This is a genomic window from Ruegeria sp. YKSF131, from assembly GCF_059612645.1.
This window is the reverse complement of sequence record NZ_JBXWQZ010000043.1, coordinates 1-40898: the sequence shown is the minus strand read 5'-3', so window position 1 is coordinate 40898 and position 40898 is coordinate 1. Positions and strand designations below refer to the sequence as shown.

The following is a 40898-nucleotide window of genomic DNA, read 5'->3' as shown; positions in this document are numbered from 1 at the left end:
ACTTCAAGGTTGAACGCGGTTTCTTCAAGCTGTCGCTGCTGTATCTGTTCCTGCATTTCGGTGCCGTTCTGGCCGAAGCCTTGCTAAAACCCTATGGTCTGGGGGGATGGTCATGAGCCTTCGCAAAGACCACGAGCTGCATCAGCGCCGGTTCAGCCGCAATCTGGGTGTGGGCCTGACGCTGGCTGCCTTTATCGTGATTATCTTTGGCCTGACCATCGTCAAGGTCTCGGGCACTGATTTCAACAGGGCGACGCAAGAGGTTCAGAACTGATGGCGTTGTCCGGTCCTCAGAAAACGGTTGTCCAGACCGTCGGCGTGGTTGTCCTGATGGGCAGTCTCGCCTGGGCATCGGTGCCGTTTTACAACTGGTTCTGCCGGGTGACCGGATTTGGCGGCACCACTGGTGTTGCCGAAACCGCCCCCGATACCATTCTGGATCGCACAGTTACCATCCGCTTTGACGCGTCCAAGGCCAAGGATATGGAATGGGAGTTCAAGCCGGTCGTGCGCGAGATGGATGTGCGCATCGGCGAAACCGGCCTCGCCTTTTACGAGGCCTATAACCCGACAGACCGCCCCATTGCCGGGCAGGCGTCTTACAACGTGGCACCCTATTCTGCGGGTGGGTATTTCCAGAAGATTGCCTGTTTCTGCTTTGAAGAGCAGGTGCTGCAACCTGGCGAACGCGTTGAGATGCCAGTGACGTTCTTCGTCGACCCGGAAATGGTCGAGGATCTTGAAGCCAAGTATGTTCATACGATCACGCTGTCGTATACATTCTACGAAATTGACCTGCCCGAGGGCTATGCCGCCCTCGATGCGCAGGCAGATACAAACACGAACTAACGCCTGTAGGTGAGGGACGCTGATGGCACATGCTAAAAACCACGATTATCACATTCTGGCCCCGTCGATCTGGCCTCTGATCGGCGCCGTCGGCGGCTTTGTCATGCTGTTCGGAGCCGTTCTCTGGATGCAAGGCATCACGCCCTTCATGTTCTGGGCCGGTCTGGCAGCGGTGCTTTATACGATGTTCGCCTGGTGGTCGGATGTGGTCGCAGAAAGCCGTCAGGGCGATCACACGCCTGTTGTCCGCATCGGTCTGCGTTACGGCTTCATCCTGTTCGTCATGTCCGAGGTGATGTTCTTTTTCGCCTGGTTCTGGTCGTTCTTCAAACATCGCATGTACCCGATGTACGACTATGCAGGCACCGAATACATCCAGCCGGATATTCATGCCGTTGACCCGTTCCACCTGCCGCTGATCAACACTCTGGTCCTGTTGCTGTCAGGCTGTGCGATCACCTGGGCGCACCATGCACTGGTGCATGACAATGACCGCAAGGCGCTGATCAATGGTCTGGCCATTGGCATCGTGCTGGGCATCGCCTTTACCTTCTTGCAGGGCTATGAATACGCCGAACTGCTCAAGCATGAAGGCTGGGAATTCGGCGGCGACCAGTTCTATTCCAACTTCTTCATGGCAACGGGTTTCCACGGCGCACATGTGATCATCGGGACGATCTTCCTGACCGTCTGCCTGATCCGCGCGCTGAAGGGTGACTTCACCCCGGAAAAACACGTCGGGTTCGAAGCTGCGGCTTGGTACTGGCACTTCGTCGACGTTGTCTGGCTGTTCCTGTTCTTTGCCGTCTACATCTGGGGCCAGGCTCCGCTGATGTAGCGCCGGTCAGGCCGATCAATTGCAAAAGCCGCCCCAAGGGGCGGCTTTTTCTCTATGCGGGGCGCAAGATTGCGCCCCATACAATTGCGTGGTTGCAATTCAGCCCGCACGCCCCTTAACAAGACGCCGGTTCCTGAAAAGAAGTTTGGTCCTGACATGCGCCGTATCCTGTTCCTGCTGATCTTCGGCCTCGCCGGTTTGGGCGTGCTGCTGTCGCTGGGCATCTGGCAGGTGCAGCGCCTGGCATGGAAGCAGGACGTTTTGGCCGAGATCGAAGATCGGATCTCGGCCACGCCGGTTTCCCTGCCGCCGCAGGTTTCGGTGGATCAAGACAAATACCTGCCGGTAACGGTGTCGGGCGAGATGGAGCCTGCGGAGATCCATGTTCTTGTGTCGCTCAAACAGGTCGGTGCGGGGTATCGCATCATTCAGCCGTTCAATACCGGGGGCCGGACCATTCTGATTGACCGGGGGTTCATCCCGACCACGGCCAAACAGGCCGGGCGGCGCAACGGGCAGATGGAGATCACCGGCAATCTGCACTGGCCGGACGAGGTTGACAGTTACACGCCCGCACCTGATGTCGATGCCAATATCTGGTTCGCCCGCGATGTGCCCGCGCTTGCGGCTGCACTGGGCGCGGAGCCTGTTCTGCTGATCGCCCGTTCGCAAACCGATCCGAATGTGACACCGCTGCCGGTGGACACGGCGGGCATACCAAACGATCACCTGCAATATGCAATCACCTGGTTTGGTCTGGCTCTGGTCTGGGCCGCGATGACTGGATACTTCCTGTGGCGCAGCCGTGCCAATTCTGAAAGTGACGCGACATGAAATATATCTCGACCCGAGGGCAGGCGCCCGAACTGACGTTTGAAGAGGCAATGTTGACCGGGCTTGCCCGCGACGGTGGCCTGTATCTGCCCGCCGAGATCCCGGTGATGTCGCAGGACGAGATCGCGGCGTTGGCTGGATTGCCCTACGAAGAAATCGCATTCCGCGTGATGTGGCCCTATGTCAGCGGCTCATTTGCCGAGGATGAGTTCAAGGCCATCATCGCCCGCGCTTACGAAGGCTTCGGCCACGATGCCCGCGCGCCATTGAAGCAGCTGAACGAGAACCACTTCCTGCTGGAACTGTTCTACGGCCCCACGCTGGCCTTCAAGGACTTTGCCATGCAGCTGATCGGCCAGTTGTTCCAGGTGGCGCTGAAACGTCGTGGTGACCGTGTGACCATCGTCGGCGCGACCAGTGGGGATACCGGTTCAGCCGCGATCGAGGCGTTCCGCGGGCTGGACGCGGTGGATGTGTTCATCCTGTTTCCCCATGGCCGCGTGTCCGAAGTACAGCGTCGACAGATGACGACGCCTGCGGACAGCAATGTACATGCTCTGGCCGTGGATGGCGATTTCGACGATTGCCAGGCCGCGCTGAAAGACATGTTCAACGATTTCGATTTCCGCGACGGCGTGAAATTGGCGGGTGTGAACTCGATCAACTTTGCCCGCGTTTTGGCGCAAATCGTTTATTACTTCTCGGCCGCCGTCAGCCTTGGCGCGCCGCATCGCAAGGTCAGCTTCACGGTGCCAACCGGCAACTTTGGCGACATCTTCGCAGGCTATCTGGCCAAGCGTATGGGGCTGCCGATTGACCGCCTTGTGGTGGCGACCAACCAGAACGACATTCTGCATCGCTGCCTGACAGGCGAGGGGTATTTCAAGGGTGAAACCATCCCTTCGATCAGCCCGTCGATGGATATTCAGGTCAGCTCGAATTTCGAACGCGCGCTCTATTATGCCTATGGCGAAGATGGCGGGGCCGTCGCACAATTGATGGATGAGCTGAAAAAGGGTGGTTTCAATATCAGCCAGGGTGCGATGGAAGCGCTGCGTGAGAATTTCGATTCGGGCCGTGTGTCCGAAGAGGAAACGTTGGCCACGATCAAATCCACGCTGGCGCACAGTGCCGAACTGGTCTGCCCGCACACCGCCGTGGGCATCAAGGTTGCCGAAGAGCACCGCGCGGCAGACGTTCCGATGATCACGCTGGCCACCGCGCACCCGGCGAAATTCCCGGCCGCGGTCGAGAAGGCGAGTGGCGAACATCCGCCTCTTCCCTCCCGCATGTCTGATCTGTATGAACGTCCGGAACGGGTGACCCGCATCGCCAATGATCTGGTTGCCCTTGAGGATCATATAAAAAGGCACATCGCTGAGTGACTGTCAGACAAGACCAACTGAAGAACGGGTTTCGTATCGTCAGTGAGCACATGCCGGGGCTGCAATCAGCGGCCATCGGCATCTGGGTAACCGCCGGTGGGCGGCATGAGCGGATCGAGCAGAACGGCATCGCGCATTTCCTTGAGCATATGGCGTTCAAGGGAACCGAGCGCCGTTCGGCCTTGCAGATTGCCGAGGCGATCGAGGATGTGGGCGGCTATATCAACGCCTATACCTCGCGCGAGGTGACGGCGTATTATGCACGCGTTCTGAAGGACGACGTAGCGCTGGCGATGGATGTCATCGGCGACATCGTTCTGAACCCGGTTTTCGATCCGCGCGAGATCGAGGTCGAGCGGGGCGTGATCCTTCAGGAAATCGGTCAGGCCCATGACACGCCCGACGATGTGATCTTTGACTGGCTGCAGGAGCAGAGCTATCACGACCAGCCCCTGGGCCGGACGATCCTGGGCCCAACGGAGCGGGTGAGTGCCTTCTCGCGTGAGGATCTGTCGGGCTTTGTGACGGAACATTATGGCCCCGAACAGATGATCCTGTCTGCAGCAGGTGCTGTGGATCACGATATGCTGATGAAACTGGCCGAAGAGATGTTTGGCCATCTGCAATCCCGTAAGGGTCTGATCCCCGAGGTTGCACGCTTTACCGGTGGCGAAGCCCGGCAGGTAAAAGAGCTGGAACAGGCGCATTTCGCTCTGGCGCTGGAAAGCCCCGGCTATCGCGACGATGCGATCTATACGGCGCAGATCTATTCGACCGCATTGGGCGGTGGCATGTCTTCGCGCCTGTTTCAGGAAGTGCGTGAAACACGTGGGCTGTGCTACACGATCTTTGCGCAGACCGGTGCCTATGCCGATACCGGAACAACCACGATCTATGCCGGAACCTCGGCCAATCAGGTGGCCGAGCTGGCGACGATCACGATCGATGAGATGAAGCGCGCCGCCGAGGACATGAGCCCCGAAGAGGTCGCCCGTGCCCGCGCCCAGATGAAGGCCGGGATGCTGATGGGGCTGGAAAGCCCGTCGAATCGGGCTGAGCGTCTGGCGCGGCTGGTGCAGATCTGGGGACGGGTACCTTCGCTGGAAGACACGGTCGCCAAGATCGATGCGGTCAGCACCGAAGACGTGCGCGCCTTTGCCGAAACCATGGCTGTTCAGGCCCCGGCGGCGCTGGCGCTTTACGGACCGGTCGCAGACGCACCGACATTGGCGGACTTGCAGGAGAGGCGTGCAGCGTGATGCTGTTGGGCAGACGCAAGCTGAAACTCGAGACCGCGCGGCTCAGCTTGCGCCCGCCTGTACATTCCGATTTCAATGATTGGGCAGCGTTGCGGCGCGCCTCAAAAGGTTACCTGACCCCGTGGGAGCCGATCTGGGCCAAGGATCACCTGAGCCGCAAATCCTTTACCAATCGGGTCTACTGGGCTCAGCGCTCGGTCGCGAGTGGTACAGCAATCCCGCTGTTCCTGTTTCGCCGTGAAGACAATGTGTTGGTCGGGGCGATCACGCTGGACAATATTCGGCGCGGCCCTGCGCAGGCCGGAACCCTGGGTTACTGGACCGGTGAATCCTTTGCCCGTCAGGGATACATGCGCGAAGCGATCGGCGCGATGGTGCATCACGCCTTTACCCGTCTGGATCTGAGCCGGATCGAAGCCGCGTGCCTGCCGGAAAACCGGGCGTCGCGCGGTTTGCTGGAAAGCTCAGGCTTCAAATATGAAGGCGTGGCGCAGTCATATCTACAGATCAACGGGCGATGGCGGACGCATGTTCTCTATGCCAGCCTGCGGTCCGACCGGCGTGGCAAGACAGACGCGGGCTAGGGGGCTCTGCCCCCGCCGCGGCAAGCCGCACCTCCCCCGGGATATTTTTGGCCAGATGAACAAGGGGCATGACTTGGTGGCGATCTGCGCTACACTTCGAGTATGCGCTGGTTGGTTGCAGCATTGATGGTGATTTCGGGCGGGGCCGTGGCGCAGGAGCGACGGCCGAGCCATTGTATCGCCATCGCCGACGCGGCGCCGGGGATCGAATATCTGCACAAAGCCGCGTGGCAGGACCCGGTACCGGAGTTTTCGGTGCGCATCAGCTATGTCGCGCATGCCGCCTTTATGATCCAGACCCGTGGCGGGTTGAATGTGGTGACCGATTTTACCGGGTTCATCGGGGGTGCCGATCTGATTCCCGATGTGGTGACGATGAACCATGCCCATGACACCCATTGGACGGCGCATCCCGACCCGGCGATCCCGCATGTCCTGCCGGGATGGGGAGAGTTCGGGCAAGGAATCGAACATCATCTGGATCTGGGCGAGATGCTGATACGCAATGTCCCGACCGATATCCGCTCGGCCTATGGCGGGGTAGAGGAACGCGGCAACTCGATCTTCGTGTTCGAGGTCGAAGGTCTGTGCATCGGTCATCTGGGACATTTGCATCATGTACCTTCAGACGAACAGTTTGCTGCGCTGGGTCGGTTGGATGTGGTCATGGCCGCCGTTGATGGCGGAACAACCATGCCCTTGCCTGACATGATCTCGGTTCTGAAGCGGCTGAAAAGCTCGGTGATCGTTCCGATGCACTGGTTCTCGGAGTTTTCGCTGGATCGCTTCCTCGTGGATATCCGAGATGAGTTCCCGGTTGAACGTGACGGCGTGTCCGAGATCACCGTCTCACTGCGTGACTTGCCGGATCGGCCAACGGTTGTCGTGCTGGAGCCGCGCTATCTGATTGATCTGGAATAAGGCTTGCCGTGGAGGAATCGGTTGGGCATTGAAAGCGTATGAGTTTGAACCCCGCTGATGACCGCATTGCCACGCTGATCCGCTCGAAACTGGGCGATCAGGTGTTGCGCCCGGTGGCCGACCGGTATCTGGAAGAGCCGCGCGGGCGATTTGCCGGACAGGCTGGCCTGCTGGCCTTGCCCCGCACAACCGAGGAGGTCTCGGTACTGGTGCAGGTGGCGTGCGGGGAGCGCGTTCCGGTGGTGCCTTATGGTGGTGGAACCGGTCTGGTCGGGGGGCAGGTGATGCCGCACGGGCCAGCGCCCCTTGTGATTTCGCTGGAACGGATGACAGCCATCCGGTCCGTCTATTCCACTGAAAATGTGCTGATTGCCGAGGCCGGCGCCATTTTGCAGGACGTCCAAGCCGCGGCTGAAGCGCAAGACCGCCTGTTTCCCTTGACGCTGGCGGCGCAGGGATCCTGTCGGATCGGGGGCAACCTGTCCACCAATGCGGGAGGCGTCAACGTCTTGCGATATGGCAATGCGCGCGACCTGTGCCTTGGGCTCGAGGCCGTTCTGCCCAACGGTCAAATCTGGCACGGTCTCAGCCGGTTGCGAAAGGACAACACAGGCTATGACCTGCGCAACCTGCTGATCGGGGCAGAGGGCACGCTTGGGATCATCACTGCAGCTGCGCTCAAGCTGTTTCCCCGGCCTGCCGCGATCGGGACGGCGATGTTTCAGGTGGCGTCACCCGAAGCCGCCATTTCCCTGCTGGCTCTGGTGCATGATCGCGTGGGCGAGGCTGTCAGCACTTTCGAACTGATCCACCAGCAAGGGTTAGAGTTCTTGTCCGAGGTTCTGCCGGACGTCCGGCAACCGTTTAAGACACCGCCAGAGTGGAGCGTTCTGATCGAGTTGGGGCTGGCTCCGGGGCAGTCTCCGTCCGACGCGCTGGAGGACATCTTTGTCCGGGCGCAAGCACTTGGGCTGGTTCAGGATGGCGTGATTGCACAAAGCGAGGCGCAGCGCGGTGAGTTGTGGGCCGTGCGCGAGCGTATCCCCGAGGCCAACCGCCTGATCGGCTCGGTGTCGAGCCATGATATCTCGATCCCGATCTCAGGAATTCCGGATTTTGTGCGCCAAGGGGAAAAGGTGATTTCCAGTCTCGGGCCGTTCCGGATCAATTGCTTTGGCCATCTGGGGGATGGCAATCTGCATTACAATGTCTTTCCCCCGGAGGGGCAGCGCCGCGCGGAATTTGAAGGTCAGAGCGCCGTGGTCAAGCGGGCCGTGCATGATCTGGTCCACGCTTTTGACGGTTCGGTCAGCGCGGAACATGGCGTGGGCCGCATGAAAACGAGCGATCTGGAACGCTATGGCGATCCGGTAAAGCTGGATGCGATGCGGGCCATCAAGGCGGCGCTGGACCCCCATGGCATCATGAACCCCGGCGCGGTTCTGAAGGCGTGAACCTGGCCTTGACCCCTTTTTCACTATCCGAAGCTTGCCGCGTTAAAGCCCTTCGAATTCGCACAGGACATGCACGTCCATACCCATATCTTCCAGTAGCTTGCGACCACCGAGGTCAGGCAGGTCGATAATGAACGCGCATGAGACGATCTCACCGCCCAAACGCTCGATCAGTTTGATGCCCGCCGCCGCAGTGCCGCCTGTGGCCAGCAGGTCGTCAACGACAAGGATCTTTTCCCCCGGTTGGATGGCGTCATCGTGGATCTCGACGATCGCTTCGCCATATTCCAGCTTGTAGTCCTGGCTGATCGTTGTGCCGGGCAGCTTGCCTTTCTTGCGGATCGGCACGAAACCCAGGCTCAGTTGATGCGCAATCGCACCCCCAAGGATAAAGCCCCGCGCCTCAAGACCGACAACCTTGTCGATGCGTTCCCCGGCATAGGGGTGCAGCATCTGGTCAATGGCCATCCGAAATCCGCGCGGATCGGCAAACAGAGTCGTCACATCGCGAAACAGAATTCCTTCATGCGGGAAGTCGACAATCGTCCGGATGTAGTCTTTGACAGTCTTGTTCCTTGACATGAACCAACCCTTTTCCGCTTCAAATACCAAAACGTGTTTGGCCCAAGAGGGTTAGCCATGCAAGGAACAATTCATTTACGCGATCACCAGCGGCGCTAAACCACAGCCTTGGGCGGTCCGTAATACCGGTGAAGTGTGACAGGTGGCAAAGACAAGTGCGGTTTACGCCAATTGCGTTGATTTCGCAAAAGAAAGGCTCGTGTGGTTCGAAAGTTCATTGCCATTTCCGTTCCGGTTCTGTTAAGTGCCAGATAACGACAATCACTATGCTATGTATACGCAATGCATCGCCTAAAGTAACGAGCATTTGCTAGGAGCAACGCGCGTGCCAAAGAAAGACGGCAAGGGATCGACGAAGAAAAACAGCCAGCTGGTTCTGCGTCTGGACAAGGATGAACGCGACGCGTTTGTCGAGTTGTGCAGGGAGCTGGATACGTCTGCGGCCCGCGAAATCCGCCGGTTTATCCGCGGGTTCATGAAGGAAAACGCCGAAAACTGAAAAGGGATCAGGCCGGACGGCGTAGAACTGCCGTAACGACACCCATCCCGATCAGGGTCAGCCCGCCAAACCGCGTCATCCCCGTGATCACGCTGGCGCGGCCAATCAGCCGCCGCAACCGGTCGGCCAGCAACGCATAAGCCAGGGCATTCAGCCAGGCCAGTCCGACGAAAGTGGCGATCAGGATGGCAAATTGCGGCCCCAGTGGTTCAGCCGGGCGCAGGAACTGCGGCACAAAGGCGATGAAAAAGGCGATGGATTTCGGGTTCAGTGCCGTGACAGCGGCCGCATGTCCAAACACGCTGCGGGGGGTGATATCCCGCCCGGTCGCGACCGTTCCCAGACTACTTGCCGGGGCGCTGCGCAGCAGTTTAATTCCAAGCCAGACCAGATAAGCCGCTCCGACCCATTTGAGGACGGAAAACAAGGTGGCCGAGGCCAGAACAAGCGCGCCCAGTCCCAACAAAGATGCGGTCATCGCCACAAGATCCCCCACAGCCACCCCTGTGGCCGAGGCCACGGCAACACTGCGCCCCTTGGACAGCGCATAGCTCAGCACCAACAGCACGGTCGGGCCCGGGATCAGCAGCAAAGCGGTGGAGGCGGCGACAAAAGCCAGCCAGAGTTCAAGCGACATGGTGTCTCCTGTAAAGGTGTCGTCACACCAAGCCCTTGTATGATGCCAACGTCAAGCATCTGCCTTGATCGTTTGGCTGTTTTTGAGGCGACAAGATCGAGCACCTGTGCGTTTCTCGCATCTGAATCGCAAAGCTCATAGATTTAGGCAGTGTGACAAGGACTTGAAGTTTGGATGAAGCTTTGCTCATTCATCTTGAAACGGTCCTGAACCTGCCCAGACTAAAAGGCACAACATTGCAGGAGGTAAAGGTGCAGATCCAAAGTACAGATGCCAATTCGTTGAAGCGGATCAATCGCATCAAACGGTTGCTGCTTGGCCTCATGCTGGCCGGTGGCGTCGTGTATGGGATCATCGTTGGATACATGTACTTCAACCAGCAATCGCTGCTTTACAAGCCAGATGGTGAATTGCCTGATCCAGCCTCGGTTTCTTTGGCGGATATCGATGTGCTTTCACTGCCTATGTCCGATGGTACGGTTCTGACGGTTTGGGCCGCGCCGGCAGCCGTCGAAGGTGCCCCGACCGTATTGTTCTTTCACGGCCAGAGCGGCAATCTGAGCGACCGCGCGGCCCGATTTCAAGAGATACTGAACAGCGGCTACGGGCTTCTGGCGCCCAGCTTTCGCGGGTTTCCGGGAAGTACAGGCGCGCCGTCCCAAGCAGGTTTGATCTCGGACGGATTAGAGTTGTTTGACCATTTGCGTAGGGCCGGAGAGCCAGTTGTTCTACACGGCCAAAGCCTTGGTACAGGAGTGGCTGCGGCGGTTGCGGCGCAACGGCCCGAGGCCGAGATGCTGGTGCTGGAAGCGCCATTTACTGCGACTGTGGATGTGGCGGCTGAACGCTATCCTTGGTTGCCCGTAGCGTCACTGATGCGCGACCAGTTTGCCACCCGCGACATCATCGGGACAATCGAGATGCCGACGTTGATCTTCCACGGCACAGATGATCAAACCGTTCCAGTGCATCACGGCGCGCGCCTTGCCGAGATGGGCGGTGAGAGGGTCGAGTTTTTCTCGATTCCCGGCGGAACCCACAACGACTTGTGGTCATACGGCCTGTGGCAGACCGTTCAAGACCGCCTGCCACAGAACTGATTTCAGAGAATTCGCCCGGCCACCGCGTCCAGCTTGGCCAGCAGCGCCGGATCGCGCTTTTCGGGTGCGGTGAGGATGGCATATTCCAGCGCCCGGTCACAGCCATGCGGGCAGGGCGCGCGGTCAGCCCCCAACAGGGCGGGAAGGCCCTTGACCAGTGCACGGCCCTTGTCGGCATTGCCGGTCAGGGTCGCAATGATGGTGGTCACATCCACTTCACCATGATCCGGGTGCCAGCTGTCAAAATCGGTGACCATCGCGATCGAGGCATAACAAAGCTCGGCTTCGCGGGCGAGCTTGGCTTCGGGCATATTGGTCATGCCGATCACGTCGCAGCCCCATTGCTCGCGATACATTTTCGATTCCGCAAGAGAAGAAAACTGCGGCCCTTCCATCGCCAGATAGGTGCCGCCGCGATGGATCGTGATACCGGCAGCCTTGCCTGCGGTCTCACAGGCGTCCGACAGGCGCGGGCAGGTCGGATGCGCAACACTGACATGGGCGACGCAGCCTGTGCCGAAAAAGCTCTTGTCGCGCGCAAATGTCCGGTCGATGAACTGATCGACGATGACAAAATCGCCCGGTGCCATGTGTTCGCGAAACGACCCGCAGGCCGAGACCGATATCACATCCGTCACACCAAGCCGTTTCAGCGCGTCGATATTGGCGCGATAGGGCACATCGGTGGGCGAATGCACATGCCCGCGCCCATGGCGCGGCAGAAAGGCCATCGCGACACCGTCCAGCGACCCGGTCAGGATCTGATCCGAAGGTGCCCCCCAAGGGGTATCGACACTGACCCAGTCCGCATTTTCCAGCCCATCGATGTCATAGATGCCTGATCCGCCGATAACGGCAATCCTGGTTTGGGTCACTGTCCTGCTCCGCCTGAGATACTGATATTGAATTTGTGCGGGTTCGACCCGAAATTGACAAGAGGTCTATTCCTGTTTCGCCAGCAGGTTACGCTGTTGAGATTGCGTGTTGAAATCCGCCCAGGCGGCTCCAAACTCATCCAGCGGCCACGTCAGGTCTTGCGATTGACCATGCCTGTCACGAAACTCAAAACGATACGCATCCCCGTTCAGCATGGCGTCCAGCAGGCCGTCGGCGCGATGATCCTCGAACGTACAGCTTAACCCTGTCAGGCAACCGGGACGCCGCGTGCGCCAGATCACATCCTGATCTTTCTCTATGCGGAATCCAGAAGGGTTGAAGAAGGTACCCGGCTCAATTCCAAACTCGATTTTGAATCCATCTGGCTCAGGTGTGATGAACATGAACTGCGCCGCAAATTTCGGACGCAAGGAAAACACCTCAGCGCGCCTTATGTAACAGCGCTGCACCAAAGCACCGGCTTCTTCACGCTCGTCACAAATCGAATTCCAGATGCCGAAAATTTCATGGTGCGTGACACGCCAGTTTCCGGCGGTGTCATTCCCTTGCAAATCCTGTGCAAAGGCGGGCAGGGCCGATAGAAATATGAGGGCAATCCAACGCATGAACTCACATTTGGGTGCTTGATCCGGGTGCCGCAAATCACGTTGCCGAGAGGCAAGTTATGCGCTGTGCGCATGGCTGCATCCCACCTCCTGCGGTGGCTTAACAGCGGCGCGCCCGCTACAACGACCCCTTCGCGCGAACATAATATCCTATAGGACTGTCCAATGCCCCGAGCCTTGCTGGCAAGTTTTGCCAACCGTATCGCCATACCCGATCTGCGCTGGGTGCCGGATGAGGGGCTGACCTTCTCTCGCCTGCGGATCGAGCTGCTGTCCGGCCTGACCGTGGCCCTCGCGCTGGTGCCCGAGGCCGTGGCCTTTGCTTTTGTGGCAGGCGTGCATCCGCTGGTGGGCCTCTATGCCGCGTTCCTTGTGGGGCTCATCACCGCGTTGATCGGCGGGCGACCCGGCATGATCTCGGGAGCGACGGGCGCGCTGGCGGTCGTCATGGTGGCTTTGGTGGCCGAACATGGGGTCGAATACCTGTTCGCGACGGTGGTTCTGATGGGGATCCTCCAGGTTATCGCCGGGGCGATGCACTGGGGCCGCTTCATCCGACTGGTGCCGCACCCGGTGATGCTGGGCTTTGTGAATGGCTTGGCCATCGTGATCTTTCTGGCCCAGATGGGCCAGTTCAAGGTGCCGGGTACCATGGAAAACACCGGTCACGGCATGGGTGGTGGAGAATGGCTCTCGGGTGCGCAGCTATACACCATGCTAGGCCTTGTGGCACTGACAATGGCGGTGATCTGGGTGGTGCCGCGCATCACGCGTCTCATTCCAGCACCTTTGGCCGGTATTCTGGTTGTCGCTGCGCTGGTGATCGGTCTGGGGCTGGATGTCCCGCGCGTCGGTGATCTGGCCTCGATCGAAGGTGGCCTGCCTGCCTTCCACATCCCGATGGTTCCGGTGAACTGGGGCACGCTTGAGATCATCCTGCCCTACGCCGTCATTCTGGCTGCGATTGGCCTGATCGAATCCCTGCTGACCCTGAACCTTGTGGGCGAGATCACCGGCAAGCGCGGCGGGGCTTCTCAGGAATGTATCGCGCAAGGTGCGTCGAATATCGTGACCGGCTTTTTCGGTGGCATGGGTGGCTGCGCGATGATCGGTCAGTCGATGATCAACGTGAAATCCGGTGGCCGGACCCGCATCGCGGGGATCGCTGCGGCGCTGTTTCTGCTGACCTTCATCTTGTTTGCCTCACCGCTGATCGAACAGATCCCGCTGGCCGCGCTGGTTGGGGTGATGTTCATGGTGGTGATCGGCACCTTTGCGTGGAACTCGTTCAAGATCCTGCGCAAGGTTCCACTGACCGACGCCTTTGTCATCGTTCTGGTCACTGTCGTGACGGTGATGGAAGACCTCGCGGTGGCGGTTGTTGTCGGCGTCATTGTCTCGGCTCTGGCCTATGCTTGGAACAACGCCAAGCGCATCCACGCGGTCACCCGCGACTCGGCGACCGAAAAAGGGGCGAAGGTCTATGAAATCCAGGGACCGCTGTTCTTTGGGTCATCGGATGGCTTTATCGAACTTTTCGATGTGCCGAATGACCCGGAAACCGTCATCGTCGATTTCGCTGAAAGCCGTGTGGTGGACCAGTCGGCATTGCAAGCCATCGAAAACATCGCGGCCAAATACGAGGCCGCGGGTAAACGCGTCATGCTGCGCCACCTGAGCCGGGATTGCCACAAGCTGTTGAACAAGGCAGGCCACCTGATGGTCGACAGTGATGATGACCCGGATTATGAACTTGCCGTCGATTATTCGGTCCGTACCGGCATTCTGGGCGGCCACTGATCCTTTTGCGAGGCTCTGCCTCGCGCTCCGGGATATTTGAAGCCAGATGAATGAAGGATCCCTGCTTCATCTGGCCAAAAAATATCCCGGGGGAGCCGCCCGGAACGGGCGGTGGGGGCAGAGCCCCCGACAACCTCAATCATCCGGGCGATTGAGCGAGAACAGCTCGGACACGACCGAATAGTCCCGGTATCCAAGCCGCGCCAGAGGTTTGAACGAGGTTACGTCGAACTTGCCCTCCCGGATGTGGTCGTCGAGCAGATGCACGCCTGTCACTTCGCCAAACACGACGCGGTTGGCCGCGCCGGGCAGGGTCACGATCTGGGTGAGCTTGCATTCCAACGCCGCCGGGGCACCTTGTACACGGGCACAGGGGATGGTTTCGCATTCGACCGGTGTTAATCCGGCATGGGCAAACTCGTCCACCTCCTTCGGAAGGCTGGCCGAGCTGGCATTCATGGCATCCTGATGCGCATTGGCCACTACATTCACGCAGAATACGCCAGTCGCCTCGATATTGGCGATACTGTCCTTGCCGCCGACCTGATCGTGTTTCGTGCCGGTTGTGGCAAACATCACCTGCGGTGGTGAGTAAGCCACCCCGTTGAAAAAGGAATAGGGTGCCAGATTGTTGATCCCATCCGCATCACGGGTCGAGATCCAGCCGATCGGGCGTGGCGTGATAATGGCATTGAATGGGTTGTGCGGCAGGCCGTGGCCGTCTTCAGGGCGGTAGAACATCATATCTCCAAGCGTTTGCCCAAGGCGTAACGAAGTGCTAGGGCGATTTCCAGCAAGGAAAAGAGGGCAAACGTGCAGCAATTCGGGATCAGGCCGGAAGAGCCGGACGATTGGTGGGAAGTCGAGGCCCTATACGATCTGTGCTTTGCGCCGGGCCGTGAGGCGTTGTCGTCCTACCGGTTGCGCGATGATGTGCCGCCGGTAGCTGGTCTGTCTCTGGTCGCGCGCGACGGTCAGGGCATTCTGGCCGGGGCAATCCGCTTCTGGCCTGTCCATGTCGGCGAACACGATGCATTGTTGCTGGGGCCCGTTGCCGTGCACCCTACTCATCAGGGCGAGGGTCTGGGCGGGTATCTGATCCATGCCGGTGTTGAAGCCGGGCGCAAACTCGGATGGCAGCGGGTCATGCTGGTCGGTGACGAACCCTATTACAGGCGATTTGGTTTTGCGCGGCTGCAAGGTGTCGAGATGCCGCCGCCCACCAACCCGGACCGGGTGCTGGGGCTGGAACTGACGCCCGGGGTCTGGTCCGGAGTTCATGGGGCCGTCACCCGCTGGACCCGCTGACCTATTGAATCGACACGGTTCAACGCCGATGTTGATAGGCAGGAGGACGCACATGCAGAACGTGGTTCTTGTCGAAAACGTGGATGCCGAGGCTGAACTGGATCGTTTGGCGGGTTATTACCGATCTGCCGGAGGGGCCGGTGTCAAACTGCTGAACAAGCTGGGCGGATCAGCCGAGTCACTGCTCGAGCAATTGCCCGAACCAGTTCGGAACGGCCTGACAGGGGCTACCGAGCAGGCGTTGTGGTTTGCGATGCACGCGGCTCAGGGGTCCCGGCTTGCGATCCCTGATCAGCAGCCCTGGGTCAATACCGCGCTTGCCACGGCCATGGGTGCGGCCGGTGGGCTGGGCGGTGTATCAACAGCCCTGATGGAGCTGCCTGCAACAACCGCCATGCTGCTGCGTGCCATTCAGGGGGCCGCCGCGCGCGAAGGTTTCGACCCGTCCGCCGAGAACGTGAAGTTCGATTGTGTGCGGGTTTTGTCCGCATCGGGTCCGCTGTCGCATGATGACGGAGCGGATTTCGGCTTTTTCTCGGTGCGCCTGACACTGACCGGTCCGGCCATGCAGCGTCTGATTGCTGCCGTGGCACCACGCTTTTCGATCGTTCTGGGGCAAAAACTAGCGGCACAGTCCGTCCCGGTGCTCGGCGCATTGGCTGGTGGTGGAACGAACTATGTCTATTCGCGCTATTACCAGCAGATCGCGCGTGTGCATTTCGGCCTGCGAAGACTGGCGGTTGACGCCGATATCTCGCATGACGAGCTGGTGAAGCAGCTGTCAGCCCGCATGTGATCAACAAATGCTCCGTCACGCCAGACTTGGCGGACACCACTTCATATGGTAGTTTTTCAAGGGGTGGGCGCTAAATAGGCGTGTCATGCGCGCCTATAAGGCCAAAGGGTCCGTTGCCCGAACAAAAGGTGCGTCGCGCAATGAATGCAAGACCGGTGCCGCGTGTATTGACTGAGACTGCGGAACCCCCTGTTTTGCGGCAATCCTCTGCCCTGTGTTATCGGATCCGGCATGGCCAGCCAGAGGTTTTGCTGATCACGACGCGCCGGGCCCAGCGCTGGATTATCCCCAAGGGGTGGCTCATCCCCGGGCTGACCCCATCAGAAACCGCAGTGCAGGAAGCTTGGGAAGAAGCGGGCGTGACGGGGCGATGCAGCACAGCGGGGCTGGGGCAGTTTCTGCACCTCAAGCATAGCCCAAATCAGCCCCCGACCTTGATACTGGTTGATGTTTTTGCGCTGCATGTACAGGTTATGTCGCAGGATTTCCCTGAACAGCACGAGCGCAGGCGCAAGTGGTTTGCGCCTAAAAAGGCAGCTCAAAAGGTCGGATCACCCGAGCTAGCCGATTTGTTACGCGACTTTAAGACATATACACATTAAGATAGTTCCAGAGAGGCTTGATATTGTCAGTCTGGTCGGTATCTATTCGCCAATCGCAATTTTGGACTGAACATGATTCAATACGCGTTGAAATGCAGTGAAGGCCACACATTCGACAGCTGGTTTCAATCCGCAGAAGCCTTTGACAAGCTGGCCTCTGCCAGGATGGTGACCTGCGCGATTTGCGGATGTACGCAGGTTGCGAAGGCGATCATGACACCGCGTGTCCGTCCGGCCCGGAATGCGCAGGGAAAACCTGAAAACGCGCCAGCATCCAATGAACAGATCAACGTCGCCACCCCTTCGCCTGAGATCGCGAAGGTTCTGGCCGAGTTGCGCCGCCATGTGGAAAAGAACTCGGACTACGTTGGCAAGGATTTTGCAAGCGAAGCGCGCAAGATGCATCTGGGAGAGGCGCCAGAGCGTTCGATCTATGGTGAAGCCAGACCGGATGAAGCGAAATCGCTGATCGAAGATGGCGTGCCGGTGGCACCGCTGCCGTTTCTGCCCAGCAGAAAGACCAACTGATCCATGCATGTCGTGATCACCGGTGCCAATCGCGGTATCGGCCGCACCCTTGCCTCGCGCTACGACACCCGCGGTGACGTGGTCACTGGAATCGCGCGCGATGGCAGCGCGCAGGTGCGTCTGGACGTGGCGGACCCTGCCCAACAGGCGGCAATGGCCGAACAGCTGAAAGGCCAGCCCGTTGATCTGCTGGTCTGCAATGCCGGGGTCTATCTGGACAAGGGGCACACGATCGACGGCTACCCCGCCGAAATGTGGGCGCAAAGCTTTGCCACCAACGTGACCGGCGTTTTCCTGACCGTTCAGGCCTTGTTGCCCAATCTGCGTGCCGCAGGCGGCAAGGTCGCGATCATCTCGTCGCAGATGGCGTCTCATACGCGGGCACCGGGGGGCAGCTATATCTACCGTGCCTCCAAGGCGGCGGCGTTGAATCTGGGGCGGAACCTGGCGACGGATCTGAAAGCCGACGGGATCGCCGTGGGCATCTATCATCCGGGCTGGGTACAAACCGACATGGGCGGCGCGGCCGCCGATATTGATGTCGATCAGGCCGTCTCGGGCCTGATGGAACGCTTTGAGGCCCTGTCGATCAGTTCAACCGGCTGTTTCGAGACCTATGATGGACAGGCGCACGCTTACTGACGGGACAGTGCCGCTTTGGGAATTTCATAGACTTCACCGGGTTCAATATAGATAACCATCAAATCACCGCGCGTTTCATACGACATCTTCGAGGTGGAACTGCTGGAGTCCGGCACGCCTTCCTTGAAATAGATGCGGCGCACCTCTCCTCCACCAAGAGCAACCGCAAGCGTTATCGTGCCGTCGTCATGGCGGCGCAATTCCGCATTGCAGCTTTGCATCGGGTCACCGGCATTTGCGGCACAGGGCACTTTGCCCAGTGCATTCTTTCCGTCCGTTCCGGCCACACTGGCAACCTGGGCCAGTACAGGCGACGACAACAAAGTAACGGCAAGGGCTAGGCGAAACATGGGGAACCTCTTGATTTGGTTGTTACTCGCAGGCTGACACCGCACCTGCGCAATGTAAAGCGGCCCTGTGCCACAGGCGGGTCCTGTTTGCGCTCTTGCTCTTGGGGTGCCCCTCGCTTATGAGGCTCGGGACCTCTAATCCAAGGCGCGGAGACATTTGCCCCCATGCCCGTACTCGTTATGAAATTCGGCGGCACTTCGGTCGCCAACCTGGATCGCATCCGCCGCGCTGCCAAGCGTGTTGGTGTCGAAGTTGCCAAGGGCTATGACGTGATCGTCATCGTCTCGGCCATGTCGGGCAAGACCAACGAGCTGGTGGGCTGGGTGAACGAGACCTCGCCGCTGTTTGATGCACGCGAATACGATGCTGTTGTATCTTCGGGCGAAAACGTCACCGCTGGCCTGATGGCTCTGACATTGCAGGAAATGGATGTTCCGGCGCGCAGCTGGCAGGGCTGGCAAGTGCCGCTGCTGACAACCAGTGCGCACAGCCAGGCGCGGATCGAAGACATCCCGACCACGAACATCAACCAGAAATTCGGCGAAGGCATGAAAGTGGCCGTTGTGGCCGGGTTTCAGGGGCTCAGCCCCGAAGGCCGCATCACCACGCTGGGCCGGGGTGGCTCGGACACTACTGCCGTGGCTTTTGCCGCGGCGTTTGGTGCGGAACGCTGCGACATCTATACCGACGTGGATGGTGTCTATACCACCGATCCGCGCATCTGCGAAAAGGCGCGCAAGCTGCACAGGATCTCGTTCGAGGAAATGCTCGAACTGGCGTCGCTGGGCGCCAAGGTGCTGCAGACTCGCTCGGTCGAGCTGGCAATGCGCTACAAGGTGAAACTGCGCGTTCTTTCAAGTTTCGAAGAACAATCCGACGAGGCCGGTACGCTGGTCGTTGACGAGGAGGATATCATGGAATCCAATGTTGTGGCCGGTGTGGCCTATTCCCGTGACGAGGCCAAGATGACCGTCGTTTCGGTGGCGGACCGTCCCGGTATCGCCTCGACCATCTTCACCGCGCTCAGCGATGAGGGTGTCAATGTCGACATGATCGTGCAGAACATCTCGGACGAGGGACGCACGGACATGACCTTCTCGTGCCCCACCGATCAGGTGGTCCGTGCCGAAAAAGCGCTGCTGGCGATCAAGGACAAGGGCGAGCTCAACTATGCCGAACTGGTCGCCGATACCGGTGTCTGCAAGGTTTCGGTGGTGGGAATCGGTATGCGCTCGCAATCGGGTGTTGCGGCCAAAATGTTCAAGGTACTCTCGGATGAGGGGATCAACATCAAGGTCATCACAACCTCCGAGATCAAAATTTCCGTTCTTATCGACAGGAAATACATGGAACTTGCCGTTCAGGCACTGCATGATGCCTTTGAACTGGACAAGGCGGCCTGAGCTGATCGGCCAAGGGTTTCGCCTGACACACTGAATTGGTTGGGCCATGGCAGACGGCACGGAAACAGAATCCCGCAAGCTGCTGGGGCGGTTGCGCGAGGCGATGGCCAGCGAAGCCGCTGGGCAGGAGCGTCTTGATCAGATCACTCATCTGATCGCCGACAGCATGCGCAGCGAAGTGTGCTCGATATATCTGTTCCGCGATGAAGAGACCCTGGAACTCTGTGCGACCCAAGGGCTTGCGCCGGAATCGGTACACCAGACCCGGATGCGCATGGGCGAGGGGCTGGTGGGCCGGGTCGCCAAGACCGGCAAGGTGGTCAACACCCCGGACGCGCCGTCTGAAAAAGGGTTCCGGTATATGCCGGAAACCGGGGAAGAGCGGTTTTCGTCCTTTCTCGGCGTGCCGGTGCAGCGCCTTGGGGAAAAGCTGGGTGTTCTGGTTGTCCAGTCCCGCAAAGCGCGTGAATTTTCCGCCGACGAGATCTATGCGCTGGAAGTGGTGGCCATGGTGCTGGCCGAAATGGCCGAACTGGGCGCCTTTGTTGGCGAAGGCGCGGCCCTGTCGCCACGGCACCAGCAATCGGTTCTGCTGCGCGGCGGCCCGGCGCAGGAAGGTTCCGCCGAAGGCCATGTCTGGCTGCATGAACCCCGCGTGGTCGTCACCAATCCGATTGCCGAAGACCCGCACCGGGAACGCGAACGTCTGAATGAGGCAGTGGAAGAGCTGCGCGTCGGCGTCGACAAGATGCTCGAAATTTCCCGGGATGGTGACACCGAACAGCTCAAGGTGCTGGAAGCCTACCGGATGTTTGCCAATTCCAAAGGCTGGATGCGCCGGATGGAAGAGGACATTGCCCTGGGGCTCAGCGCCGAAGCCGCAGTCGAGAAAGAACAATCCCAGGCGCGCGCCCGGATGGGGCAGGTGTCTGATCCCTATCTGCGCGAACGGCTGGCGGATCTTGACGATCTCAGCAACCGTTTGCTGCGCATTCTGACCGGGCAGGGAAAAACCGACAGCGCCGATCTGCCACCCGATCCGATTCTGGTCGCGCGCAATATCGGCCCCGGCGACCTGTTGGAATACGGTCGGGCGCTGAAGGGGATCATCCTCGAAGAAGGTTCAGTCGGCAGTCACGCTACCATTGTGGCCCGTGCGCTGGCGATCCCTCTGGTGGTCCATGTGGGCCGGATCACGACCGAAGCGCTGAACGGCGACCACGTGCTGGTGGATGGCGATCAGGGCGTTGTTCACCTGCGTCCGGAAGACAGCGTGGTCAGCGCCTTCCGCGACAAAATCGCGATGCAGGCCAAGGCACAGGAACGCTATGCCTCGATCCGCGAAACCCCCTGTGTCACTCGCGACGGAACGCGTATCAATCTGGTGATGAACGCGGGTCTGATGGCCGACCTGCCATCGCTGGGAACGTCAGGTGCCGAGGGTGTTGGCCTGTTCCGAACCGAGCTGCAATTCCTGATCCGCAATAAGATGCCCAAACGGTCCGAGCTGGTCACTCAGTACCAGCGGGTTCTGGATGCCGCGGGCGACAAAAGGGTGGTGTTCCGCACGCTCGATATCGGGTCGGACAAGGTACTGCCCTATATGAAACACGTGGCCGAACCCAACCCGGCCCTGGGTTGGCGCGCCATTCGTGTCGGTCTGGACAAACGCGGCGTGATGCGGATGCAGTTGCAGGCCCTTCTGCGCGCCGCCAATGGTCGCCCGCTGACCGTCATGTTCCCCTTTGTCGCGCAGGCCGAGGAATATCGCGAAGCCCGCTGGGAAGTGAACAAAACCATCGAACGCGAAAAGCGACTGGGCCACGTTCTGCCCGAAACGCTTGAAGTCGGCGCGATGCTGGAAACCCCTTCACTGGCCTTTGCGCCGCAAAAGTTCTTTGACGAGGTCGATTTCATCTCGATCGGTGGGAATGACCTCAAGCAGTTCTTTTTTGCCGCTGACCGCGAAAATGAACTGGTCCGCCGCCGCTATGACACGTTGAATGTCAGTTTCCTGAGCCTGATGGAACGCATTGTCGAACGCTGCGGGCTTTCGGACACTCCGCTCAGTTTCTGTGGCGAGGATGCGGGCCGTCCGGTCGAGGCGCTGTGCCTTGCGGCCATGGGTATTCGCACCCTGTCTATGCGCCCGGCGTCGATTGGTCCGGTCAAAAGCCTGTTGCTGCGGTGCGACCTGATGGAGGTGCGAAAAATCATCGCCGACGCGCGCCATCGCGGCGAACAATCCGTACGTCCGGCCGTGATGGAATGGCTGCGCAGTCAGGTATAGCCCTCAAAACCTCGCTTTTTGGGGAAACTATGCTTGATTTTTTCGCGCAGGCTTTCTATCACGCAGGCAATGTTAGCGGTAACAGTGTGCCGCAGAGCCGTTTCATGCCGTGCTGAACTGATATCGGCAAACTCGAGAAGGAGCCTGTGATGGTTTCACGCGTAATTCCGGTAGAGCCGTTCGATCTTGTGTTGTTCGGCGCGACCGGGGATCTGGCGCAACGTAAGATCTTGCCGGGCTTGTACCATCGGTTCGAGGTCGGCCAGATGCCCGATGGGGCGCGGATCATCGGCACGGCGCGCTCGGATATCGACAGCGACGAATTTCGCGATCAGGTCCGCGCATCGATGCAGGAATTCGCACCAAAGTTCAAAAAGGACACGCTGGACCGGTTCCTGTCTCATGTTGAATACGTGCCGGTGGATGCACTGGGCGATGCCGGATGGTCCGATCTGTCCAAGCTGCTGCGCCCCGACGTGGTGCGGGCCTTTTACCTGTCGGTGGGTCCCAGCCTGTTTTCGGGCATTGCGCAGCGCCTGCATGACGCCGGTCTGGCCACGCCGGACAGCCGCATCGTTGTTGAAAAGCCGTTCGGTCATGACCTTGCCTCGGCAAAAGCGCTGAACGAAGGCTTGCGGGCGTGTTTCAAGGAACACCAGATTTATCGGATCGACCATTATCTGGGCAAGGAAACCGTGCAGAACCTGATGGCGCTGCGCTTTGCGAATTCCCTGTTCGAGCCGCTTTGGAATTCGACCCATGTCGACCATGTGCAGATCACCGTGGCGGAAACCGTCGGGGTGGAAGGGCGCGGGGCCTATTACGATCAATCCGGCGCGATGCGGGACATGATCCAGAACCATCTGGTGCAGTTGCTGTGCCTGACCGCGATGGAACCTCCGTCAAAGTTCTCTCCCAACGCGGTGCGTGACGAGAAGGTCAAGGTGATCGAGGCGCTGGAACCGGTCGAACCCAGGGATATCGCTCGTGGTCAGTATCGCACTGGCAAGGGCGGTGACGGATACCTTGATCACGTTGGCAACCCGGCCAGCCGCACCGAAAGCTTCATTGCGCTCAAGGTTCATATCGGCAACTGGCGCTGGGCCGGGGTGCCGTTCTACCTGCGCACAGGCAAACGCCTGCGCGCCCGTGCCTCTGAAATCGCGGTGTTTTTCCGCGACCCGCCACACACGATCTTTCCCAATGTCGGCCCGTTGCACGGCAACGTGCTGGTGATCCGCCTGCAACCTGACGAAGGCATCACCCTGCGCACGACGATAAAGGAACCGGGGCAGGGCGGGTTCCGCCTGTCCGATGTTGCTCTGGACATGAGCTTTGCCGACGCGCTGGGTGATGACTCGCAATCCCCGGACGCATATGAACGCCTGATCATGGATGTCATCCGGGGCGATCAGACCCTTTTCATGCGCGGGGACGAGGCCGAGGCGGCCTGGGCCTGGGTCGATCCCATCATTCACGGCTGGGAACAGCGCGGGGACAAACCCGCCAAGTACGATCAGGGCAGTTCAGGCCCCGAAGAAGCACTGATGCTGATGCATCGCGATGGGCGTCGCTGGCGTCAGATCGGAGGGTAATCATGGTTCACTCTGTCATTTCCGACGTCACCAAACGGATCATCGACCGCAGCGCCGATCTGCGCGGCCCCCATATCGACCGGATGGAACAGGCCAGATCCAAGGGCCCCGCTCGTGCGCACCTGTCCTGTAGTGGTCAGGCCCATGCCTATGCGGGTGCGGGTGAAGACCAGCAATCCATGGCCACCGGCACGGCGGGCAATCTGGGCATTGTCACCGCCTATAACGACATGCTGTCCGCCCATCAGCCCTTTGAAAGGTACCCCGCCCTGATCCGCGATGCGATCCGCGCCGCCGGAGGTACTGCTCAGGTCGCAGGTGGCGTGCCAGCCATGTGCGACGGTGTCACCCAGGGCGAAGCAGGGATGGAATTGTCGCTGTTTTCACGCGACGTGATTGCTCTGGCAACTGGCATTGCGCTCAGCCACAACACCTATGACGCGGCAGTCTTCCTCGGCGTCTGCGACAAGATTGTCCCCGGTCTGATCATCGGCGCGCAGGCGTTCGGGCATCTGCCTGCCGTGTTCCTGCCCGCAGGGCCAATGACCAGCGGTCTGCCCAATGACGAAAAGGCCAAGGTTCGCCAGAAATTCGCTGCCGGAGAGGTCGGGCGCGACGAACTGATGGCCGCCGAAATGGCCGCCTATCACGGCCCTGGCACCTGCACTTTCTACGGCACCGCAAATACCAACCAGATGCTGATGGAGTTCATGGGCCTGCACCTTCCGGGCTCCAGCTTCGTCAATCCCAACACGCCCTTGCGCGACGCGCTGACACAAGAGGGCGCGCGCCGCGCCCTGTCGCTCAGCGCGCTGGGAAACAGCTATACCCCGGTTTATCAGGTGCTCGACGAACGGGCCTTTGTGAACGGTATCGTCGGCCTGATGGCGACCGGAGGCTCGACCAATCTGCTGATCCACCTGATCGCCATGGCGCGTGCCGGGGGCATCGTGCTGGATTGGCAGGATTTCTCGGATATCTCCGCCGTGGTCCCGCTGGTCGCACGGGTCTATCCCAACGGTCTGGCCGACGTGAACCACTTCCACGCCGCAGGCGGGCTTGGGTTCACGATCGGCACATTGCTCGAAGAAGGCTTGCTGCACCCCGATACGCTGACCGTCGCCGGTCAGGGCCTGCACAATTACACGCGCGAGCCCAAGCTAATCGATGGTGAGCTGACCTGGCAAGACGGCGCTGGCCACAGCCTGAATGACAAGATCGTCCGTCCTGCCCGCGACCCGTTCCAGCCCACTGGCGGCCTGTCGCGCCTGACCGGCAATCTGGGCACAGCCGTCATGAAGGTCTCGGCCGTCGCCCCCGAACATCAGGTGGTCGAGGCTCCGGTCCGCGTTTTCCACGACCAGGACGCGGTCAAGGCAGCTTTCAAGGCGGGCGAGTTCACCGGTGACGTCATCGTCGTCGTGCGCTTCCAGGGTCCCAAGGCCAACGGGATGCCGGAACTGCACTCACTGACGCCCATGCTGTCGATCTTGCAGGGCCGGGGCCAGAAAGTGGCGCTGGTTACCGATGGCCGCATGTCTGGCGCTTCCGGCAAGGTGCCCGCCGCCATCCATGTTGTCCCCGAAGCGCTCGACCGTGGCCCCATTGCATACCTTCAGGATGGTGACATCCTGCGCGTCGATGCGGTCAGGGGTGATCTGGAAATCCTCACCGCTGGTGTGCTGGACCGCGCGCCCGTCACAGCCGACCTGTCCGCCAATCAACACGGTGCAGGGCGCGATCTTTTTGGTACGTTCCGCCAGAATGTCGGCTCGGCCGACACCGGTGCCAGCATTTTCGGAGTTTAATCTCATGTCCAAATCCCAACGTACCCGCGAGATCTGCGCACTGGCCCCGATCGTTCCGGTTCTGGTCGTCGATGACGTCGCGCAGGCCCGCCCGCTGGCCGAGGCATTGGTCGCCGGCGGTCTGCCAGCGCTCGAGGTCACCTTGCGCACGCCCGCCGCGCTCGACGCGATCCGCGCGATGGCCAAGGTGCCCGGCGGCGTGGTCGGCGCAGGTACGCTGGTCACACCCGAAGACGTCCGCGCCGCTAAAGAGGCGGGCGCGCAGTTTGGCGTCTCTCCGGGCGCAACCGACGCGCTCCTTGCGGCGTGCGAGGCCGAGGGCCTGCCGTTGCTGCCCGGTGCGGCCACGGCCAGCGAAGCGATGGCATTGCTGGAAAAAGGCTATGACATGCTGAAATTCTTCCCGGCCGAGGCCTCGGGCGGCGCGCCCGCACTCAAGGCAATCGGCGCGCCCCTGCCGCAGATCAGCTTTTGCCCGACAGGCGGGGTGTCGATGTCCAACGCCCGCGACTACCTGTCCCTGTCCAACGTGGTCTGCGCCGGTGGCAGCTGGGTCGCGCCCAAGCAGATGGTCGAAAGCGGTGACTGGGCCGGGATCGAAACACTTGCGCGCGAGGCGTCGAAGCTGGCGGATTGACGCCGCGAAGCCCCTCAGTAATGTGGGCGTCAACTCAGACAGGTTGACCCCATGACACAGACATCTGCCCTCTCTCAGGGGCGAACTTATTTGGCAATCCCGGGCCCGTCGGTGATGCCGGACGCGGTCCTGCAGGCGATGCATCGTCCGTCGCCCAATATCTACGATGGCGCGCTCATCGATATGATGCCCGCCCTGACCCGTGACCTGCGTCGGGTTGCACGCACAGGCCATGACGTTGCCATCTATATTGCCAATGGTCACGGCACGTGGGAGGCCGCTCTGTCAAACGTGATCGCCCCCGGCGAAACCGTTCTGGCTCCTGCCTCGGGCCGGTTCACCCATGGCTGGGCCGAGATGGCCGAAGGCATCGGGGCAAAGGTGCAGCTGATCGATTTCGGCAACTCATCCGCCTGGGATCTCGACCGAATTGCCGACGCTTTGCGCGCGGATAAAAGCCACCAGATCCAGGCCGTTCTCGCGGTTCATGTGGACACATCAAGCTCGATCCGCAACGATATCCCGGCACTGCGCAAACTGCTCAACGATCTGGACCACCCCGCGCTGTTGATGGCCGATTGCATCGCCTCGCTGGGATGCGACCGGTTCGAGATGGATGAATGGGGCGTCGATGTCACGGTCACCGCCTGCCAGAAAGGCCTGATGACCCCCGCAGGCACAGGCTTTGTCTTTTTCAACGACAAAGCACAGGCCAAGCGGGCCGCCATGCCGCGTGTTTCGCGATATTGGGACTGGCAGCCGCGCGCCAATCCCGACCTGTTCTACCAGTATTTCGACGGTACCGCGCCGACGCATCACCTCTATGGTCTGCGCGCCGCGCTCGACCTGATCCATGCGGAAGGGATCGAACAGGTCTGGGCCCGCCATGAACGTCTGGCTACTGCCATTTGGGCGGCCTGCGAAACATGGGCCGAAGGCGGCGCGCTGCATCTGAACGTTGCCGACCGCGCCTACCGCAGTCACGCCGTCACTGCCCTGCGCCTGAACGGGGGGCGCGGCACGGCCCTGCGCGCGTTCACTGAACATCAGCTGGGCCTGACACTGGGCATTGGCCTCGGGATGGAGGATTACGACAGCTGTTTCCGCCTCGGGCATATGGGCCATGTCAACGGGCAAATGGTGATGGCGATGCTGGGCGGTATGGAAACGGCCATGGCCGCGCTTGATATCCCCCGTGGCAAAGGCGCGCTCGAGGCCGCCGCTGCCGTCCTGGCCGCCTGACACGCCTCAGACGAACAGCACTGATCCGCCCCTTCATCTGGCCAAAAATATCCTCGGGGGGAATCGCGCTTTGCGCGATGGGGGGCAGACAGCCCCCCTTTGACCCGATGGCAAGACAGACCAGCGCTAGCCCGTCTTTGTCCGCACCTCCGCTAGCGCCTTGGGCAAGGCGGCCGCAAAAGCATCCAGATCTGCTGTTTCACCACAGCTTACCCGGATGCACCTGTTCTGGGGCGTTGCAAACGGCATCCGGACAAACAGGCCCCGCGCAACCAGAGCCTCCAGAACCGCTCTGGCAAAATCCCCATCCCGCCCGCAATCAATCGTCACGAAATTGGTGGCCGAAGGCAGCGGCTCCAATCCGTTCTCGCGGGCAATCGTTCCTATCCGCTCACGCGCCTCGGCGATTTGCGCCTGAATATGCTCCAGCCACGCACCATCCTGCAACGCGGCCAGCGCCCCGGCCTGCGCCGCGCGGTTCATGCCGAAATGGTTGCGCACCTTGTTGAAGGCTGCAATCAGGTCGGGCGCTCCCATGGCATAGCCAACCCGTGCGCCCGCCATGCCATAGACCTTGGAAAATGTCCGCATCCGGATCACGCGAGGGTCGTCTGCGCTGACGGGTGCCGCTGTCCCAACTGGCGCGCATTCCACATAAGCCTCATCCAGAATCAGCAGGCACCCGTCGGGCAGGGCGTCCATCGCCGCCACGATATCCGCGCCGGAATGCCAGCTGCCCATTGGATTGTCCGGATTGGCCAGATAGACCAGTTTTGCACCCACCTCGGCCGCCTTCGCAAACAGGGCCGCCGGGTCTTCGTGATCCCCGGCATAGGGAACCTTGTGAAGAACGCCACCGAACCCGGCCACATGATAATTAAAGGTGGGATACGCCCCGTCCGAGGTCACAACCGCATCCCCGGGCCCTACAATCAGACGCACAAGATAACCCAGAAGCCCGTCGATCCCTTCGCCTACAACGATATTTTCGGGGGTTACCCCATGATACTCGCCCAAAGCATGGCGCAGATCGTGATTCTCGGGATCGCCATACATCCAGATATCAGACGCGGCCTGCTCCATGGCCCGGATCGCGCGGGGCGAGGGGCCAAACACGCTCTCATTGGCCCCAAGACGGGCAATGAACGCCGCGCCGCGCTGACGCTCTTGCGTTTCGGGGCCCACAAAGGGCACGGTGGCGGGCAGGGATTGGGCAAGCGGGGTGTATCGAGGTCCTGTCATGCCTGCAGATAACCCCAAGCCCGAGCTTCGGGCAAGCGCGCACCGCGTTTGGCTAAACAGGGAATGAATTGAATAAAGGAACAGCAATGAAGACATTTTTAGAATGAGCGAAGTTGGTCAATGGTTTGCAACGTTCGGCTTGCTAATGGACATTGCCGGTGTTGTTCTTTTGTTCAAGTTTGGATTGCCGGAGAACTTAGACCGCGATGGTGCAGTGAGAATTATTCTTGAGCAGAGCGATGAAAGCGAACGAAGCAGAGCTGCACTGTTTGATGGCCTTTCATATGTGGCTCTTGGACTGCTAATAGTTGGGTTCATCTTTCAAATCCTCGGTGTATGGATGTAGATCGTAAATAGGAGCGCAGATGCGCATACTGTCTGCCATTGTTCTTCTGGGCCTTTCCTATCTTCTGTTCTGGCCCGTTCCCGTTATCCCCGTCGCCGTTGAGATGCCGGAAGATGCCGGTTTCACAGGAGATTTCGCAGAGAACACCGCGCTGGACGCCGCGCAGCTGATCCGCCTGCCGGATGGGGAAACCGGCCCCGAAGATATCGCCATCCTGCCCGACGGCGCGGTCTATACGACCAGCCGGTCTGGCACGCTCTATCGCATTGACGGGGCCGACCCTGTTGTGGCCGACCAACTCGGTGGGCGTCCTCTGGGTCTCAGGGCCGGACCGGATGGCGCGCTTTACATTGCCGACAGCTTTCGCGGCGTGATGCGCTGGACTGGGCCGGGCACGCTTGAATCCGTGGTGGCCGATATCGACGGTGCGCCCGTGGTCTATGCAAACCAACTGGACGTGGCGCAGGACGGCACGATCTATTTTTCGAACTCTTCCGACCGGTTCGATCCCGAAACCATGGGCGGGACCAAGCCGACTTCGGTCCTGACCATCTGGGAACAATCCGATACAGGCTATGTCGCCCGTCACACACCCGATGGCCGCACCGAAAAGATTGCCACTGGGTTCGTCTATACCAATGGCATTGCGCTCTCACCTGACGCAGATTTCCTGCTGATCGCCGAGACCGGTCGCGCACGGGTACACAAGCTGTGGCTCAGCGGGCCCAAAGCCGGTCAGCAAGAGGTCTTGCTGCACAACCTGCCCGGCTATCCCGACAATCTCGAAGCACAAGGTGATGGCACCTACTGGATGGCCTTCGCCAGCCCGCGTGTCCCGTCCGAGGCACTGATGCCGTACCCCTTCCTGCGCAAGGTGGTCTGGCGGCTGGGTCCGGCTGTACGCCCGGCACCGATCCATCGGGGTATGCTGGTGCAGTTTGATGGTGAAGGCACGATCCTGCGCACGCTTCAAGACCCTCAAGGCCGTATTGGCATCACGACAGGGGGCCGGATCGTGGGCGATCAGTTCTATGTCATGACGCTCGATTCCCCCTGGTTCGGGCGGATGCCTGTCAGCGATCTGCCCTGACGTCGCAGTGGAATTCGGCGTCCCGTCCGGGCATGGTCGCCGCAACTGAATTTCGGGAGGTCCCCCATGTCACGTGTATCCGTCACCTATCAAGACCATGTTGCCCATGTCACCCTGACCAGAGGTGACAAGATGAATGCGCTGGATGACGCGATGGTCAAGGCATTGCTCTCTGCCGGGCAAGAGGTCGCCGCCTCGGACGCCCGCGCCGTGGTTTTGTCGGGCGAGGGGAAAAGCTTCTGCGCTGGGCTCGACATGGCGAGCTTTGCAAAGATGGCCCATATGGATCCCACCGAATGGCTGATGACCCGCAGCCATGAGGATGCCAACGAGATGCAGGAGCTGGCCCTGATCTGGCGTCGCGTACCGGTACCGGTGATCTGCGCCATTCAGGGTGTCGCCTATGGCGGTGGCCTGCAAATTGCGCTGGGCGCGGATATCCGTATCGCGCACCCCGAGGCGAAACTGGCGGTGATGGAGATGAAATGGGGTATCATCCCCGATATGGGTGGCATGGTTCTGTTGCCCCGGCTTGTGCGTTCGGACGTTCTGCGTCTGCTGACCTACACGGCCCGGCCCATCGGTGCGCAGCAGGCGATGGATTGGGGGCTGGTCACGCAGCTTTCAGATGATCCGCTGACCGAAGCTCTGGCCATTGCCGAGAACATCGCCGGTCAAAGCCCCTCGGCCATCCGTGCCGCCAAGCGGCTGATCGAAGTGGCCGAAACCCAGCCCCGCGCGGATGTTCTCAAGGCGGAATCCGCCGAGCAGGTTGAGCTGATCGGCAAGCCGCATCAGATGGAGGTCGTGATGGCGCAGATGCAGGGCCGCAAGCCCGAGTTCAAATGATCAGCGGATGAAAGCCCGCCGTGCATCGCGGGCCATGTTGTAACGCATTTCAAAATCGGCGTTTTTCGCCATCACAACCTTGCGTTCTGCCGAACCAACCAAGGGGCGATTAATCCCGGCAAGGGCAGGATGCGAAAGCGGCTACCGGATTCTGTTGCTCACCAGATAGGCCAGCCCGCCGATCAGCAGGCCCCAGACCGCCGCGCCCAGCCCAAAGACCGAGATGCCCGATGCGGTGATCGCAAAGGTCAGCATCGCGGCCTCACGCTCGGCCGGAACCTCAAGTGCTGCGAAAATCGAATTGGCCAGCACGCCGATCAGGGCGACACCGGTCAATGTCCCCATCAACAGCGGATCGGCATGGGATGCAAAGCCGGTAATCGCCACGGCAAAGATGCCGAATACACCATAGAACACCCCACCCATGATGGCCGACCAGTACCGTTGCGCGGGATCGGGGTGGCTGTCCTCGTTGGAACACATCGCAGCCGTGATCGCCGCAAGGCAGGTGGCAGGCGCACCAAACGGAGCCGATAACAGGCTTGCCCCACCCACGGATGAAAACAGCCTGCCCGGCGCCGGGGTATAGCCAAAGCTGCGCATCACCGCGATGCCGGGAATATTCTGGGTCGCCATCGTGACGATAAACAGCGGGATGGCGATTCCGATGGTCGAGGCCAGCGAGAAACCGGGCATGGTCCAGACCGGTGCCGCCAGCCATCGCGCCGGGGTCACCGAGGTGTCGCCTGCGTTCAGTACCACAACCAGCGCGGCGGCGGCAACGGCCGCCGGAACGGCGAACAGCCGGTTGATCCGGCCTGCGATGAACCATGTCAGGATCACCGGCAGGGCTTGCGCGGGCAATTCGACTGCGGCCTGAAAGGGCAGAATGCAAAGCGGCAGCAGAACGCCCCCCAGCATGGCCTGTGCCAAAGTCGTTGGAATGGCGGCCGCCAGCCGCCCCAATGGCCGCCAGAGCCCGGCCAGCACCGTCAGCGCCCCAGCACACAGGAACGCACCTGTTGCCTCGGAAAACCCCAGCGTCGGCGTCGCGGACACCGCCAGCAGCGCCGCCCCCGGTGTCGACCAGGCGACGCTGATCGGTTGCCGGTACCACAGGCTCAGCACAATGGCGGTCAGTCCCATTGCGATGGCCGCCATCATCAGACCCGAGGCCGCCTGCTCCGGAGACGCGTCCATCGCGGCCAGCCCCTGTAGCACGATAGGAAAGGAACTGAAGAACCCGACAATGGCGACAACCAGCCCGGTCGAGACTGTCTGGAGCGGTGGGGCAAACTGGGTCATGACAGCCTCGGGCGGTTGGGGTTGGTGATTGCTAACAAGCGGCGGCAGGGGCGGGCAAGGTCTGAACGCGCAAAAGAAAACCCCGCCGGATCAGCGGCGGGGTTTGGGGTATGAGTATTTTTGAAAAGGTGAAGATCAGGCGATCTCGGCCAGACGGGCCAGCGCCTCGTTCAGCTTGGCTTCTTCTTCCTCGCGGGCGGCGAGGTTGGCTTTGGCTTCCTCGACCACCTCATCCGGGGCCGAGGCCACGAATTTGGGGTTGTTCAGACGCCCGCGCAAGCCACCCAGTTCCTTGGCCAGCTTGCCCTTGGCTTTCTCCAGCCGCTCCTTTTCCGCGCCGATGTCGATGATATCCGCCAACGGCAGGCCGAAGCTCGCACCGGGGGCCGCGATGGAGATCGTGCCTTTGGGCAGCTCATCGGCCTTGGTCAGGCTGTCGATCCGGGCCAGACGCTTGATCAGCGCCTCGTTTCGGTCCCATGCGGCTTGGCCGTTGGCGTCGATCTCGGTCACAAGCATCGGCACGTAGAGACCCGCAGGCACCCGCATCTGCGCACGGGCCGAGCGGGTGTTCTCGATCACCGAGATCACCCAGTTCATTTCACGATCCGCGTCGGCGTCGACCAGTTCGGTACCATAAGTCGGCCAGTCGGCATGGACGACCATTTTGGCGCGGTTGCCGGTCAGGCCCCACAGCTCTTCGGTGATGAAGGGCATGATCGGGTGCAGCAGGACCATGCACTGATCCAGAACCCAGCGCATGGTGGCCCGGGTTTCGGTCTGAGCCTCGGCGTCGTCGCCCTGTAACAGAGGTTTCGACAGTTCCACGTACCAGTCGCAGACCTTGCCCCAGACAAAGGCATATAGCCCGTTCGCCGCATCGTTGAAGCGATAGCTTTCCAGCGCCGCGTCGACCTCTTCCCGCACGCGGGCGGTTTCACCGATGATCCAGCGATTGACGGCGGCCTTGGGCTTCAGGTCTGCCACATCCAGTTGCGGAACGGCGTCGGTAAAGACCTCGTTCATCTCGGCAAAGCGGACGGCATTCCAAAGCTTGGTGCCGAAGTTGCGATAGCCGGTGATGCGTTCACGCGACAGTTTCAGAACGCCGCCAATTGCCGCCATCGAGGCGTTGGTGAACCGCAGCGCGTCGGCACCGAACTCGTCCACGATCTCCAGCGGGTCAATGACGTTGCCGGTGGTCTTGGACATCTTCTTGCCCTTCTCGTCGCGGACGAGCGAGTGCAGGTAGACGGTTTGGAACGGAACCTCGTTCACCACGGCCAGTTGCATCATCATCATCCGAGCGACCCAGAAGAACAGGATATCCGCGCCGGTGATCAAAACGCTGGTCGGGAAATAGCGGCGCATCTCCTCGGTATCCTCGGGCCAGCCCAGCGTGCCGATGGGCCAGAGGCCGGAGGAGAACCAGGTGTCGAGGACGTCGGGGTCGCGCCAGATGAATATTCTGTCAACTGGTTCTTCATAGATCTCATCTGAGAGATCTTCGGACGCGCCGCGATCTTCTGCTTCTCCATCGACAAACAGAGAAAACTTGAACCCATCGTAATAATTCTGCGCAAGTACTTTAGCTGAGATGAAATCCGCAGCGCAAAACGCTTTCGGATTATCATAGTCTTCGCTCTCACTGCCGTCAGCGTCGACAACGATGCTCGGCCCATACCAAACCGGGATCTGATGCCCCCACCACAGCTGGCGCGAGATGCACCAGGGCTCGATGTTCTCCAGCCAGTGGTAATAGGTTTTCTCGCCCGACTCGGGGATGATCTTGACCGTGCCGTCCCTGACCGCGTCCAGCGCGGGGCCGACCACCTTTTCGGCGTCCACGAACCACTGGTCGGTGAACATCGGCTCGATGACGACTTTCGAGCGGTCGCCAAAGGGCTGCATGATCGGCTTGCTCTCGACCAAAGGCACCAGAGCCGCCGGGTCGTCATCCTCGCCCAGTTTGGTGCCCAGACGCGGATCATCCGCGCGGGTCATCACGGCCAGACCGTCAGCAGTGATTTCCTCGACCACCTTCACACGCGCCTCGAACCGGTCCAGTCCGCGCAGGTGATCCGGGATCAGGTTGATCGCGTCGATCTCATTCTCGGTGAACGCTTTGCCGCGCGCGTATTCCTGCGCCTTGCCCGCCTCCTCGGCGTAAGGCGCGCCATCGGCCCGCATCGCGCCCTTGGTGTCCATCAGGCGGTACATTGGAATGCCGCCGCGCTTGGCCACCATGTTGTCGTTGAAGTCATGCGCGCCGGTGATCTTCACCGCGCCCGAGCCGAAATCGGGATCGGGATACTCATCGGTGATGATCGGGATCTGGCGGCGATGCTCTTTCGGGCCAACCGGGATTTCGCACAGTTTGCCGACGATCGGCGCGTAGCGCTCATCCGACGGATGCACGGCCACAGCACCGTCGCCCAGCATGGTTTCGGGCCGCGTGGTTGCAATGGAAATATAATCCCGCTCCTCGCGGAAGATCACATTCCCATCTTCATCTTTTTCCAAATACTCATATGTCTCGCCGCCCGCCAAGGGGTACTTGAAGTGCCACATGTGGCCCGGCGTTTCAATATTCTCGACCTCAAGGTCCGAAATCGCCGTTTCGAAATGCGGGTCCCAGTTGACCAGTCGCTTGCCGCGATAGATCAGGCCCTTTTCGTACATATCGACAAAGACCTTGATAACGGCATCATGGAAGTTGGGTGAGTTTTCGTGCCCGGTGCGTGGGTCACCTGGCGCGCCCGCCATGGTAAAGGCATTGCGCGACCAGTCGCAGGAATTCCCCAACCGCGTCATCTGTTCGATAATCTTGCGGCCGTATTGCCCCTTCCAATCCCAGACCTTGGCCAGAAACTCCTCGCGCGCGTAGTCGGTGCGCTTCTTGCCCTCTTCGGCCATCAGTTTCTTTTCAACCTGCATCTGCGTGGCGATGCCGGCGTGGTCCTGACCAGGTTGCCACAGAGTGTCGAACCCGCGCATCCGGTGCCAGCGGATCAGAATATCCATCAGCGTATGGTTAAAGGCATGTCCCACATGCAGCGCGCCGGTCACGTTGGGCGGTGGCAGCATGATGCAAAAGCTTTCCTCGCGCGAACGGTTCGCGCCTGCCTTGAAGGCTCCGGCCTGTTCCCAGGCCTCATAGATACGGGCCTCGGCCTCGGCCGCGTTGAATGTCTTTTCCATCGCCATGGGATGCGTCCTGCGTCAACAAATTCGGGTCAGCGCCTGCAATAGCGAATGGAGACGGGAAGGGGAAGGCCCTGCGCGGCGACGATTGCCGATGTCACCCCGTGCCGGTCGCCTCGTTTCCGTACAGGTGCGTGCTTTGCGCCGCGCCTTGTGTCATCGCCTTGGCCTGATCCTCCCGAATGCGGGCATGAAGCGCCAAGGCTGGCGGCGAAAACAATTCGGTCGGTGGTTCGATGAGGATGAAATTGCCCACCCGGTCTTCGCCGCGCGCCAAGACCGCGTAATCGCGGTCCGCCACTTTTTGCTGCGCGTTCGGGTTCAGATACCGGATCGCCAGCCCGATCCGCCGATCGTCCGACATATTGGGTCCCGAGCCATGGATTGTGAGGCCATGGTGCAGCGACATTTGACCCGGCTGCAATTCGATATGCGTTTTGTCCTCGTCTGCCACATCGACAGCCACCTCCTGCCCGCGCGACAGCAGGTTGTTGTCTGAAAACGTGTCGTTATGGGGCAGGATCGGGTTTTTGTGGCTGCCCCTGACAAAGTCCATGCAGCCGCTTGCAATCGTGGCAGGCGACAATGCGATCCATGCGGTCATCTGATCCGGTGTTTCGCCCATCCCCCAATAGGTCAGGTCCTGATGCATTCCCACCACCTGAGTCGTGCGTGGCTCTTTGATGAACAGTTCCGCAGACCACAGCAGCAAGTCCGGCCCCAGTATTCCTTCGACGACGTCCAGAACTCTGGGGTCCAGTGCGATACGGGCGACCAGCGGCATCACCACATGGGCGTTCAGGCGCTTGTACATGTTCAGCGGCAGCGGAAGGTCGGCCACACGCCATGTCTTCTCGATCTGCTCCAGCTCGGCCCGAAACTGTGCGGTCTCATCCGGCGAAAAGACTGTGATGGGAAAGGCAAACCCGTCTTGCCAATACGCGTCGATCGATGGGGCGTCCAGACGGCCCTGTGACAGGGAAATGGGTTCGGGCATGGAGGACCTCCGGCAGGCTGCATTTTCAAACAGCCTACGAATACCTCTGCCGCTCCTGCAATCCTGTTTACGACATCGGTGTCGCCACACGCTTTCATGCAAGGCGCTGGACATAAGCATGCAAGGCGCTGGACATAAGCGAGCGCAGGGCTAGTGTCGCCATCAAGGCAGTGACAGGAGCATCCCATGGAAAAATTCGGCAAAAGCCAGCCGGTCAAACGGACCGAGGATCAGAGGTTCCTGACCGGGCAGGGGCGCTATATGGACGATGTCGTGCCCGGCAATGCGTTGTTTGCCGCTTTCTTCCGCAGCCCTGTGGCCCACGGCGATATCACTGCGCTGGATCTTGAATCCGCGCGGGATGCTGACGGGGTGCGGCTGGTCATGACACTGGACGATCTTGCGGCCTCGGGCATCGACACGGTGATGAATGCAGCAACCTTGACCAACCGCGACGGGACCGGCTCTGCCGCGCCGGATCGGCATATGCTGGCCAAGGACCGTGTGCGCTTTGTGGGCGAACCCGTGGCCGTTGTCATCGCGGATACGCTGGTAAAGGCGCAGGACGCGGTCGAACTGATCTGGATGGACATCCGGGAACGCCCCGCCAAGCTGGACGTGAACGCGGGGGGTGAGGCCCTGCACCCGCAAGCGCCCGACAATCGCGCGTTTGATTGGGGTCTGGGGGATGAGGCCGCGACCAAGGCCGCCTTTCAGGCCGCCGCCCATACCGTGTCGCTGAACGTGCACGACAACCGCGTCATCATCAGCTCGCTCGAGCCGCGGGGCTGTCAGGCCGACTGGTCCGGCGGGCGTCTGCACTTTTCCTATGGCGGGCAGGGTGTCTGGGCGATGAAGGCACAACTGGCGCAAAAGCTGAAGCTCGATGCGGATGCGATCCGTGTCACCACCCCGGATGTGGGGGGCGGGTTTGGCATGAAGGTGATGCCATATCCCGAATATTTCTGTGTGGCCGTGGCCGCGATGAAGCTGGGCCAGCCCGTGCACTGGATGTCCGACCGGTCCGAGGCGATGCTGTCCGATCACCACGGCCGCGATCTGACCTCGCTGGCCGAGCTGGCCTTTGATGCAGATCACCGGATCACCGCCTACCGCGTTCACAGCAAAGTCAACCTTGGTGCCTATAACAGCCATTTCGCGCAGGCGATCCAGACAAGCCTGTTCAGCAAGGTGCTGATGGGGGTCTATGACGTTCAGACCACCTATCTCCGGGTCGAGGGGTTCTATACCACGACAACGCAGGTTGACGCCTATCGCGGTGCCGGACGCCCCGAGGCGATCTATGTGCTGGAACGCGTGATGGACCGCGCGGCACGCGAACTGGGCGTTGACCCGTGGGAGTTGCGGCGCAAAAACTTCATCAGGCCCGGCGATTTCCCCTACACCTCTGCCACGGGTGAAACCTATGATGTCGGAGATTTCGACATGGTCCTGCGCCGTGCGGCCAGCCAGACCAGCGGGTTCGAGGCCCGCAAGGCCGCCGATGCCGAACGCGGTCTGATCCGGGGGCAGGGTCTTTGTTACTATATCGAAAGTATTTTGGGCGACCCTTCTGAGAACTCGAAGGTCGAGTTTTGCGAGGATGGCACTGTGAACCTTTATGTCGGCACACAATCGAACGGGCAGGGGCACGAGACGGTTTATGCCCAGTTCCTGTCCGATCAGACCGGCGTTCCGATGGACAGGATCACCGTCATTCAGGGGGATACCGACCGGCTTGGCCATGGCGGCGGAACTGGTGGCTCACGCTCAGTGACGGTGCAAAGTACCGCGACCCTTGCCACCATTGACAAAATGATCGCCGCATTCACGCCTTATCTGGCCGATAAGATGGGGGTCGAGGACAGTGATGTGCGATTTGACCATGAAACATTCCGCGCGCCGGGCTCGAACCTGACGCCGACCCTGACCGAAGCCGCGGCCATGGCCCGCGCCGACGGGCGCGTGGACTTGCTGACGCATGAGTCCCGCGCACAACTGGATGCCCGCAGCTATCCCAACGGCGCGCATGTTGCCGAGGTCGTGATCGATTCCTTCACCGGCGAAACCCGCGTGGACCGCTACACCGTGGTTGATGATTTCGGAAATCTTATCAACCCGATGCTGGCCGAAGGGCAGGTGCATGGCGGGGTGGTTCAGGGCGTCGGGCAGGCGCTGTCGGAACATGTGGTGCATGATGATCACGGACAGCTGCTCACGGCATCGTTTATGGATTACGCCTTGCCCCGCGCGGTGGACGTACCCATGATAAAGTTTACCTCGGCGCCGGTGCCGTCAACTTCCAACCCGATGGGGATGAAAGGATGCGGCGAGGCCGGCACGGTGGGCGCTCTGGCCGCTGTGGCGAACGCGGTTCAGGACGCGCTCTGGGATCACGGGGTGCGGCAGGCGGATATGCCTTTCACACCTCACAAAGTTTGGGAATTGCTGACGCATGGAACTGTCGCGGCTCAGTAGGAAGGTTCTGGGATGGCTCGGGCGGCCCTTGCGGTCCGAGCACTCCGCCGAAACGCGGCACCGCGAGCCGATCAGCCACGTCATTATCCTTGATGGCACCATGTCCACCCTCGAACCGGGGTTCGAGACCCATGCCGGTCAGACCTATCGCCTGTGTTGCGAAATGGGCAGCAAGGTGTCGGTGTTCTACGAGGCGGGTGTGCAGTGGGAAAGCTGGAAATCCACCATGGACGTGATGATGGGCCGGGGCATCAACCGCCAGATCCGCCGCGCCTATGGCTATCTGGCGTCGCGCTACAAGCCCGGTGACCGGATTTATTTCATCGGCTATTCCCGTGGAGCCTACGGCGTGCGCAGCCTGGCCGGGGTGATCGACATGATCGGCCTGCTCAAGGCCGAACACGCGACCGAGCGGAACATCCTGCAAGCCTACCGCCATTATGAATGCAATGTCAGCGGCACCGCCGCCCGCGATTTTCGCCGCAAGTTCTGCCATGACAATGTCAAGATCGAGATGGTCGGTGTCTGGGATACCGTCAAGGCGCTGGGCCTGCGCCTGCCGCTGCTGTGGCGCTGGGCCGAGGATCGTAATGCCTTTCACAACCACCAGCTGGGCCCGGCCACTCTGCATGGCTATCACGCGCTGGCCCTCGACGAAACGCGCGAGGTGTTCGAGCCGGTTCTGTGGCGATGCAAGCCCGATTTCAAAGGTCATGTGGAACAGGTCTGGTTCCGTGGCACCCACGGCGATATCGGCGGCCAGCTGAACGGCTATGAAGAGGCCCGGCCGCTCAGCAATATCTCGTTGATCTGGATGCTGGACAAGGCCGAGATGCACGGGCTGCCGATGCCCGAAGGCTGGCGCACCCGTTTCCCGACGGATGCCCATGCGCAATCGGTTGGAACCTGGCGCGGCTGGGGCAAGATCTTTCTGCTGCGCAAACACCGCAAGGTCGGGCGGGATCAGTCAGAACGCCTGCATGTCTCGGTCGTGCCGGATGAATTGCCGGGCTGGGTGGCGATGCCGAACCTGCCGACACATCCCGCGCAGTGAAAGGCAACCATGTGCCAGTGACTCCAAGATCACCGGCACTTCAATGTCAGGTTCGAGCCCGGAGCAGTCATCCTTCGTTGCTTAAGCAGGAAAATAAATTGCGCATTTGACAACAAGTGTTTGCGGCCCTCATGCTAAAACTTGAAAATCGAGGTGGAACGACCAAAGGTAATTCCATGTTTAGATCATCAACCCGAAGTGAAGCAGAAAGTTTGTTAAGCGGACTTGCTCTTGGATTTTCTGCGGACCCATTCATGCGTTGGCTGTATCCTGAACCTGCCGATTTCCTTACCCACTTCCCGCGAGTAATGGACTTCTTTGGAGGGCGTGCATTTGAACAGGGCAGCGCGTTTCGAAACGATGATTTCACCGCTGGCGCACTTTGGCTTCCGCCAGGCATTTACCCCGATGAAGAACGGCTTGTCGCCTGTTTTGAGCAGACGGTCTCACCAGAAAAGCATAATGCGTTGTTCGAAACCTTTGGGCAGATGGACAATTATCATCCGGATGAGGACTGCTGGCATTTAGCTTTTATTGCGGTCGATCCATTTCGCCAAGGAAAAGGGTTGGGGTCCGCCTTGCTTGAATGCTGCCTCAAACGCTGTGACGAAGATGGAAGACCTGCTTACTTAGAGTCGACAAACCCTACAAATCTATCGCTGTATAAGCGCTATGGTTTTCAAGAGATGGGTCTAATCAAAGCCGACCAAGCCCCACCCCTGTTTCCGATGTTTCGAGCCGCCCAATAGCGATAGATCAAACGGCTGCATTGTCCGGATGCTGTTGAAAAAGTCGATGTGTAAGCGCGGCGGAAATAGCGGCTGAAGTCTTCCTGCTCGGCTCTTCACGCCGAGATTGGTCTGAGCTTTGCAAGTTTGCGGAGGTTC

The 40898-nt window shown here is 60.3% G+C and carries 40 protein-coding genes and 1 pseudogene; 31 read left to right on the top strand and 10 right to left on the bottom strand.

The window, feature by feature from the left end:
* The 11 genes and pseudogenes from AC2FLZ_RS15035 to AC2FLZ_RS14985 all read left to right on the top strand — a co-directional run.
* Positions 1 to 116 (top strand): annotated as a pseudogene (locus AC2FLZ_RS15035) (heme o synthase); the annotation flags it as partial.
* A complete protein-coding gene (locus tag AC2FLZ_RS15030; protein WP_267363054.1) occupies positions 113 to 274 on the top strand; it encodes a cytochrome c oxidase system small membrane protein in 162 nt (53 codons plus the stop codon). The pseudogene AC2FLZ_RS15035 and the gene AC2FLZ_RS15030, both read left to right, overlap by 4 nt.
* On the top strand, positions 274 to 849 hold the full coding sequence (locus AC2FLZ_RS15025; protein ID WP_480484379.1) for a cytochrome c oxidase assembly protein: 576 nt from the start codon (positions 274 to 276) through the stop codon (positions 847 to 849). Before AC2FLZ_RS15030 ends, AC2FLZ_RS15025 begins: the two co-directional genes overlap by 1 nt.
* Before the next feature lie 22 nt (positions 850 to 871).
* Complete coding sequence (locus tag AC2FLZ_RS15020) at positions 872 to 1687, top strand: cytochrome c oxidase subunit 3 (protein WP_209505605.1); 816 nt, start codon at positions 872 to 874, stop codon at positions 1685 to 1687.
* Positions 1688 to 1775: 88 nt separating this feature from the next.
* Entirely contained in the window at positions 1776 to 1868 is a 93-nt protein-coding gene (locus AC2FLZ_RS15015) for a twin-arginine translocation signal domain-containing protein (protein ID WP_480773926.1), read from the top strand.
* On the top strand, positions 1844 to 2521 hold the full coding sequence (locus AC2FLZ_RS15010) for an SURF1 family protein (RefSeq protein ID WP_496882360.1): 678 nt from the start codon (positions 1844 to 1846) through the stop codon (positions 2519 to 2521). Before AC2FLZ_RS15015 ends, AC2FLZ_RS15010 begins: the two co-directional genes overlap by 25 nt.
* Positions 2518 to 3906, top strand: coding sequence for a threonine synthase (thrC, locus tag AC2FLZ_RS15005; RefSeq protein ID WP_496882359.1), 1389 nt, complete (start codon positions 2518 to 2520; stop codon positions 3904 to 3906). The genes AC2FLZ_RS15010 and thrC overlap by 4 nt, the downstream gene beginning before the upstream one ends.
* The gene (locus AC2FLZ_RS15000) at positions 3903 to 5165 is read left to right on the top strand and encodes a M16 family metallopeptidase (protein WP_480473691.1); all 1263 of its coding nucleotides are present in this window, start codon (positions 3903 to 3905) and stop codon (positions 5163 to 5165) included. Before thrC ends, AC2FLZ_RS15000 begins: the two co-directional genes overlap by 4 nt.
* A complete protein-coding gene (locus AC2FLZ_RS14995; RefSeq protein ID WP_209505614.1) occupies positions 5165 to 5749 on the top strand; it encodes a GNAT family N-acetyltransferase in 585 nt (194 codons plus the stop codon). The genes AC2FLZ_RS15000 and AC2FLZ_RS14995 overlap by 1 nt, the downstream gene beginning before the upstream one ends.
* Positions 5750 to 5851: 102 nt before the next feature.
* Positions 5852 to 6670, top strand: a complete 819-nt coding sequence (locus AC2FLZ_RS14990) for an MBL fold metallo-hydrolase (RefSeq protein ID WP_480554468.1) — start codon at positions 5852 to 5854, stop codon at positions 6668 to 6670.
* 38 nt (positions 6671 to 6708) lie between these two features.
* Complete coding sequence (locus AC2FLZ_RS14985) at positions 6709 to 8124, top strand: FAD-binding oxidoreductase (protein ID WP_496882358.1); 1416 nt, start codon at positions 6709 to 6711, stop codon at positions 8122 to 8124.
* A 42-nt stretch (positions 8125 to 8166) separates the two neighbouring features.
* Here the strand turns inward: AC2FLZ_RS14985 and AC2FLZ_RS14980 are convergent, their stop codons facing one another.
* Positions 8167 to 8706: an adenine phosphoribosyltransferase gene (locus AC2FLZ_RS14980; protein WP_480473688.1), complete on the bottom strand. Its 540-nt coding sequence runs from the start codon at positions 8704 to 8706 to the stop codon at positions 8167 to 8169.
* Between the two features lie 325 nt (positions 8707 to 9031).
* Here AC2FLZ_RS14980 and AC2FLZ_RS14975 point away from each other — a divergent pair, with 325 nt between their 5' ends.
* Positions 9032 to 9205: a hypothetical protein gene (locus tag AC2FLZ_RS14975; RefSeq protein ID WP_209505622.1), complete on the top strand. Its 174-nt coding sequence runs from the start codon at positions 9032 to 9034 to the stop codon at positions 9203 to 9205.
* Between the two features lie 7 nt (positions 9206 to 9212).
* Here the strand turns inward: AC2FLZ_RS14975 and AC2FLZ_RS14970 are convergent, their stop codons facing one another.
* The gene (locus AC2FLZ_RS14970) at positions 9213 to 9842 is read right to left on the bottom strand and encodes a LysE family translocator (protein ID WP_480604974.1); all 630 of its coding nucleotides are present in this window, start codon (positions 9840 to 9842) and stop codon (positions 9213 to 9215) included.
* A 251-nt stretch (positions 9843 to 10093) separates the two neighbouring features.
* Between AC2FLZ_RS14970 and AC2FLZ_RS14965 the strand changes: the two genes are divergently transcribed.
* Positions 10094 to 10942 carry an alpha/beta hydrolase gene (locus AC2FLZ_RS14965; protein WP_496808843.1) on the top strand — a complete coding sequence of 283 codons (849 nt, stop codon included), beginning with the start codon at positions 10094 to 10096 and terminating at the stop codon, positions 10940 to 10942.
* 2 nt (positions 10943 to 10944) lie between these two features.
* On the opposite strand, the gene AC2FLZ_RS14960 is transcribed toward AC2FLZ_RS14965, so the two are convergent.
* Together AC2FLZ_RS14960 and AC2FLZ_RS14955 are read right to left on the bottom strand one after the other, a co-directional pair.
* On the bottom strand, positions 10945 to 11817 hold the full coding sequence (locus AC2FLZ_RS14960) for an S-methyl-5'-thioadenosine phosphorylase (RefSeq protein WP_496882357.1): 873 nt from the start codon (positions 11815 to 11817) through the stop codon (positions 10945 to 10947).
* 66 nt (positions 11818 to 11883) lie between these two features.
* The gene (locus AC2FLZ_RS14955; protein ID WP_480518879.1) at positions 11884 to 12444 is read right to left on the bottom strand and encodes an invasion associated locus B family protein; all 561 of its coding nucleotides are present in this window, start codon (positions 12442 to 12444) and stop codon (positions 11884 to 11886) included.
* Positions 12445 to 12609: 165 nt separating this feature from the next.
* Here AC2FLZ_RS14955 and AC2FLZ_RS14950 point away from each other — a divergent pair, with 165 nt between their 5' ends.
* Positions 12610 to 14244, top strand: coding sequence for a SulP family inorganic anion transporter (locus AC2FLZ_RS14950; RefSeq protein ID WP_496882356.1), 1635 nt, complete (start codon positions 12610 to 12612; stop codon positions 14242 to 14244).
* A gap of 135 nt (positions 14245 to 14379) precedes the next feature.
* Here AC2FLZ_RS14950 and AC2FLZ_RS14945 read toward each other — a convergent pair whose 3' ends face one another.
* A complete protein-coding gene (locus AC2FLZ_RS14945) occupies positions 14380 to 14985 on the bottom strand; it encodes a flavin reductase family protein (RefSeq protein WP_480473679.1) in 606 nt (201 codons plus the stop codon).
* A gap of 72 nt (positions 14986 to 15057) precedes the next feature.
* Here AC2FLZ_RS14945 and AC2FLZ_RS14940 point away from each other — a divergent pair, with 72 nt between their 5' ends.
* The 5 genes from AC2FLZ_RS14940 (at position 15058) to AC2FLZ_RS14920 (ending at position 18120) form a co-directional block, all read left to right on the top strand.
* Positions 15058 to 15552: a GNAT family N-acetyltransferase gene (locus AC2FLZ_RS14940; RefSeq protein WP_480473678.1), complete on the top strand. Its 495-nt coding sequence runs from the start codon at positions 15058 to 15060 to the stop codon at positions 15550 to 15552.
* A gap of 52 nt (positions 15553 to 15604) precedes the next feature.
* Positions 15605 to 16348 (top strand): EcsC family protein, encoded by a 744-nt coding sequence (locus AC2FLZ_RS14935; RefSeq protein WP_480473676.1) that lies wholly within the window; start codon positions 15605 to 15607, stop codon positions 16346 to 16348.
* A gap of 140 nt (positions 16349 to 16488) precedes the next feature.
* On the top strand, positions 16489 to 16950 hold the full coding sequence (locus AC2FLZ_RS14930) for an NUDIX hydrolase (RefSeq protein WP_496808846.1): 462 nt from the start codon (positions 16489 to 16491) through the stop codon (positions 16948 to 16950).
* 72 nt (positions 16951 to 17022) lie between these two features.
* Positions 17023 to 17478: a DUF1178 family protein gene (locus AC2FLZ_RS14925; RefSeq protein ID WP_480473673.1), complete on the top strand. Its 456-nt coding sequence runs from the start codon at positions 17023 to 17025 to the stop codon at positions 17476 to 17478.
* A 3-nt stretch (positions 17479 to 17481) separates the two neighbouring features.
* Positions 17482 to 18120: an SDR family NAD(P)-dependent oxidoreductase gene (locus AC2FLZ_RS14920; protein WP_496882355.1), complete on the top strand. Its 639-nt coding sequence runs from the start codon at positions 17482 to 17484 to the stop codon at positions 18118 to 18120.
* Here AC2FLZ_RS14920 and AC2FLZ_RS14915 read toward each other — a convergent pair.
* Positions 18114 to 18470 carry a hypothetical protein gene (locus tag AC2FLZ_RS14915; protein WP_480473671.1) on the bottom strand — a complete coding sequence of 119 codons (357 nt, stop codon included), beginning with the start codon at positions 18468 to 18470 and terminating at the stop codon, positions 18114 to 18116. The genes AC2FLZ_RS14920 and AC2FLZ_RS14915 overlap by 7 nt on opposite strands.
* Positions 18471 to 18635: 165 nt before the next feature.
* Here AC2FLZ_RS14915 and AC2FLZ_RS14910 point away from each other — a divergent pair, with 165 nt between their 5' ends.
* From AC2FLZ_RS14910 to AC2FLZ_RS14885, 6 genes are all read left to right on the top strand, one after another.
* Positions 18636 to 19874, top strand: coding sequence for an aspartate kinase (locus AC2FLZ_RS14910; protein ID WP_480473670.1), 1239 nt, complete (start codon positions 18636 to 18638; stop codon positions 19872 to 19874).
* Between the two features lie 46 nt (positions 19875 to 19920).
* Positions 19921 to 22164, top strand: a complete 2244-nt coding sequence (gene ptsP, locus AC2FLZ_RS14905) for a phosphoenolpyruvate--protein phosphotransferase (RefSeq protein WP_480473669.1) — start codon at positions 19921 to 19923, stop codon at positions 22162 to 22164.
* A gap of 149 nt (positions 22165 to 22313) precedes the next feature.
* Positions 22314 to 23759 carry a glucose-6-phosphate dehydrogenase gene (zwf, locus tag AC2FLZ_RS14900; protein ID WP_480622747.1) on the top strand — a complete coding sequence of 482 codons (1446 nt, stop codon included), beginning with the start codon at positions 22314 to 22316 and terminating at the stop codon, positions 23757 to 23759.
* Between the two features lie 2 nt (positions 23760 to 23761).
* A complete protein-coding gene (edd, locus tag AC2FLZ_RS14895) occupies positions 23762 to 25567 on the top strand; it encodes a phosphogluconate dehydratase (protein WP_480554450.1) in 1806 nt (601 codons plus the stop codon).
* A 4-nt stretch (positions 25568 to 25571) separates the two neighbouring features.
* Positions 25572 to 26204 (top strand): bifunctional 4-hydroxy-2-oxoglutarate aldolase/2-dehydro-3-deoxy-phosphogluconate aldolase, encoded by a 633-nt coding sequence (locus AC2FLZ_RS14890; RefSeq protein ID WP_480554448.1) that lies wholly within the window; start codon positions 25572 to 25574, stop codon positions 26202 to 26204.
* Positions 26205 to 26255: 51 nt separating this feature from the next.
* Positions 26256 to 27446, top strand: coding sequence for a pyridoxal-phosphate-dependent aminotransferase family protein (locus tag AC2FLZ_RS14885; protein WP_496882354.1), 1191 nt, complete (start codon positions 26256 to 26258; stop codon positions 27444 to 27446).
* A 126-nt stretch (positions 27447 to 27572) separates the two neighbouring features.
* Here the strand turns inward: AC2FLZ_RS14885 and AC2FLZ_RS14880 are convergent, their stop codons facing one another.
* Positions 27573 to 28688, bottom strand: coding sequence for a pyridoxal phosphate-dependent aminotransferase (locus AC2FLZ_RS14880; protein ID WP_496882353.1), 1116 nt, complete (start codon positions 28686 to 28688; stop codon positions 27573 to 27575).
* 103 nt (positions 28689 to 28791) lie between these two features.
* Here AC2FLZ_RS14880 and AC2FLZ_RS14875 point away from each other — a divergent pair, with 103 nt between their 5' ends.
* From AC2FLZ_RS14875 to AC2FLZ_RS14865, 3 genes are all read left to right on the top strand, one after another.
* Complete coding sequence (locus AC2FLZ_RS14875; protein ID WP_496882352.1) at positions 28792 to 29034, top strand: hypothetical protein; 243 nt, start codon at positions 28792 to 28794, stop codon at positions 29032 to 29034.
* A 19-nt stretch (positions 29035 to 29053) separates the two neighbouring features.
* The gene (locus AC2FLZ_RS14870; protein WP_496882351.1) at positions 29054 to 30124 is read left to right on the top strand and encodes an SMP-30/gluconolactonase/LRE family protein; all 1071 of its coding nucleotides are present in this window, start codon (positions 29054 to 29056) and stop codon (positions 30122 to 30124) included.
* A 66-nt stretch (positions 30125 to 30190) separates the two neighbouring features.
* Entirely contained in the window at positions 30191 to 30973 is a 783-nt protein-coding gene (locus AC2FLZ_RS14865) for a crotonase/enoyl-CoA hydratase family protein (protein ID WP_209505660.1), read from the top strand.
* 141 nt (positions 30974 to 31114) lie between these two features.
* Here the strand turns inward: AC2FLZ_RS14865 and AC2FLZ_RS14860 are convergent, their stop codons facing one another.
* From AC2FLZ_RS14860 to AC2FLZ_RS14850, 3 genes are all read right to left on the bottom strand, one after another.
* Positions 31115 to 32278: a benzoate/H(+) symporter BenE family transporter gene (locus AC2FLZ_RS14860; protein ID WP_496808852.1), complete on the bottom strand. Its 1164-nt coding sequence runs from the start codon at positions 32276 to 32278 to the stop codon at positions 31115 to 31117.
* A 135-nt stretch (positions 32279 to 32413) separates the two neighbouring features.
* Positions 32414 to 35485 carry a valine--tRNA ligase gene (locus tag AC2FLZ_RS14855; RefSeq protein ID WP_496882350.1) on the bottom strand — a complete coding sequence of 1024 codons (3072 nt, stop codon included), beginning with the start codon at positions 35483 to 35485 and terminating at the stop codon, positions 32414 to 32416.
* Between the two features lie 94 nt (positions 35486 to 35579).
* Positions 35580 to 36479, bottom strand: a complete 900-nt coding sequence (locus tag AC2FLZ_RS14850) for a phytanoyl-CoA dioxygenase family protein (RefSeq protein ID WP_480518906.1) — start codon at positions 36477 to 36479, stop codon at positions 35580 to 35582.
* A 186-nt stretch (positions 36480 to 36665) separates the two neighbouring features.
* Between AC2FLZ_RS14850 and AC2FLZ_RS14845 the strand changes: the two genes are divergently transcribed.
* The 3 genes from AC2FLZ_RS14845 (at position 36666) to AC2FLZ_RS14835 (ending at position 40760) form a co-directional block, all read left to right on the top strand.
* Complete coding sequence (locus AC2FLZ_RS14845) at positions 36666 to 38957, top strand: xanthine dehydrogenase family protein molybdopterin-binding subunit (protein WP_496882349.1); 2292 nt, start codon at positions 36666 to 36668, stop codon at positions 38955 to 38957.
* Positions 38935 to 40011 (top strand): T6SS phospholipase effector Tle1-like catalytic domain-containing protein, encoded by a 1077-nt coding sequence (locus AC2FLZ_RS14840; RefSeq protein ID WP_496882348.1) that lies wholly within the window; start codon positions 38935 to 38937, stop codon positions 40009 to 40011. The genes AC2FLZ_RS14845 and AC2FLZ_RS14840 overlap by 23 nt, the downstream gene beginning before the upstream one ends.
* A gap of 131 nt (positions 40012 to 40142) precedes the next feature.
* Positions 40143 to 40760 (top strand): GNAT family N-acetyltransferase, encoded by a 618-nt coding sequence (locus tag AC2FLZ_RS14835; RefSeq protein WP_480478436.1) that lies wholly within the window; start codon positions 40143 to 40145, stop codon positions 40758 to 40760.
* Positions 40761 to 40898: the final 138 nt, after the last annotated feature.

What these genes read in the sequence shown, in the direction of transcription:
- AC2FLZ_RS14860 (WP_496808852.1), bottom strand. Translation starts at nt 32,278, where the DNA reads ATGACCCAGTTTGCCCCACCGCTCCAGACAGTCTCGACCGGGCTGGTT.
- AC2FLZ_RS14950 (WP_496882356.1), top strand. Translation starts at nt 12,610, where the DNA reads ATGCCCCGAGCCTTGCTGGCAAGTTTTGCCAACCGTATCGCCATACCC.
- ptsP (WP_480473669.1), top strand. Translation starts at nt 19,921, where the DNA reads ATGGCAGACGGCACGGAAACAGAATCCCGCAAGCTGCTGGGGCGGTTG.
- AC2FLZ_RS14930 (WP_496808846.1), top strand. Translation starts at nt 16,489, where the DNA reads ATGAATGCAAGACCGGTGCCGCGTGTATTGACTGAGACTGCGGAACCC.
- AC2FLZ_RS14990 (WP_480554468.1), top strand. Translation starts at nt 5,852, where the DNA reads ATGCGCTGGTTGGTTGCAGCATTGATGGTGATTTCGGGCGGGGCCGTG.
- AC2FLZ_RS14945 (WP_480473679.1), bottom strand. Translation starts at nt 14,985, where the DNA reads ATGTTCTACCGCCCTGAAGACGGCCACGGCCTGCCGCACAACCCATTC.
- AC2FLZ_RS14970 (WP_480604974.1), bottom strand. Translation starts at nt 9,842, where the DNA reads ATGTCGCTTGAACTCTGGCTGGCTTTTGTCGCCGCCTCCACCGCTTTG.
- AC2FLZ_RS14855 (WP_496882350.1), bottom strand. Translation starts at nt 35,485, where the DNA reads ATGGCGATGGAAAAGACATTCAACGCGGCCGAGGCCGAGGCCCGTATC.
- AC2FLZ_RS14885 (WP_496882354.1), top strand. Translation starts at nt 26,256, where the DNA reads ATGACACAGACATCTGCCCTCTCTCAGGGGCGAACTTATTTGGCAATC.
- AC2FLZ_RS15030 (WP_267363054.1), top strand. Translation starts at nt 113, where the DNA reads ATGAGCCTTCGCAAAGACCACGAGCTGCATCAGCGCCGGTTCAGCCGC.
- AC2FLZ_RS14890 (WP_480554448.1), top strand. Translation starts at nt 25,572, where the DNA reads ATGTCCAAATCCCAACGTACCCGCGAGATCTGCGCACTGGCCCCGATC.
- AC2FLZ_RS14955 (WP_480518879.1), bottom strand. Translation starts at nt 12,444, where the DNA reads ATGCGTTGGATTGCCCTCATATTTCTATCGGCCCTGCCCGCCTTTGCA.
- AC2FLZ_RS15010 (WP_496882360.1), top strand. Translation starts at nt 1,844, where the DNA reads ATGCGCCGTATCCTGTTCCTGCTGATCTTCGGCCTCGCCGGTTTGGGC.
- AC2FLZ_RS14880 (WP_496882353.1), bottom strand. Translation starts at nt 28,688, where the DNA reads ATGACAGGACCTCGATACACCCCGCTTGCCCAATCCCTGCCCGCCACC.
- AC2FLZ_RS14925 (WP_480473673.1), top strand. Translation starts at nt 17,023, where the DNA reads ATGATTCAATACGCGTTGAAATGCAGTGAAGGCCACACATTCGACAGC.
- thrC (WP_496882359.1), top strand. Translation starts at nt 2,518, where the DNA reads ATGAAATATATCTCGACCCGAGGGCAGGCGCCCGAACTGACGTTTGAA.
- AC2FLZ_RS14915 (WP_480473671.1), bottom strand. Translation starts at nt 18,470, where the DNA reads ATGTTTCGCCTAGCCCTTGCCGTTACTTTGTTGTCGTCGCCTGTACTG.
- AC2FLZ_RS14835 (WP_480478436.1), top strand. Translation starts at nt 40,143, where the DNA reads ATGCTAAAACTTGAAAATCGAGGTGGAACGACCAAAGGTAATTCCATG.
- AC2FLZ_RS14875 (WP_496882352.1), top strand. Translation starts at nt 28,792, where the DNA reads ATGAGCGAAGTTGGTCAATGGTTTGCAACGTTCGGCTTGCTAATGGAC.
- AC2FLZ_RS14920 (WP_496882355.1), top strand. Translation starts at nt 17,482, where the DNA reads ATGCATGTCGTGATCACCGGTGCCAATCGCGGTATCGGCCGCACCCTT.
- AC2FLZ_RS14865 (WP_209505660.1), top strand. Translation starts at nt 30,191, where the DNA reads ATGTCACGTGTATCCGTCACCTATCAAGACCATGTTGCCCATGTCACC.
- AC2FLZ_RS15020 (WP_209505605.1), top strand. Translation starts at nt 872, where the DNA reads ATGGCACATGCTAAAAACCACGATTATCACATTCTGGCCCCGTCGATC.
- edd (WP_480554450.1), top strand. Translation starts at nt 23,762, where the DNA reads ATGGTTCACTCTGTCATTTCCGACGTCACCAAACGGATCATCGACCGC.
- AC2FLZ_RS15025 (WP_480484379.1), top strand. Translation starts at nt 274, where the DNA reads ATGGCGTTGTCCGGTCCTCAGAAAACGGTTGTCCAGACCGTCGGCGTG.
- zwf (WP_480622747.1), top strand. Translation starts at nt 22,314, where the DNA reads ATGGTTTCACGCGTAATTCCGGTAGAGCCGTTCGATCTTGTGTTGTTC.
- AC2FLZ_RS14935 (WP_480473676.1), top strand. Translation starts at nt 15,605, where the DNA reads ATGCAGAACGTGGTTCTTGTCGAAAACGTGGATGCCGAGGCTGAACTG.
- AC2FLZ_RS14840 (WP_496882348.1), top strand. Translation starts at nt 38,935, where the DNA reads ATGGAACTGTCGCGGCTCAGTAGGAAGGTTCTGGGATGGCTCGGGCGG.
- AC2FLZ_RS14985 (WP_496882358.1), top strand. Translation starts at nt 6,709, where the DNA reads ATGAGTTTGAACCCCGCTGATGACCGCATTGCCACGCTGATCCGCTCG.
- AC2FLZ_RS14980 (WP_480473688.1), bottom strand. Translation starts at nt 8,706, where the DNA reads ATGTCAAGGAACAAGACTGTCAAAGACTACATCCGGACGATTGTCGAC.
- AC2FLZ_RS14850 (WP_480518906.1), bottom strand. Translation starts at nt 36,479, where the DNA reads ATGCCCGAACCCATTTCCCTGTCACAGGGCCGTCTGGACGCCCCATCG.
- AC2FLZ_RS14845 (WP_496882349.1), top strand. Translation starts at nt 36,666, where the DNA reads ATGGAAAAATTCGGCAAAAGCCAGCCGGTCAAACGGACCGAGGATCAG.
- AC2FLZ_RS14910 (WP_480473670.1), top strand. Translation starts at nt 18,636, where the DNA reads ATGCCCGTACTCGTTATGAAATTCGGCGGCACTTCGGTCGCCAACCTG.
- AC2FLZ_RS14870 (WP_496882351.1), top strand. Translation starts at nt 29,054, where the DNA reads ATGCGCATACTGTCTGCCATTGTTCTTCTGGGCCTTTCCTATCTTCTG.
- AC2FLZ_RS14995 (WP_209505614.1), top strand. Translation starts at nt 5,165, where the DNA reads ATGCTGTTGGGCAGACGCAAGCTGAAACTCGAGACCGCGCGGCTCAGC.